A 56548-nucleotide genomic window follows, 5' to 3' on the forward strand; every position below is an offset into this window, starting at 1 on the left:
CACGATCGACAGCGCCTGGACCACTACCGTGCGCTCTTCGAAACCTGCGCGAATCTGAAACTCGTCGCCGACCCTCGGCTCCTTGCCCGGTTTGCAGCGCTCGCCCCGGCAATGCACCTTGCCACTCTCGATGGCCGCTTTGGCCAAGGCACGTGTTTTATAAAAACGCGCGGCCCACAACCACTTATCGAGACGGAGTTTGTCGTCCTCTTCGCTTTTTTGTGCCATGGAATGTCCTCATCCTGAAATATTGGTGAACTGTACTACCGTTTCTGTCGTGCCAAGAATTCCACCGTCTCGGATTACAATGCGCACATTCCAGACCCTCCCCAAAGGACTGGAAATCCGGGCCGTAGATATCTGTCGCCTTTTAACCATTATTCTGCGTGAATACCGCGAATCCGGCCGTGTTCGGCCCGAGCGGTTTCCGCCGGTTGAGTACCTTTGAAGACATTTGACCATTTGACCGTTGTCGGTCTGCGCGAGTGGGTGGCGCTCCCGGATTTGGGAGTCGCCGGCCTTCGGGCAAAAATCGACACCGGCGCCAGCACCTCCAGCCTGCATGCCACCGACATCGAGCCATTCGAACGCGACGGGGAACAGTGGGTGCGCTTCACTGCGCACCTGGGCACGGTGGTGCAACTGCGCCACCGGCGCTGCGAAGCTCCGCTGGTGACGATGAAAACCATCAAAAGCTCTAACGGCCACGCGCAGATGCGCTACGTGGTCAGCACCACCCTGGCCCTCGGTGATCGGGTCTGGCGGGTCGAGTTCACCCTCGCCTGCCGCAAGTCCATGCGTTATCGCCTGTTACTCGGTTCCAAAGCCCTGATCGATGGCCAACTGGTGGTCAATCCGGGCATTAAATATGTACAAGACAAGCCGGTGTTCCCGGTATCTACCTCCTCCACAGGTGTTGCATGAAGATCGCTGTGCTGTCGCGGAACCCGCGTCTGTATTCCACCCGTCGCCTGGTCGAAGCCGGTACCGAACGCGGCCATGAAATGGTGGTGGTCGATACCCTGCGCGCCTACATGAACATTGCCAGTCACAAACCGCAGATCCACTACCGCGGCAAACCGCTGGAGGGTTTCGATGCGGTGATCCCGCGGATCGGTGCGTCGGTGACGTTTTATGGCTGCGCGGTGTTGCGTCAGTTCGAAATGATGGGGGTGTTTCCGCTCAACGAATCGGTGGCCATCGCCCGTTCGCGGGACAAACTGCGGTCGCTGCAATTGCTGTCACGCCGCGGGATCGGATTGCCGGTCACCGGCTTTGCCCACTCCCCGGATGACATTCCCGATTTGATCGAGATGGTCAACGGCGCGCCGTTGGTGATCAAGGTACTGGAAGGTACCCAGGGCATTGGCGTGGTGTTGTGTGAAACGGCGACGGCGGCGGAGTCGGTGATCGAGGCGTTCATGGGCCTCAAGCAGAACATCATGGTTCAGGAGTACATCAAGGAAGCCGGGGGTGCGGACATTCGTTGCTTTGTGGTCGGCGACAAGGTGATCGCGGCAATGAAGCGCCAGGCCAAGCCTGGGGAGTTTCGTTCCAACCTGCATCGGGGGGGCAGCGCCAGTCTGATCAAGATCACGCCGGAAGAACGCATGACGGCGTTGCGTGCGGCGAAGGTGATGGGACTGGCGGTGGCCGGCGTGGATATCCTGCGTTCCAATCACGGGCCGTTGGTGATGGAAGTGAATTCATCGCCGGGGCTGGAGGGGATCGAAACCACCACGAGCAAGAACGTGGCGGGGATCATCATTGAGCATCTGGAGAAGAATGGTGGGCCGAATATGACGCGCACCAAAGGCAAGGGCTGATCCTGATCGTTCGGTAGCAGTGATGCCGCCTTCGCGAGCAGGCTCGCTCCCACAGTTGATCTGCGGTGGACGAAAATTTCACATCCGACGCAAACTCATGTGGGAGCGAGCCTGCTCGCGAAGAGGCCGTCTGCCACCACAAAGTGGTTAGCCTTTTAAACCGCGTCTCGAGGCAGCATCAGCCCCAACGGCAACCGGACCCGCGCTTCCAGTCCACCCCCGGAACGGTTACGCAGCTCAACATTGCCACCATGCATCGAAGCAATCCGCTTCACAATCGCCAACCCCAAACCGGTCCCTTTACCGCCACGTGCACGATCACCGCGAGTGAACGGGTTGAAGATCGCCTCCAGCTCCGACGGATCAATCCCCGCCCCACGGTCCATGACACTCAGCACCACATACGGCGCGCTCACATCCCCGGACACATAGGCCGCCACTTCGACGCCGCTGCCGGCATGATGCAATGCGTTGCCGATCAGGTTGTTCAGCAACCGTTTCATCGATACCCGCCGCAACGGGAATGGCTGAATCGGCTCCAGACGCAGACGCACTTTTTCTTCGTTCTGGTTATACGGCGCGGCGACTTCGCGCACCAGGTCAGTCAAGTCCACTTCTTCCACCGACTCGTCGCGGCCGTCGCGGATGAACGCCAGGAACTGGTCAAGAATCGCGTCCATGTCTTCGATGTCGCGGACCATGTCGTCCGTCAGGTCACTGTGATCGCCCATCAGCTCCAGAGACAGCCGCAAACGGGTCAGCGGCGTACGAAGGTCGTGCGACACCCCGGCCAGCATCAACTCACGCTCACGGCCGGCCTGTTCGACGTCTTCAGCCATCTGGTTGAAGGCGCGGTAAACCTCGGTCATCTCACTGGGCGTGTCGCTGATCGGCAGGCGCACGCTGCGGCCCTGACCGAGTTGCCGCGCGGCATACACCAGACGTTTCAGTGGTTGATTGAGCTGGCTGACGAAGATCCACGCCGAGGCGGTGGACAACAAGCCGATAGCGAGGAACCAGCCCAGCACGTTCCAGATTTTCTGACCGCGCAATGGATGCGGGTACAGCGGCACCTTCAGCCACCCATCGCCCAGGCTGGGCGCCCGGACCCACAGCGCCGGCGGCGAGTGCATGCGTAATCGCACCTCGGTGTCGGCACCCAACTCAGCCTGCATCTGACGCTGATAGATTTCGCTGTAAGGCCAGTGCTGTTCGCCTTCCGGCACACCCGCGCCCACCACCCGGATCAGGGTGGCGGCTTCGGCGATCTTGTCGCGATTGTTTTCATCGGCCGCCCAATAGGCGCGAAGCGTCAGGGCGACGCCGTGGCTGTATTGGCGGTCCACCAGCACGTCTTCGTTCATCAACAGATAAACCAGGGTCAGCGCCTTGGAGAACAGGACGACGATCAGCACCAGCCACAGGGTGCGGGAGAAAAAGCTCTGGGGGAACCACACGGGGGTTTTCATGAATAACCGCTACACACTTGCAGGAGCGAGCGATGCTCGCATATTGCGGATCGCGAGTCTGCGGACAACATCATCCGCACACCCGCTCCTACAAATCGCCGATCACTTGGTGGCGGCGCCATCCGGAACGAACACGTAGCCCACGCCCCAGACGGTCTGGATGTAACGCGGCTTGGATGGATCGGGTTCGATCATCCGGCGCAGACGGGAAATCTGCACGTCGATGGAACGCTCCAAAGCATCCCATTCGCGACCACGGGCCAGGTTCATCAGTTTGTCGCGGGTCAGTGGCTGACGGGCGTTCATGACCAAGGCCTTAAGCACCGCAAACTCACCGGTGGTGAGCATGTGCACTTCGTCGCCGCGCTTCAGTTCGCGGGTGGCCAGGGACAGTTCGTAGTCACCGAAGGTCACGCTTTCGTCTTCGCTGCCCGGCGCGCCTGGCACCGGAGCGGACTGACGACGCAGGACCGCCTTGACGCGAGCCATCAGCTCGTCCGGGTTGAACGGCTTGGCCAGGTAATCGTCGGCGCCCAGTTCAAGGCCCTTGATACGGCTCAGCTCGTCGCCCTTGGCGGTGAGCATGATGATCGGAATCTGATTGTCCGCGCCGCGCAGACGGCGGCAGGCGGTCAAGCCGTCTTCGCCAGGCAGCATCAGGTCGAGGACGACCAGGTTGAACACTTCACGCGCCAGCAGGCGGTCCATTTGTTCCGTGTTCGGGACGGCGCGGGCGCGGTAGCCCTTGCTGACGAAAAAGCGTTCCAGCAGGCTGCTGAGCCCCGGATCGTCGTCAACAATAAGAATTTTTTCGCCTTCAGCAATGTTTGCAGTGCTGCTCATTGGATGCTCCTTTGATCTCGGCGCGCATTATGGCGTAGCTGCCGTTATACGCACCGTGTGCATTGTTAGCAGATTTTTCCTTCACCGCCAGAAATCCGGGCATTGTGCCTACAACCTGCGATGCCCCCGAATGACAGAACGCTGGTTATAATGCGCGGCCTTTTGTGTCAGGCAACGTCTGATCATTACTGCGGTAGCCGCTTTTTATTTTCAAGGCGCCGGCAGTAATTGTTCGATTTCACGGGTCAACGGGATGCCTGTTGATCCAGGTAGCGGCGCAGGCCAGGCCGCTCAACCAGACTCGCCGAGCCTTTATCCCTGCGCCCGCGAGCCTGCTTTCACAATTTGTCAGGTGGTTTTATGGACAGCATCAACAGCCGCATCGCCGAGGAACTGGGCGTGCGCCCTCAACAGGTCGAAGCGGCCGTCGCGCTACTCGATGAAGGCTCTACCGTTCCCTTCATCGCCCGTTACCGGAAAGAAGTGACCGGCAGCCTCGATGACATCCAGTTGCGTCATCTGGAAGAGCGTCTGCGCTACCTGCGAGAACTCGACGAACGGCGTATCAGCATCCTTGCCAGCATCCAGGAGCAAGGCAAGCTGACCCCGCAACTTGAACGCGACATCAAGCTCGCCGACACCAAGACCCGTCTCGAAGACTTGTACCTGCCGTACAAGCAGAAGCGCCGCACCAAGGGCCAGATCGCCCTGGAAGCCGGCCTCGGCGAGCTGGCGGACGGCCTGTTCAACGACCCGACCCTCACGCCAGACACCGAAGCCGCACGCTTCATCGATGCCGAAAAAGGCGTGGCCGATGTGAAGGCGGCCCTCGAAGGCGCCAAATACATCCTGATGGAGCGCTTCGCCGAAGACGCCGGCCTGCTGGACAAGCTGCGCAGCTACCTCAAGCAGGAAGCCACCCTCAGTGCCCGCGTGATCGCCGGCAAAGAAGAGGAAGGCGCCAAGTTCCGCGACTACTTCGAACACGACGAACCACTGAAAAGCATGCCATCGCACCGCGCGCTGGCGATTTTCCGCGGCCGCAACGAAGGCATTTTGAGTTCGGCGCTGAAAGTTGGCGACGAACTGCCAGGCACCATGCACCCGTGCGAAGGCATGATCGGTCAGCAGTTCGGCATCCAGAACCAGAACCGCGCCGCCGACAAATGGCTGGGCGAAGTGGTGCGCTGGACCTGGAAGGTCAAGCTCTACACCCACCTCGAAACCGACCTGCTGGGCGAATTGCGCGACGGCGCGGAAACCGAAGCGATCAACGTGTTCGCCCACAACCTGCACGACTTGCTGCTGTCGGCCCCGGCCGGCCCGCGCGCCACCCTGGGCCTCGACCCGGGCCTGCGCACCGGTTGCAAGGTTGCCGTGGTCGATTCCACCGGCAAGCTGCTGGATCACGCCACGGTTTACCCGCACGTGCCGCACAACAAATGGGACCAGACCATCGCGATTCTCGCCGCCCTGTGCGCCAAGCATTCGGTCGACCTGATCGCCATCGGCAACGGCACCGCCAGCCGCGAAACCGACAAACTGGCCGCTGAGCTGATCAAAAAATACCCGGCGATGAAAATGACCAAAGTCATGGTCTCCGAGGCCGGCGCATCGGTTTACTCGGCGTCGGAACTGGCTTCCAAGGAATTCCCGGACCTCGATGTGTCGATCCGTGGCGCGGTGTCCATCGCCCGCCGTTTGCAGGATCCACTGGCCGAGCTGGTGAAGATCGATCCGAAGTCCATCGGTGTCGGCCAGTACCAGCACGACGTGTCGCAGCTGAAACTGGCACGCGGTCTGGACGCGGTGGTCGAGGATTGCGTAAACGCCGTGGGCGTGGACGTGAACACCGCCTCCGTGGCGCTGCTGGCCCGGATCTCCGGCCTGAACGCGACCCTGGCGCAGAACATCGTCAGCCATCGTGACGAACACGGCGCGTTCAAGACCCGCGCTGCGTTGAAGAAAGTCGCGCGTCTGGGTGAAAAAACCTTCGAACAAGCCGCCGGTTTCCTGCGCGTGATGAACGGCGACAACCCGCTGGATTCATCCGCGGTTCACCCGGAAGCCTATCCGCTGGTGCAGCGCATCGCCGCTGAGACGGACCGCGACATCCGCTCGCTGATCGGCGACGCCAGCTTCCTCAAGCGCCTCGATCCGAAGAAGTACACCGACGAAACCTTCGGTCTGCCAACGGTCACCGACATCCTGCAAGAGCTGGAAAAACCCGGTCGCGACCCGCGTCCCGAGTTCAAGACCGCCGAGTTCCAGGAAGGCGTCGAAGACCTCAAGGACCTGCAACTGGGCATGATCCTCGAAGGTGTCGTCACCAACGTGACCAACTTCGGCGCGTTCGTCGACATCGGCGTGCATCAGGACGGTTTGGTGCATATTTCTGCGCTTTCGGAGAAATTCATCAAGGATCCACGCGAAGCGGTGAAGGCCGGTGACGTGGTGAAAGTGAAGGTCATGGAAGTCGACATCCCGCGCAAGCGCGTGGGCCTGTCGATGCGCATGAGCGACACGCCGGGCGAGAAAATCGACGGTGCTCGTGGTGCACGTCCGGGATCGGCACCGCGCCAATCCCAGAACACCGCACCGCGCAAGGAAACCACGGCGGCGGCCCCGGCCAACAACGCCATGGCTTCGTTGTTCGCCAACGCCAAGCAGTTGAAGAAACGCTGATGGACATTCCTGCCGGGCTGACCGAAAGCGCGTTTTTCAGGCTGCTGGGCTGCCGCTTGCACAGCCTGGAAACCGGGGTGGCGCAAGTCACCCTGGCGCTTGAGCCAGAGTTGCGCAATCGCGGCGGCAAGCTGCACGGCGGAGCCTTGTTCAGCCTGGTGGACATTGCTATGGGGCTGGCCTGTTCCAGCGCCCACGGCTTTGACCAGCAGAGCGCGACCATCGAGTGCAAGATCAACTACATCCGCGCTGTTTCAGACGGTGAAGTGATGTGCACGGCGCGGGTGATCCACCCGGGTCGCCGCACGCTGGTGGTCGAAGCCGACGTGATGCAAGGCGACAAACTCGTCGCAAAAGCACAAGGCACGTTCGCTGTCCTGTAGCTAGCAGTCATCAATTTGAGTTAATTTCGGCGCTGTGACCGCAGCGTCGATGTTTTCTGTGGGAGCGCCTGTGGCGAATAATCCCTGAATGACTTACAGCAGGCCTGTGCAGTCCGAAAACCAGGCGAAAACGCCAGTTTTAACTTCACCCTTGTAGACCGTCTTGCCCACCCCCATATTGGGGCGACTGACGCGTGAAGGAATCCAACTTGAGCGAACTTCTCAACCGCCGCCTGGCTCTGCTCGGCGAGCGCGCTAACCTCTCTCTGCTCGAACAGTGTCTTCACGGCATCGAACGTGAATGCCTGCGCGTGACCGGCGAAGGTCGCCTGGCGCAAACGCCGCACCCGGAAGAATTGGGTTCCGCGCTGACCAACGAACAAATCACCACCGACTATTCCGAGTCGTTGCTGGAGTTCATCACGCCTGCCCTGCCCGACCCGGCAGACACCCTGGCGAGCCTGGACAAGATTCATCGTTTTGCCTACAGCAAGCTCGGCAACGAGTACCTGTGGAGTCCATCGATGCCGTGCCCGTTGCCGGCCGAGGAAGACATCCCGATCGCCTATTACGGCACCTCCAACATCGGTCAGCTCAAGTACGTCTACCGCAAGGGCCTGGCCCTGCGTTATGGCAAGACCATGCAGTGCATTGCCGGGATTCACTACAACTTTTCCCTGCCGGAAAAACTCTGGCCGCAGCTTAAAGAGGCAGAGGGTTTCGTCGGCACCGACCGCGACTATCAGTCGTCGGCCTACATCGCGCTGATCCGCAACTTCCGCCGCTACAGCTGGCTGTTGATGTACCTGTTCGGTGCCTCGCCAGCGCTGGACGCCGGTTTCCTGCGCGGTCGTTCGCACCAGTTGGAACAACTGGACCCGGACACCCTGTACCTGCCTTACGCCACCAGCCTGCGCATGAGCGACCTCGGTTACCAGAGCAACGCCCAGGCCGGTCTGACGCCGTGCTACAACGATCTGGCCAGCTACACCGACAGCCTGCGCAAAGCGGTGGCCACGCCGTATGCGCCGTACGTTGAAATCGGCACGCACAAGGACGGTGAGTGGGTCCAGCTCAACACCAACATCCTGCAGATCGAAAACGAGTACTACTCCAACATCCGCCCCAAACGCGTGACCTACACCGGCGAACGGCCGATCCAGGCGCTGGTGGCCCGTGGCATTCAGTACGTCGAAGTGCGCTGCCTGGACATCAACCCGTTCCTGCCGATGGGCATCGACCTGCCAGAGTCGCGGTTCCTCGACGCATTCCTGCTGTATTGCGCACTGAACGACAGCCCGCTGCTGGCCGATAGCACCTGCGGCAATGCAACCTCGAACTTCCTCAGCGTGGTCAAGGAAGGTCGTCGTCCGGGCCTGCAACTGCAACGGGACGGCCAGCCGGTGGACCTGAAAGAGTGGGCTGGCGAGTTGCTGGAGAAGATCGCACCACTCGCGGCATTGCTCGATCAGAGCCATGGCGGCGATGCCCACAGCAAGGCGCTGGATGCGCAGTTGGCCAAGGTCAAGGACCCGTCCCTGACGCCCTCGGCCCAGGTGCTGGCGGCGATGGCTGAGCACAAGGAGAGCTTTGCTCAATTCTCCCTGCGTCAGAGCCAGGCGCATGCGGAATATTTCCGCAGCGAACCGCTTTCCAGCGAAGACCAAGCGAAGTTTGAAGAGCGCGCGCGTTCGTCATTGGCTGAACAAGTGGAGCTGGAGCAGAACGAAGTCGGCGATTTCGATGTGTTTGTCGGGTCGTATCAGGCGAGCATTCTGGCGATTAGTAACTAAGCGGCGCCTGTCAAAAGATCGCAGCCTTCGGCAGCTCCTACGGGATGGTGCCGAGCTGCGATTTTTTTTGCCCGTACCACGCATTTTCGAATTCGCACGCTACCTTTGTAGGAGCTGCCGAAGGCTGCGATCTTTTGATCCTTTAGAATTTTCCGCTAATAAGCTCATTCGAAAAAGTTATTTATTTTCTGATTCTTATATCATTTAGTCTCCTTTTCACGCCGACTCTCGGTCGCCTGACAAGGAGCTTCCCCATGAAACTGCATTTTCCCCTTCGCCTCCTGGCGGCCGCGTCCCTGGCTGCGGCGAGTTTCTTTGCCCAGGCGGCTGACGTCACGGTCGCTTACCAGACCACCGTTGACCCGGCGAAAGTCGCCCAGGCCGACGGCGCGTACGAAAAAGCCACCAACGCCAAAATCGACTGGCGCAAATTCGACAACGGTGCCGACATCATTGCCGCCATCGCTTCCGGCGACGTACAGATCGGCTACCTTGGTTCCAGCCCCCTGACGGCTGCGATCACCCGTAAAGTCCCGGTAGAAACCTTCCTCATCGCCACGCAGATCGGCGCCGCCGAAGCCTTGGTTGCCCGCGACGGTTCCGGGATCAAGACGCCGCAAGACCTGATCGGCAAGAAAATCGCCGTGCCATTCGTTTCCACCGGCCACTACAGCCTGCTGGCTGCGCTGAAGCACTGGAATATCGACCCGTCGAAAGTCACCGTACTCAACCTCGCGCCACCCGCGATCATCGCTGCGTGGAAACGCGGTGACATCGACGCCACTTACGTCTGGGACCCAGCGCTCGGTGTCGCCAAGGAAAACGGCAAAGTGCTGATCACTTCCGGCGAACTGGCCAAGTTCGGCGCGCCGACCTTCGATGCCTGGATCGTGCGTAAGGATTTCGCCGAGAAGCACCCGGAAATCGTCACCGCATTCGCCAAAGTGACCCTGGATGCCTACGCCGACTACCGCAAGGATCCGAAAGCCTGGCTCGCCAACCAAAGCAACGTCGACAAACTGGTGAAACTCTCCGGCGCCAAGGCCAGCGACATTCCGTTGCTGCTGCAAGGCAACGTCTTCCCGCTGGCGGCTGATCAAGTGATCACCCTCGGCGCGCCGACCACCAAAGCCATCACCGACACCGCTGTGTTCCTCAAGGAACAAGGCAAGGTCGAGGCTGTGCTGCCGGACTACGCGCCGTACGTCAGCGCCAAGTACATCACCAACTGATCGGGAGTTAACCGCGATGGCTTTGCTACAGCTGGAGCGCATCAGCGCACAGTACCCCGGCGCCGCCGAACCGGTACTGACGGATATTTCCCTGAGCCTGGGGCCCCAGCAACTGCTGGTCGCCCTCGGCCCGTCCGGCAGTGGCAAGACTTCGCTGTTAAACCTGATTGCCGGGTTCGTCGAGCCCAGCGCCGGGCGCATCACCCTTGACGGTGTGCCGGTCAAAGGCCCGAGCGCCGAACGCGGCGTGGTGTTCCAGGATGACGCCCTGCTGCCTTGGCAGGATGTGTTGGCCAACGTCGGTTTCGGCCTGGAACTGGCGGGCGTTTCCCGAGACAAACGCGAAATCCGCGCCCGGGAAATGCTCGCGCTGGTGGACCTTTCCGGTTTTGAAAGCCGCCGGATCTGGCAGCTTTCCGGTGGCCAGAAGCAACGTGTCGGCCTCGCTCGCGCACTCGCCGCCGACCCTCGCGTGCTGCTGATGGACGAACCCTTCGGCGCTCTCGATGCCTTCACCCGCGAACAGATGCAGGAACTGCTGCTGCAAGTCTGGCAGCGCACCGCCAAACCGGTATTTCTGATTACCCACGATATTGAAGAGGCCGTGTTCCTCGCCACGGACCTGATTCTGCTGGCGCCGAACCCCGGGCAAATCGTCGAACGCCTGAGCCTGGATTTCGGTCAGCGTTACGCCGCCGGTGAGTCGGCGCGGTCGATCAAGTCCGACCCGCGCTTTATCGAAACCCGCGAACACGTACTCGCCAAAGTGTTCTCCCAACGCAGCACCGCCCAGCGGCAGGAGCGCGCATGAGCAGCTATGAAATTCCGGCCGTGACGGTGAAACCGGGGTCGACGGTGATTCCGGTACGCCGCAGTCTCAATACTCGCTGGATCAGCGTGCTGACGCTGGTCGCGCTCGTGGTCATTTGGTGGGCCGTCACCGCCACTGGAATGATCGAGCCGCTGTTCCTGCCACCACCGTCTGCAGTGCTGCAAAAAGGCTGGCTGCTGGTGACCACCGGTTATATGGATTCGACCCTGTGGCAGCATTTGGGCGCGAGTCTCAGCCGTATCGGTCTGGGCCTGGGCTTCGCGGTGCTGACCGCCGTGCCGGTCGGTATCGCCATCGGCCACAACCGTATTGCTCGCGGCATTCTCGATCCTCTGATCGAGTTCTACCGCCCGATCCCACCATTAGCCTATCTGCCGCTGATCGTGATCTGGTGCGGCATCGGCGAGCTGTCGAAAGTCTTGCTGATTTACCTGGCGATCTTCGCCCCCATCGCCATCGCGACCGCCACCGGCGTGCGCACCGTCGACCCGGCCAAATTGCGTGCGGCGCAGTCGTTGGGCGCAACCCGGGCACAGTTGATTCGCCATGTGATTCTGCCAAGTGCCTTGCCGGACATTTTGACCGGTGTGCGTATTGGTCTGGGCGTGGGTTGGTCGACGCTGGTCGCCGCCGAATTGATCGCCGCCACTAGCGGTTTGGGGTTCATGGTGCAATCGGCCGCACAGTTCCTGGTCACCGATGTGGTGGTGCTGGGAATTCTGGTAATCGCGCTGATCGCCTTCGCCATGGAAATGGGCCTGCGCGCCTTGCAACGCAAACTGGTGCCGTGGCATGGCCAGGCGCACTAAATACTAAGGTGGGAGCGAGCCTGCTCGCGAAAGCGGTGCGTCAGTCACCGCGATGTTGCCTGACATACTGCTTTCGCGAGCAGGCTCGCTCCCACAGTCGGCGCCCCCGGATTGAAGAGTAAGACCATGAGCCACCTGACCATCGTCCCCCTAAGCTCAGCCCTCGGCGCGCAAATCAGCGGCGTCGACATCAGCCAGCCGCTGAACCCGGAACAGCGCGACACCATCGAACAGGCATTGTTCAAGCATCAGGTGCTGTTCTTCCGCGACCAGCCGATCACGCCACAGCAGCAGGCGCGTTTCGCCAGCAACTTCGGCGACCTGCACATTCACCCGATCTACCCGAATGTGCCGGAACAGCCCGAGGTGCTGATCCTCGACACCGCCGTCACTGACGTGCGTGATAACGCCATTTGGCACACCGACGTAACCTTCCTGCCCACCCCGGCGATGGGCGCGGTGCTCAGCGCCAAGTTGCTGCCGGAGTTTGGCGGCGACACGCTGTGGGCCAGCGGCATTGCGGCGTATGAAGCGCTGTCCGCGCCGATGAAAACCTTGCTCGAAGGGCTGACGGCGACTCACGACTTCACCCGCTCATTTCCTCTGGAGCGCTATGGCAACACGCCGGAAGCGCTGGCCCAGTGGGAAGAAGCACGCAGGAAAAATCCCCCACTGTCGCACCCGGTGATTCGTACGCACCCGGTGAGCGGGCGTCGGTCGTTGTTCGTCAATGAGGGCTTCACGTCGAAGATCAATGAGCTGTCGGAAACCGAAAGCGAGACGATTTTGAAGTTTCTGTTTGCCCATGCGACTCGTCCGGAGTTCACCATTCGCTGGCGCTGGCAGAAAGACGACATCGCGTTTTGGGATAACCGAGTGACCCAGCATTACGCAGTGGATGATTACCGGCCCGCGCGGCGGGTGATGCAGCGGGCGACGGTGTTGGGGGATGTGCCGTTTTTCCGGTAGACAGCCAGCTTTTTTACTGACTTTGATGGCCCCATCGCGGGCAAGCCCGCTCCCACAGAGTTATCGGTTGGCCGCAGAATTCTGGTCAACCCGGGTCCACTGTGGGAGCGGGCTTGCCCGCGATTACGATGTACCAGGCGCCAAAGAATCCGGCGCCGAATGCTTACTCAGCCGTCGAAGGCTTCTCCCAAAGATTGATCCCGCCCTCTTGGGCAAACCGGTCAATCTCCGCCAACTCTTCTGCACTGAAACTCAGATTCTTCAACGCCCCGACGTTCTCGATAATCTGCTCCGGCCGGCTCGCACCGATCAGCGCCGAGGTCACGCGCGGATCGCGCAGCGTCCAGGCCAGCGCCAGTTGCGCCAGGCTCTGACCACGACGCTTGGCGATCTCATTGAGCGCACGCACGTGAGCAATATTGGCTTCAGACAAATGAGCCGCTTGCAGCGAACCACCGCCCGGACGATTGACCCGCGCATCCGCCGGCACACCATTGAGGTATTTGTCGGTCAGCAATCCCTGAGCCAGCGGAGTGAAGGCAATCACGCCCGTACCAAGTTCGTCGGTGGTGTCCAGCAGGTCTTTTTCCACCCAGCGATTGAGCAGGTTGTAAGCCGGCTGGTGAATCAGCAGCGGGACTTTCCACTCTTTCAGCAACGCGGCCATTTCACGGGTTTTCACCCCGGAATAAGACGAGATCCCGATATACAGTGCCTTGCCCTGCTGCACAGCAGTGGCCAGTGCGCTGGCGGTTTCTTCCAGCGGGGTGTCCGGGTCGAAGCGGTGGGAGTAGAAGATGTCCACGTAGTCCAGGCCCAAACGCTGCAGGCTCTGGTCGAGGCTGGCGAGCACGTATTTGCGCGAACCACCGCCCTGGCCGTACGGGCCGGCCCACATGTCCCAACCGGCCTTGCTGGAGATGATCAGTTCGTCGCGATACTGCTTGAAGTCTTCACGCAGCAAACGGCCGAAGTTGATCTCGGCACTGCCGTACGGCGGGCCGTAGTTATTGGCCAGGTCGAAGTGGTTGATGCCCAGGTCGAACGCCGTGCGCAACAAGGCCCGCTGGGTGTCGATCGGCGTGCTGTCGCCGAAGTTGTGCCACAGGCCCAGGGACAGCGCCGGCAGCACCAGACCGCTGCGGCCCACGCGGCGGTAAGGGATGGAGTCATAGCGGTTTTCGGCAGCGGTGTAGGTCATCGAATCCTCTCTTGTCGGTCTTGAAGTTGGTATCGACTGCTTCGCAAGTTGCCCAGCATACGCCCAGACAAACGCCGATAAACCCCGGACTCGAGAAAATGCTGAAACGTTTCACAGATTTCATTTTCGGCGGTAAAACCATCGCCAGGATCGCAGCCTTCGGCAGCTCCTACGCCGACCGCATTCCCCAGTAGGAGCTGCCGAAGGCTGCGATCTTTTGATCTTCGCCCCGACTTCAAACAGCCCCCGCAAACACCTCCCCCAACCAATCCACAAACACCCGAACCCGTGGCGACATGTGTCGGTTATGGGGATACAGCACGGATACCGGCATCGGCGGCGGCGGTGTGTCGATGAGGATTTCCTGCACCACTCCCTGAGCAATCAGCGCTTCCATCCGGTAATGCGGACACTGGATCAAGCCCAGTCCGGCAATGGCCGACGCGGCATAAACCTCCGCGCCGAACACCGATATCGCGCCATCGATGGCGACTTCCTTCAGCTCGCCATCGACCACGAATTCGAACGGAAACAACTTGGCGGTAGTGCGCGAGACGTAGTTCACCGCTCGGTGTTTTTTCAGGTCTTCGAGGGTTTTCGGCTCGCCATACTTACGCAAGTAGGCGGGGCTGGCGCAGGTGATCTGGCGCAGGTTGGCGACACGTTTTCCGATCAGTGCCGAATCGCCGAGGGTGCCGGCGCGCAGTACGCAGTCGACGCCTTCAGCGATCAAGTCGACAAAGCGGTCCGCCTCGCTGATGGACAATTCGATATCCGGATAGCGCGCCATGAACTGCGGCAACGCCGGAATCACGAAGTGCTTGGCCAGGGTGCCGTGCACATCCACCCGCAAACGCCCCTTCGGCGCCACGCCGCGAAAGGCCAGTTCGGCTTCTTCCAGCTCCGCCAGCAACTGCACGCATCGCAGGTAGTACGCCTCGCCATCCAGCGTCGGACGGACCTTACGCGTACTGCGCTCCAGCAAACGCGTGCCCAGCCAGGCTTCGAACTGATTCAGCGTGTGGGTCAGCGTCGCCCGCGGCAAGTTCAGGTCATCGGCCGCCAGGGTGAAGCTGCTGCGCTCGTAGATGCGCACGAAAACCTTCATCGCTTTGACCTGATCCATTTTGCGCTCCTGGCTTCTATTGTTGGCGATTATTGAACAGTCAAGGCAACTCTCGTGCATTTATCGGCCTGAGTAAACATGTGAATCTGGCTTCACTCCCAGCAAACAACTTCAAAGGAACCACCGCCATGACTACTCAAACTACCAAAGTTGCCATCGTGACCGGCGCCTCCCGCGGCATCGGCGCCGTGATTGCCAAGCAACTGGCCAGCGAAGGTTTCGCCGTCGCCATCAACTACGCCAGCAGCGCCACTGAAGCGTCCAGGCTGGTTGTGGAATTGCGTCAGGCTGGCCATCAAGCCATAGCGATCAAAGCGGATGTAGCCAATGCCGACGACGTGCGCCGGATGTTCGACGAAACCGAAACGCAACTGGGCAAGGTCGATGTGCTGATCAACAACGCCGGCATCCTCAAAGTGATGCCACTGGCGCAACACACGGACGAACTGTTCGACCAGAACTTCAACATCCACGCTCGCGGCACCTTCAACACCCTGCGTGAAGCGGCGACGCGTCTGAACAACGGCGGCCGAATCGTCAACTTCTCCAGCAGCACCGTCGGCATGAACCTGCCGGGCTACGCGGTGTACATCGCCAGCAAAGCGGCGGTGGAGTCCCTGACTCAGGTGTTCGCCAAGGAGATGCGCGGTCGCAACATCACCGTCAACGCCGTCGCCCCAGGGCCGGTGGCGACCGATCTGTTCCTGCATGGCAAGAGCGAAGAGCAAATTCAGACCTTCGCCAAAATGCCTCCACTGGAACGCCTGGCTCAGCCAGAAGACATTTCCCGCGTCGTGTCCTTCCTGGTCGGGCCGGACTCGGCGTGGGTCAACGGGCAAATCCTGCGGGTCAACGGCGGCCTCGTCTGAGCGGCCTCATCCGGGTCAAGGAGAAGAGAATCATGAGTCATCCAGCCAACACCGCCCACACTGGGCAATCGAAACTGATGTTTACGCTGTTCACCGCGGTGGCTGCTGCCACCGCCGCACTGGCAGCCGGTTCCAGCCTGTTGCTGACCCTGCCGGTCTGGGCGATGTTCGTCGGTTGGGTCGCGTTCTTCAGCCGTGGCCTGACCTTGCGCGACGGCCTGGTGAACCTCGGCTGTGTGCTGATGGGCATCGCCTTCGGCATGGGCGCGGCGCTGAGCATCGGCGCGCTGGCGCCCACGCTCGGCCTATTGGCCCTGCCGGTCGTGGTGTTTGTCGTGGCAATGGTCGTGGTGTCGCTGCGGGCTACCCGGACGATGAACAACGTCGTCGCTTACTTTCTCGGCCTGATCGCCTTCTTCGCCTCGCACCTGGAACCCTCCCTGGAAAGCTTCGTTGAACTGGGCGGCGCCGGCGCCATCGGTTCTTTCGCGGGATGGTTGTCCCACGTCGCGCAACAACGTCTTCCCCGTCGCGCCTGAAACCACCCTTACTGTGCAGAGATCAATGCCATGAAATCCGTCATTCTGATTACCGGTGCTTCCAGCGGTTTTGGTGCACTGACGGCCCGCGCGCTGGCCGACGCTGGCCACACCGTCTACGCCAGCATGCGTGAAACCCTGGGCCGCAACGCGCCACAGGTGACTGAAGTGCAGCGCTACGCCGACGAGCATCAGGTCGACCTGCGCAGCGTCGAACTGGACGTCGCGTCGAGCGAATCGGTCGAGGCCGGCGTCGCGAAAATTGTCGAGGACTGCGGTCGGCTGGACGTGATCATTCACAACGCCGGACATATGTCGTTCGGACCCGCCGAGGCCTTTACTCCCGAGCAGTTCGCCCAGCTCTACGACATCAACGTGCTGAGTACTCAGCGGGTCAACCGCGCAGCACTGCCGCAACTGCGCAAGCAGGGCCAGGGCCTGGTGTTGTGGGTGTCCTCCAGCAGTGCACGCGGCGGCACTCCGCCATATCTGGCGCCGTACTTTGCGGCCAAGGCAGCGATGGATTCGCTGGCGGTGTCCTACGCCAGTGAGTTGGCGCGCTGGGGCGTGGAGACCTCGATTATCGTGCCGGGTGCCTTCACCAAGGGCACCAACCACTTCGTGCACTCCGGCTCGCCCGCCGATCAGGCCCGCGTCGCCGAATACAACGAAGGTCCTTACGCCGGTGTGGCGGATCAGGCACTCAAAGGACTGGCAGCGCTGGAGCCCGCCGATGCCGATGTGGGCGAAGTGGCCAAGGCCATCGTCGAGATCGTCGGCATGCCCTTCGGCACCCGTCCGTTCCGCCGGCATATCGATCCGTCTGAAGACGGCGCTGAAATCGTCAACGCCATGGCCGATCGGGTACGCGCCGAGATGTTCCGTCGCATCGGTCTGGAAGACCTGCTGAAGCCGACGCTGCGCTAACGCCTGCCCTGACACCGATCGTTCCTATGCTCTGCGTGGGAACGATCATTGATGACCCGTGCCCCGGAGTTTCCATGCGCCCGAACACGCCCTTGCTTATTCCGGCCCTTGCGCCGTTTTATCGCCTCGGTGAACCCGTTTCCTACGCCCTGTTACGCGCCACGTACGGTGTGATCATGGTGACCCACGGCTTGCCCAAACTGCTGGGCCAGTCGCACGGTTCGATGGCCGATCCGATGGCTGCGTCGATCAACCTGATCCAGAACGTCCTGCACCTGCCTATGCCGGGCCTGATTGGCCTGCTGGTGGCGCTGCTGGAAGGTGTCGGCGGACTGCTGCTGGTTCTGGGACTGGGCACGCGCCTGCTGGCGGCGATGATGGGTATCCAGATGCTGACGATCGCCAGTATTCTCGGACCGACCTGGCCCTGGATCGACCGTGGCATCGAATACCCGGTGTTGATGGCGTTTCTGTCGCTGTACATCCTGTTTCGCGGAGCAGGACGCTATTCCCTCGACCACACTCTAGGTCGAGAACTCTGAAAGCTGCCGTCGCGAGGACGTCACCATGCACACCACCATCATCATCTTCTTCGGCCTGGTCCTGCTGGCGCTGATGCTATTCATCGGCGAGAAAATCGGCTTCGGCCGCCAGACGCTGACCTACAGCTTCATCGTGCTGTGGCTGGCCCTGACCATGATCAACGGCGCCATCGGCGTGGTCACCGCCGGCCAGTCCGTGACGACGGAACTGGTGGTCGGCAGTGTGGTGTTTGGCATACCGGTGGCGGCGCTGGTGCTGTTCATGACGTTGAGCTCGGAGACCTAGAAAACCCGGTTCTCGATCAACGCACCAAATGCAAAAACTGCATGTGCCGCTCGTACTGATCAAGGATGTCGTTGATGACCTGCTCCTTGGTGTAACCCACCAGATCGTAGTCCTGACTACCCTCGCTCAAATGCACTTCGGCCCGATAGTAACGACGGTTGTTGAGCTCCTTGGAACCCATGCCGCCACGGGCGAAGGACGGCGTGAAATAACCACGCATTTGCACCTGATAGATGAACGGATGCTGCTCGCCATGACCAATTTCCAGGCTGACGCTGTCATTCGCCGGATCGGGCTGAGCGACCACGTGCAAACCCTTCTCGACGAACACGGCCGTCACTTCTTCAATCGCCGGGCGCACCGTCGTGTCGAGGAAGCGATAAACCTCATCCCGCGACGGGAAATGCACCGCCTGACTCAAACGCTGACGCCATCCGCCACGCCGCGAGCCGGACACCGGCGCCAGGGAATGCAGCTGCGCGATCTGCTTCTGCGACTCCAGATAAAACGCCTTGTGCAGCCCCCACATCATCAGCAGCAAAATCATCGAGAACGGTAGCGAGGTCAGCACCACCGCTGACTTCAGCGCATCGATGCTGCCGGAGAACAGCAGCGCACTGGTCACCAGCGCCGTCATCGCGCCCCAGAACACCCGCAGCCATTTCGGCCCGTCTTCATCTGGGTTGCCGCCCTTGGCGGACAGCGTCGACAGCACCACGGTGCCGGAGTCGGCCGAGGTGACGAAGAACACGAAGCTGATGAACACCGTCACCGCGATCACGGTTTTGCTCCACGGATAGGTTTCCAGCAGCAGGTAAAGCGTCATCGATGGATTGTCGACGGCCGACATGCCCAGCGCGCTCATGCCGTGGTTGAGCACCTGGTCGATGGCGCTGTTGCCGAAGATCGACATCCACGCCAGGGTGAAACCGAGCGGGATCAACAGCACGCCGAAGACGAATTCACGGATGGTGCGGCCACGGGAAATGCGCGCAATGAACAGGCCCACGAACGGCGACCATGCGATCCACCAGGCCCAGTAGAACACCGTCCAGCCGCCCAGCCAGTCGCTGGGTTTGTCGTAGGCGTAGAGGTCGAAACTCTTCATCGGCAAGGCGCCGAGGTAGTCGCCGATGTTCTGGATCAGGGTGTTGAGCAAGTGCTGAGTCGGGCCGGCGAACAACACGAACAGCAGCAACGCACAGGCCAGCAGCATGTTGATGTCGGACATGACGCGCACGCCTTTATCGACGCCGGACACTGCGACGATGATCGCCGCGCCCATCATCAACGTGATCAGGCCGACCTGAATCCACTGGGTGTGAGCGATGCCGAACAGGTAGTCCAGTCCCGAGTTGAGGTGCAACACGCCAAAGCCCATGTCGGCCCCGAGACCGAATACCGTGGCGATGATGCCGAAGCCGTCCACTGCGTAACCGATCGGGCCGTTGATGCGCTTTCCGATCAGCGGGTACAGCGCCGAACGCAGGGCCAGTGGCAGGTTGTGACGGTAAGCGAAGTAGGCCAGCGCCATGCCGACGAAGGCGAACACGCCCCAGCCGTGCAGGCCCCAGTGTAGAAACAGAATCTGCATCGCCTGACGCGCCGCATCCGCAGTGCCGGCCTCGCCTTGTGGTGGTTGCGCCAGGTGGGTCAGCGGTTCGGAGACGCAAAAGAAAAACAGGGTGATGCTGATCCCGGCGGCGAACAGCATGCCGGCCCAGGACAGGTAACTGAATTCGGGTTCGTCGTGGTCGGCACCGAGCTTGATCTTGCCGTAGCCGGACAAGGCGGTGACCACCACGAAGACCAGATACAGGGTCATCGCGAGCATGTAGTACCAGCCGACCGTGTTGGCCGCCCAGTTTTGCGCCGCCAGCAACCAGGCACCGGCCTGTTCAGGCATGGCAATGACGACGATGCCGAACAACAGAATGAAGCTCGCTGCGAAGTAAAACACCGGCGGGTTCATGCGGACCTGGCCGCTGGCGGGGGTGGACGATGCACTCATGAAAGGTGCACCTCGAACGGGTGAAACAGGGCAATCAATAACGGACTCGGCAAAGGCAAGCCTCCTGTTGTGAGCGGGCAGCAAACCGGTGGTTTAACTTGAATGAGCGTTCAAGTTAAACATGAATAGGGTGCTAAGGACTAATCGCAGGGCTCGGCGGTGCTGTTCGTACGCTAGCTCAAGGAAGGGTATGACGTGGGATTTGGAAGATTTTGTAGGAACTGTCCGTAGGAGCTGTCGAGTGAAACGAGGCTGCGATCTTTTGACTTTGGTTTTGTGGTGCTTTGAAAAGATCGCAGCCTCGTTTCACTCGACAGCTCCTACGGACTGCTCCTACAGACAGCGAAGACAGTTTATCTGTCAGGGGATTTACTTCTGCGTCCCGTCATCATGCTGCAGGTTCGCCTGGGTCAGGTTGCACCCCGCCGGCACGCTGCGGGTCAGCCAGACGTTGCCGCCAATGGTCGAGCCCTTGCCGATGGTGATCCGCCCCAGAATCGTCGCGCCGGCATAGATCACCACATCGTCCTCGACGATCGGATGTCGCGGATGGCCCTTTTGCAACTGACCGTCCTCATCCGCCGGGAAGCGTTTGGCACCCAGGGTCACGGCCTGATAAATCCGCACGCGCTCGCCAATGATCGCGGTCTCGCCGATCACCACGCCCGTGCCGTGATCGATAAAGAAACTACGGCCGATCTGCGCGCCCGGATGAATGTCGATGCCGGTCGCCGAGTGAGCGATTTCCGAGCTGATCCGCGCCAGCAGCGGCAACCCGGCGCGGTACAAATGGTGGGCGAGGCGATGGTGAATCACCGCCAGAATGCCGGGATAGCACAGCAGCACTTCGTCGACGCTGCGGGCCGCCGGGTCGCCGTGATAGGCCGCCAGCACATCGGTGTCCAACAGGCTGCGCAGCCCCGGCAGGGCGAGGGCAAAGTCCTGAATGATCGAAATGGTTTTGGCCTCGACTTCGGTATCGGCCTCGGCACTGTGGCGAGCGGCGTAACGCAGTTCGAGTCGTGCCTGAGCCAGCAACGCATTCAACGCTACGTCCAGCGTGTGGCCGACATAGAAGTCTTCACTCTCCTCGCGCAAATCCACCGGTCCCAGACGCATCGGGAACAGCGCCCCGCACAGCGCCTCAAGAATTTCCACCATGGCCGCTCGGGAAGGCAACTCGCGACCGCCCTGCTCGCCGCTGGCGCGGCCGTTTTGTGCGCGCCATTCATCACGCGCCGTACGCAGTTGGCTGACGATGGTCTGCAATTGCCAATGGCTGGAACGCTCGCTCACGGTAAAAACTCCTCACGGGCGGCCGGACTGTCTGGCCGCACTGACGGCGATTACTTTACGGCAAGGTCTTGAAGCCGAATTAAGAACCGATTGTGCTGTGCTCAGCATTTTTGGCTATAAGCGATTGACGGTTGCCCACTCATATACGCCTGCCTATAGTCCTGACATCTCCCCCCGCCAGTACGGACCCATGATCAAACAACAGCTCGCCCGTTTTGACCGCCTCGATCTGCTCGGCCACCCTACGCCTCTGGAAAAACTCGAACGTCTGTCGACCTGGTTGGGCCGCGATGTGTACGTCAAACGCGACGATCTGACGCCGCTGGCGATGGGCGGCAACAAACTGCGCAAACTTGAATACCTGGCCGCCGATGCCCTGGCCCAAGGCGCCGACACGTTGATCACCGCCGGCGCGCTTCAATCCAACCATGTGCGCCAGACCGCTGCCATTGCAGCCAAACTGGGGCTTGGCTGTGTGGCGCTGCTGGAAAATCCCCTCGGCACCGACGACAGCAACTATGTCGGCAACGGCAATCGGCTGTTGCTGGACCTGTTCGATGCCAAGGTTGAATTGGTGGAAAACCTGGATAACGCCGACGAGCAGCTGGAGGCATTGGCCGGACGTCTACGCAGCAATGGCAAGAAGCCGTATCTGGTACCGATCGGTGGCTCGCACGCATTGGGCGCTTTGGGTTACGTGCGCGCCGGGCTGGAACTGGCCGAGCAGATCAAGGACACCGGCCTGACATTCGCCGCCGTGGTCCTGGCCTCGGGCAGCGCCGGGACACACAGCGGTTTGGCGCTGGCCTTGAGCGAAGTACTGCCGGATTTGCCAGTGATTGGCGTGACCGTTTCCCGTAGCGATGAAGATCAGCGACCGAAGGTTCAAGGCCTGGCCGAGCGTACTGCCGAACTGCTGGGCGTAAGCCTGCCGGTGAGTTTCAAGGTCGAGTTGTGGGACGAGTATTTCGGCCCGCGCTATGGCGAGCCGAATGCCGGGACACTGGCGGCGGTGAAGCTGCTGGCGAGTCAGGAAGGTCTGCTGCTGGACCCGGTGTATACCGGCAAGGCCATGGCCGGTTTACTCGACGGGATTGGTCGTCAGCGTTTCGATGAAGGTCCGATCATCTTCCTGCACACCGGTGGCGCGCCGGCGTTGTTTGCCTATAAAGACTTTCTGTAACTGAAGCAGAAGATCAAAAAATCGCAGCCTTCGGCAGCTCCTACAGGTGTACGCCGATCCATGTAGGAGCTGCCGCAGGCTGCGATCTTTCAAAAAACACCACATATCTCTAAATAGAATAACAAACTGAATATTTATTATTTTCCTATCTAAAAGCGCCATCATATAGTCACGCCGCAGGCGAATTTGCAGCGAGACGCATACGCTGCTTTAGGGCAGGATATCGCAGTCGTCCAAATCCCGATTTTGCCAACATTCCGAATAGCGACTTCATAAGAAAATACAGGGGCTTGTCATGAATTTTTCCGCACTACGTCGAAATTTGCTGGTAGGTTCGTTGGGCCTGGCACTCAGTGCCGGCCTGTTGGGGCAAGCAGTTGCCGGTGAGCAACTGCAAAAAATCAAGGACGCTGGCGTGATCAACGTCGGCCTGGAAGGCACTTACCCACCGTTCAGTTTCGTCGACGCCGACGGCAAGCTGGCCGGCTTCGAAGTCGAGTTCTCCGAAGCCCTGGCCAAAGAGCTGGGCGTGAAGGTCAAACTGCAGCCGACCAAATGGGACGGCATCCTCGCAGCCCTGGAATCCAAGCGTCTGGACGCGGTGATCAACCAGGTGACCATCTCCGAAGAGCGCAAGAAGAAATATGACTTCTCCGAGCCGTACACCGTTTCCGGGATTCAGGCGCTGACCCTGACCAAGAACAAAGACACCATCAAGACCGCCGCCGATCTGGCCGGCAAGAAAGTAGGCGTAGGCCTGGGCACCAACTACGAGCAGTGGTTGAAAGACAATGTGCCTAAGGCTGACATCCGCACCTACGAAGATGATCCGACCAAGTTCCAGGACCTGCGCGTCGGTCGCATCGACGCCATTCTGATCGACCGCCTCGCCGCGCTGGAATATGCCAAGAAGGCCAAGGACACTTCCGCAGCCGGCGAAGCGTTCTCCCGTCAGGAAGCCGGTATTGCCCTGCGCAAAGGCGAGCCTGAGCTGCTGGCAGCGGTAAACAAGGCCATCGATAAGCTGCGCGCCGATGGCACGCTGAAAAAGCTTTCGGAAAAATACTTCAGCGCTGACGTCACTAAATAATGGAAGAAGCTTTCCAACTTGCGCTGGATTCCGCGCCCTTCCTACTGAAGGGCGCGTACTACACGGTCATCTTGAGCCTGGGCGGGATGTTCTTCGGCCTGGTGATGGGCTTTGGCCTGGCGTTGATGCGCCTGTCGCGCTTCAAGCTGGTGAGCTGGATTGCCCGCATCTACGTGTCGTTCTTTCGCGGCACGCCGTTGCTGGTGCAACTGTTCGTGATCTATTACGGCTTGCCGCAATTGGGTATCGAACTTGATCCGCTGCCGGCGGCCCTGATCGGCTTCTCGCTGAACATGGCTGCCTACGCCTGTGAAATCCTTCGTGCCGCGATCAGCTCCATCGAGCGCGGCCAGTGGGAAGCTGCCGCCAGTATCGGCATGACCCGTGCGCAGACCCTGCGCCGGGCCATCCTGCCGCAAGCGATGCGCACGGCACTGCCGCCGCTGGGCAACAGCTTCATTTCGCTGGTCAAGGACACCGCGCTGGCCGCCACCATCCAGGTGCCGGAACTGTTCCGTCAAGCGCAGCTGATTACCGCCCGCACCTTCGAAATTTTCACCATGTATCTTGCCGCCGCGCTGATCTACTGGGTTCTGGCCACGGTGCTGTCGCACCTGCAGAACAAGTTGGAAGAACGAGTCAATCGGCACGACCAGGAGTCCTGACCCAATGATTGTCGTGGAAAAACTGACAAAGCAGTTCAAGGGTCAAGTGGTGCTCAACGGCATCGATCTGGAAGTGAAGGAAGGCGAGGTGGTGGCGATCATCGGGCCCAGCGGCTCGGGCAAGACCACCTTTCTGCGTTGCCTGAATTTTCTGGAGGAACCCACCAGCGGCCGGATCAAGGTCGGTGACATCGAAATCGATGGCAGCCGCCCGCTGAACCAGCAGCAGAGTCTGGTGCGACGCTTGCGCCAGCACGTGGGCTTCGTGTTCCAGAACTTCAACCTGTTCCCTCATCGCACCGCCCTGGAAAACGTCATCGAAGGCCCGATCATCGTAAAGAAGATCCCGCACGCCGAAGCCGTTGCCCTGGGCAAAAAGCTGTTGGCCAGGGTTGGTCTGGCAGGCAAGGAAGACGCTTACCCGCGACGTCTGTCCGGTGGCCAGCAACAGCGTGTGGCGATAGCCCGTGCGCTGGCGATGGAGCCGGAGGTGATCCTGTTCGATGAACCCACCTCAGCGCTTGATCCAGAGCTGGTGGGTGAAGTGCTGTCGACCATCCGCAGCCTGGCTGAGGAGAAGCGCACCATGGTCATCGTCACCCATGAGATGGGCTTTGCCCGAGACGTGGCCAATCGCGTGGTGTTTTTCGACAAGGGTGTCATCGTCGAGCAAGGTGAAGCCAAGGCGCTGTTTGCCAACCCGAAAGAAGAACGGACGAAGCAGTTCCTTAGCAAGTTCCTCAATAACGCTCACCACTGAGTCATCATTGAAATAATGTTAACTTCCACGGACGGAAGTAACATTGCCCTTCATAAAACCCCCTTCAGCATTTAAATAACTCGCACCAACGATATACCTCTCTTTCTGCAATCTCGTGCGGTACATACCTATGTCCTGCAACAGATTTACTTCGCCTAAAATTCAGAAAACCTGCATCCACGCTTGGGTGGTCCACCTCCACCCATGACGCAAAAAACCATTAATTCAGCGGCCAAAGTCGACAGGGATATGCGGTTTATTAACTTCAACGCGTAGGAGCTTTCTGAATAACACTGTATCCAACACATAACTAACCAACTCTATTGACACTTATTCAAGCGCACTCTTATCTAGTCTCCAACACGCTTCAATCATCACGTTCACTCATTATTTAAATCTGAAAATAATGAACCGCTTTGTTGCTTGGCGATTCACATTTTTTGATCTTTCAGAAACGGACTTCGCTGCAAGACTTCAAGGAGAAACCCATGAAAAGCACCTCGAATAAAGCCGAACTTGCGGCGCCGGCCTTGGCGCAATCACACAAGAGCGGCATCAATATCACCTCGGCGGCCCACCTGCTGATCGATGTGGCGCCCTACCCCGGCATGGATGAAGGCGACCTGATCGAACTGTTCTGGGACAACTGCTACGTGGCCTCCAAGGCGCTGACCACCAACGACGTCGGTAAAATCGTCAGCCTGCGGGTGCCGGAAAGCTTCATCGCCAATGGTTCCTCACGCATCCACTACCGGATCATGCAGGTTGGCCAAGGGCCCGCGGTGTCGCCGGTGACACGTGTGCAGGTCAAACTCGACTGCCCCGGTGGCCCGCCATCTGCGCTGTGCGGCGATGAAAACCAGGGGCTGGAGCCGGTGAATATCCCTGAGACCATTCGCCGCCAAGGGGTCAACCCGAACCAGATCAAGCGTGGCGTCCCGTTGACCATCGAGCCGTACCTGAACATGGCTGCCGACGATGAAATCACCCTGCGCTGGGGCGATGTGCGTATGGATCTGCCACGGCTCAAGGCGGGGGATGTGGGCCAGCCGATCCAGGTGTGGGTCCCGCCGGCGATCATTCTCGAGGCCGGCGAAGACCTTCGGCTGGAAGTGACCTACTGCATTCTCGACCGGGTGGGGAACAACTCTCGCTGGGCACCGGCACGCATGCTGAAGATCGGTTGCGCCAATCCCTACCTCAAGGTCCGGCCAAAGGAAATACTCATGGCCGCCGAGCCCCGCAAACGCTGAAATCCTTGTAGCCGCTGGCGAAGCCTGCGCAGCCGAACGCAGGCGTCGCCAACGGCTACAAGGGCATTCACGGGCAGTTGCAAGCGCAACTGTTGCCCTGTGTTCAATGTGTTGCATGGTGAACAGTTGCTGACGACACACTTCTATCTATATTCCTAAAAGTTAGTTTATTAATTTTTTATACACGCTTAGGGTATATGAACCGGACCACCGGACATTCTTGTTTTCGTTCGTCGCAACCTTTGCGACGTTTCCATGAGATGTGAGGTAGGTATGGTCCGGAACACAATCACCCCAGTGCAGATCGCCAGGGCATTGCGTGCAGCCAAGGAGCGGCACTGATGTCCAGTCTGGCAGATGCAATCGTCCAGAGTGATCTGGACATCGCCCCGTTGTTGTTGCCCGCGCAGGTGTTGCGCAACGACGCACAAGCCATCAAGGCCGCCCATGAGCTGGCGCAAGTCGCCCGCCTGCAAGCGTCTAAACGCGATCAGCAGCGCAAGCTGCCGTGGTCGGAAGTCGAACAGTTCACCCGCAGCGGCCTGGGCAGCATTTCCATCCCGCGCGAGTACGGTGGCCCGCAGGTTTCGTTCGTCACCCTGGCCGAAGTTTTCGCGATCATTTCCGCGGCGGACCCAGCCTTGGGACAGATCCCGCAGAACCAGTTCGGCATTCTCAATCTGGTGCTGGGCAGCGCCACCGAACAGCAGAAAAAACAGCTGTTCAAAAGCGTGCTCGAAGGCTGGCGGATCGGCAATGCGGGCCCCGAACGCGGCACCAAAAACACCCTCGAACTCAAGGCGCGTATCACGGCTGACGGCGATGGCTTCGTCATCAACGGGCAGAAGTTTTACTCCACCGGCGCGCTGTTCGCTCACTGGGTAGCCGTCAAGGCGCTGAACGACGACGGCAAGCAAGTGCTGGCCTTCGTTCGCCGTGGCACGCCAGGTTTACGCATCGTTGATGACTGGTCCGGTTTCGGCCAGCGCACCACCGCCAGCGGCACCATTTTGCTCAACAATGTGCGGGTCGACGCCGAGCTCGTGGTGGATAACTGGAAGATCAACGACAAGCCGAATATCCAGGGTTCGGTCTCACAACTGATTCAAGCGGCCATCGACGCCGGGATCGCTCGCGGCGCCATCGACGACGCCATCGAATTCGTGAAAACCCGCGCCCGCCCATGGATCGACGCCAAGGTCGATAGGGCCAGCGATGATCTCTACGTGATCGCCGACATCGGCAAACTGAAAATCGAACTGCACGCCGCCGAAGCACTGCTGCGCAAGGCCGGGCAGGTGCTCGATCAGGTCAACGCCGCGCCGCTCACCGCCGAGTCCGCCGCCCGCGCCTCGATTGCCGTGGCCGAAGCCAAAGTGCTGACCACCGAGATCTCGCTGCTGGCCAGCGAAAAACTCTTCGAACTGGCCGGCAGCCGCGCCACCCTCGCCGAATTCAACCTCGACCGCCATTGGCGTAACGCACGGGTGCACACGCTGCACGACCCGGTGCGCTGGAAATACCACGCCGTCGGCACTTACCACTTGAACGGTACTTTGCCCGCTCGCCATTCCTGGATTTAACGACCAGACCTCTGGAGAAACACATGACTCTTTCTCACCACGTCGCGGTCATAACCAGCGATGAGCAAGCCTTGATTGTCGCCACTGACCTGGCCGACGACTTCAAGCGCGACAGCGCCCTGCGCGACCGTGAACGTCGCTTGCCGCACCCGGAACTGGAAGTGTTTTCCCGCTCGGGCCTTTGGGGCATCAGCGTGCCAAAAGAATATGGCGGCGCCGGGGTTTCCAACGTCACGCTGGCCAAGGTGATCGCATTGATCGCCCAGGCAGACAGCTCACTTGGGCAAATCCCGCAAAACCACTTTTACGCCCTCGAAGTGCTGCGAGTGAACGGCAGCGACGAGCAGAAAAAACGCCTCTACGCAGAAGTGCTGGCCGGTCAGCGCTTCGGCAATGCCTTGGCGGAACTCGGCACCAAAACCGCCCACGACCGCGTCACCAGCCTGACCCGCGACGGTGACGGCTATCGCATCAACGGGCGCAAGTTCTACGCAACCGGCGCGATCTATGCGCAGCGTATCCCGACGTCGGTCGTGGATGAAAACGGTGTTCAGCAACTGGCGTTCGTCCCGCGCAACAGCAAGGGCCTGACGGTCATCGACGACTGGAGCGGCTTCGGCCAGCGCACCACCGGCAGCGGTTCGGTCGTGTTCGAAAACGTCTACGTTGCAGCCGAAGACGTAATCCCGTTTCAAAACGCATTCGAGCGCCCGACCCCGGTCGGCCCGTTGGCGCAGATCCTTCATGCCGCCATCGACACCGGTATCGCCCGCGCGGCGTATGAAGATGCGCTGCATTTCGTGCGCACCAAAACCCGGCCGTGGATTGATTCCGGCAACGACAACGCCACCGAAGACCCGCTGACCATCAAGAGTTTCGGTCACCTGAGCATTCGTCTGCACGCCGCCGAAGCCCTGCTGGAACGCTCCGGTGAATTCCTCGACAAAGCCCAGGCCGACACCAACGCCGAGACCGTCGCCGCTGCATCGATTGCCGTCGCCGAAGCCCGCGCCATCAGCACCGAGATCTCACTCGCCGCCGGCAGCACGCTGTTCGAACTGGCAGGCAGTCAGGCAACCCTGAGCGAACACGGTCTGGACCGTCATTGGCGCAACGCACGGGTGCACACACTGCACGACCCGGTGCGCTGGAAGTATCACGCCGTCGGCAACTACTACCTCAACGATGAAAACCCGCCACTGCGGGGGACTATCTGATGAGCAAGAAAAAAATCTTGCTCAACGCGTTCAACATGAACTGCATCGGGCACATCAACCATGGCTTGTGGACGCATCCACGAGACACTTCGACCCAGTACAAAACCATCGAATACTGGACCGAGCTGGCACAACTGCTGGAGCGCGGACTGTTTGACGGCTTGTTCATCGCCGACATCGTCGGGGTCTACGACGTCTACCAAAACTCGGTGGACGTCACACTGAAAGAGTCGATCCAGCTACCGGTCAACGACCCGCTGCTGCTGGTCTCGGCCATGGCCGCCGTCACCAAGAACCTCGGCTTCGGCCTGACTGCCAACCTGACCTACGAACCGCCATATCTGTTCGCCCGACGCATGTCCACGCTCGATCATCTGAGCCGTGGTCGGGTTGGCTGGAACATCGTCACCGGCTACCTCGACAGCGCCGCCAAGGCCATGGGCCTGAGCGAACAGGTCGAACACGACCGTCGTTATGACCAGGCCGACGAGTACCTGGAAGTGCTCTACAAACTCTGGGAAGGCAGCTGGGAAAACGGCGCGGTGCTCAACGATCCGCAGCAACGGATCTACGCTTTACCTGCAAAAGTGCACAAGGTCGAGCACAAGGGCGAGTTCTACCAGGTCGAGGGCTATCACCTTTGCGAACCCTCGCCGCAACGTACGCCGGTGCTGTTCCAGGCGGGTAGTTCGGATCGCGGTTTGGTGTTTGCCGGGCGTCATGCCGAGTGCGTGTTCATCAGCGGCCAGAACAAACCGTCGACCAAGATTCAGGTGGACAAGGTTCGCGCCAGTGCCGTCGAGGCCGGGCGCAATCCCGAGGACATCAAGGTGTTCATGGGGCTGAATGTGATCGTCGGTGCCACCGAAGAACTGGCCTGGGCCAAGCATGCCGAGTACTTGAGTTACGCGAGTGCCGAGGCCGGTGTGGCGCATTTTTCAGCCTCCACCGGGATCGATTTTTCCGAGTACGAAATCGACGAACCGATCCAGTACGTGAAGAGCAACGCGATCCAGTCTGCGACCAAAAACCTGCAAAACAACGACTGGACCCGCCGCAAATTACTCGAGCAACACGCCCTCGGTGGCCGCTACATCACCGTGGTCGGCTCGCCGGAGCAGGTGGCCGATGAGCTGGAATCCTGGATCGCTGAAACCGGGCTGGATGGCTTCAACCTGACGCGGATTGTCACGCCGGAAAGCTATGTGGACTTCATTGAGCTGGTGATTCCGGAATTGCAGCGTCGCGGCTCGTACAAGACCGCTTATGACAACGGCAGCCTGCGCGAGAAGCTGTTTCAGGGTGAAGCGCATTTGCCTGAGCAACATACCGGTTCGGCGTTCCGCCGTTAAAAGCATCGCGAGCAGGCTCGCTCCCACAGTGGATCTTCGGTGTTCACGCAATCCCTGTGGGAGCGAGCCTGCTCGCGAAGAGGCCGGCCCAAACACCACACTTTTATGCACTGACTGGAAAAAATCATCATGACCAAGAAACTCTTAACTCACCCAGTCAAAGCACTGGCCCTGGCCCTCGGCCTCTTCAGCTCCGTCACCTTCGCCGCCGACACGCCGCTGAAAGTCGGCACCACCGCCGCCTTCGCCATCCCGCTGGAAGCGGCAGTAGAAGAGGCCAACAAACAAGGCTTGAAAGTCGAGCTCATCGAGTTCACCGACTGGATCGCCCCCAACGTCAGCCTCGCCGCCGGCGACATCGACGTGAACTACTTCCAGCACGTCCCGTTCCTGGAAAATGCCAAGGCCGCCGCCGGCTTTGACCTGGTGCCGTTCGCACCGGGGATCATCAACAACGTCGGCCTCTACTCGAAGAAATACAAGAGCTTCGACGAGTTGCCACAAGGCGCCAGCGTCGCCATCGCCAACGACCCGATCAACAGCGGTCGCGGCCTGCAACTGTTGGCCAAGGCTGGCCTGATCACCCTCAAACCGGGTGTCGGCTACAAGGCCACCGAAGAAGACATCATCGCCAACCCGAAGAAAATCAAAATCCTTCAGGTCGAAGCCGTGCAACTGGTACGCGCCTATGACGACGCCGATCTGGTCCAGGGCTATCCGGCCTACATCCGCCTGGCGAAGACCTTCGATGCCGGTTCCCCCCTGCTGTTCGACGGCCTCGACCACAAGGAGTACGTGATCCAGTTCGTGATCCAGCCGAAAAGCAAAACCGACCCGCGCCTGATCAAGTTCGTCGACATCTACCAGCATTCGCCCGCCGTTCGCGCCGCCTTGGATAAAGCCCACGGCAAGCTCTATCAAGCTGGCTGGGAAAGCTGAAAATGACGGCCGCCACCCAACTGCGACTGGAAATTCCAGAGCCCCACAACGCCGTTCAGGCTGAACTGCGCCCGGACCTGAACCGCGCTCACGTGCGTTTCATTGGCCTGGGTAAAACCTACAACGGCCAGCAAGGCCCGGTGGCGGCATTGCACGGCATCGACCTGGCGATCCAGCGCGGTGAAGTGTTCGGCATCATCGGCCGCAGCGGTGCCGGCAAGTCGTCGCTGATCCGCACCATCAACCGCTTGGAACAACCGAGCACCGGGCGTGTGCTGATCGATCAGGTCGACATCGGCGAGTTCGATGAAGACCGCCTGGTCGCGCTGCGTCGGCGCATCGGCATGATCTTCCAGCACTTCAACCTGATGTCGGCCAAGACGGTTTGGCAGAACGTCGAGTTGCCGCTGAAAGTGGCCGGTGTGCCGAAGGACAAACGCGAGCAGAAGGTTCGTGAACTGCTGGAACTGGTGGGCCTGCAAGAGAAGCACAAGACCTACCCGGCGCAGCTTTCCGGCGGTCAGAAACAGCGTGTCGGCATCGCCCGCGCGCTGGTGCACGATCCTGAGATTCTGCTGTGCGACGAAGCCACTTCGGCGCTGGACCCGGAGACCACCCAATCGATCCTCGGCCTGCTGCGCGAGATCAATCAGCGGTTGGGTTTGACCATCGTGCTGATCACCCATGAGATGGCGGTGATTCGCGATATCTGTGATCGGGTCGTGGTGCTGGAACACGGGCGAATCGTCGAACAAGGGCCGGTGTGGGAAGTCTTCGGCAACCCACAGCATGAGGTCAGCAAGACCTTGCTGGCGCCGTTGCAGCATGCGTTGCCGGAAGAACTGCAAAGCCGTTTGCGGCCACAGCCACAGTCTTCGGATGACGCGGTTGTGCTGCGCCTGCAATTCACCGGCAGCGCAACCGAAGAGCCCGATCTGGCCGCACTGTTCAGCGCCCTCGGCGGTCGCGTGCGCTTGCTGCAAGGTGGCGTGGAACGGATTCAGGGCCATGCGCTGGGACAATTGCTGCTGGCGGTGACCGGCTCGTCGTTAGGCGCCGAAGAATTGCGTCAACGCGCCGGCAACTGGGCGCAACAGGTAGAGGTGCTGGGTTATGTGGTTTGATCGGTTGCTGCAAGGTTTCATCGACACGTTTTTGATGGTCGGCGTGTCGTCATTGATCGCGCTGTTGGCGGGGATTCCGCTGGCGGTGATCCTGGTCACCAGCTCCAAGGGCGGCATCTACGAAGCACCGACGCTGAACCGCGCGTTGGGTGCGTTCGTGAACCTGTTTCGCTCGATTCCATTCTTGATTTTGATGGTGGCGCTGATTCCGTTTACGCGGTTGATTGTCGGCACCACGTACGGTGTTTGGGCGGCTGTTGTGCCCCTGACTATTGCCGCCACGCCGTTCTTTGCGCGGATTGCGGAAGTCAGTTTGCGCGAGGTTGATTACGGGTTGATTGAGGCGGCGCAGGCGATGGGTTGCCGGCGTTGGCATATCGTTTGGCATGTGTTGTTGCCTGAGGCGCTGCCGGGGATTGTGGGGGGGTTCACGATTACGTTGGTGACGATGATCAACTCGTCGGCCATGGCTGGGGCGATTGGTGCGGGGGGGTTGGGGGACATTGCGTATCGGTACGGGTATCAGCGGTTTGATAGCCAGATCATGTTGACGGTGATTGTGTTGTTGGTGGTGTTGGTGGCGGTGATTCAGTTGGGTGGGGATCGGTTGGCTCGGGGCCTTAACAAACGCTGAACATTATGGGGGTTGGGGAGGCCTTTGTGGCGAGGGAGCTTGCTCCCGCTCGATTGCGCAGCAATCGCAAAACCTGACGATCGGGTTTATCTGACACACCTCGTTGAATGGCTTTTTGGGGGCTGCTGCGCAGCCCAGCGGGAGCAAGCTCCCTCGCCACAGGTAATCACCCACCTTAAAAGGGGAAGTTTTCCCACAAGAAAATCAGCTTGCCAGCAGGCCGTATCCCTTTCTTTTGCAGGACATTTCCTAGAAGATTCCGCACGCTTGCGCCAGCAAAATCCCGTGGCTACTCTCGGTCCGTCACTGCTTATCAGTGATCGGGTTTAGTCGCCCGGATTCTCGTCGGGCGCACAGCGCCACCTCATGTCAGGTGTTTTTATTGCCTGAAATTAATGGTGGCTGTGCGCAGGGCACCCTCGGGTGCGCCGGGTTTCCTGACGACCGGTCGACTAACCTGCGTGCAGCCGCCACCCCAGTCGTTTAGTCGCGATATCGGTTGGCTCCAACTAACTCGTCAGGAGTTTACCCATGGAAAAATCCGTTCCCGACCCGCCTCCAGAAACTTCCTCCAACAAGGCCGACGAACCGCTCAAGGACCGTTCCGCGCTTTACCGTGCAATCGATTTCTACCTGACCGGCGAGCAGCCGGGAGCACCGGATGAGCTGCGGTTCTACAACGTCAGCAAAGACGTGAGCTTCGAAGATGCCCAGCTCTATATCGCCGACCTGCTGCGCTGTGCCTCGGTCACGGCATATCAGTGCGGTTATCATCTCAAAGGTGCCGACAGGGCCATGGTGTTTTCTGTTTGGCATTTGCTGGAGATCGCCAAGGCGATGGTTGATCGGTCCATTGAATGCTTGGGCATGAAGCAGCGCTGACCCTCTTTGAATGTGGAGCGGGCGTGCCCGCTCCTACCAAGTATTGAACCTCTAGACACTGCTTCTCCATTTAGCAAGGCAGCCTGTATCAACCCGACTCGACCTATGTACTGCCCTCCCGATTAGCGAGCAACTACCTTGGCTTTTGTCGCTCCCAAATTTGTAAATCTTCCAAAAATCGCTCGACTATCGTAGTTTTACCTTCCTCTTGCAAAGCTACTCTCTCTTTCGCAAACCATGTCTTACTTAAATATTGCTGGCTGCTAAAATAGGGATCATGGACTGATGACGCATGAACTACATTAACCTCGCCTGTTGCCGCGCGTGCAAAACGAATGGAAGTCACATCCCATAACGCTGCGGCAACACTACTGCGCTGAGCATTCAAGGGGTTCTCATCGGAGCTAAAAAAGCTCTTACCAATAGTGGTCCTCACACCTGCCCCAACTTTCAGAGCACCATTAGCAAGAAAATCAGCTCTAAGCATCGGAGAGTCCACATATTGGAATCGCTCATTCAAATACATATACCCCGACGAATGCTGAGTTACGATTAGGCTATTTACGTTTTTATACTCATCTAACTGCTTTCCACCAGGCGTCATCTCAACAGTTTTCCCCTGGGCTCTACTGGCAATAAATTGTGCAGTATACATTGCACTTACAACGACACGTCCGTTTGAGTCGCGACCATCACCGCTCCAAAAAAAAGCCTTATCGTGTGGTGTATTTATATCCGCAGAAAATACAAAACCACCCAAAGCCTTTAGCTCTTTATTCCTATTTATCACAACATTGACAAGCTGCTTGAATTTTTCTCGAGCACTGCTCTCCTGCCTAAAGTTAATCAGCGCACGATCAGCACCAAGGCTCGCACTCTTAGCGCTTCGCATCATTGATGCAGAGTCCTCCCTCGTTAAACCATTACGATCTTTATATGAGACAGCACCATTATTAACAAACAAGAATAAATTCAGACCATCAACGGTTCCGACCGGATCCGAACTTACCCAGCGCTGCAACCATGGCGCGTAGTACCGATAACCATAATAGTAAAGGCCCGTCGCATCCCGCTCTTTACCCGAGTATTTAATGGTTTTGTACTTCGCCACTAGCGCACTTTTCCCTGCCCAGCACGCCGTGCCGCCGAAGGGGTAATAGTGTTCCTGCGTCAGTACACCTGCGTTGGCGTCCAGTTCCAACGTGCTGGAACCGAGGTGGTCGCCGAGGCTGTAGCGCAATTGGTCAGCATGGGCGCCTTCGGGCCAATGCAAGGCTCGAACGCTGCAACGTCCTGCTTCGGCGCTGATCACGTGATGCTCTTCACCATCGGCCTGTCGGTGGATTTCCAGGCTGGGGAGGTAACGTACTTCCGTGCGCAGGGGCCGACGATTGGTCTGGCTGACATGCACCTTGCGCAGCCGATGACCGGGACGGTCGTAGGCATACCATTCGTAATCGTCGGGTTCGTCTTCGCGTTTGACCAGGGTCACCCGACTCAACTGATTGCGAATGTCCCAGGTCATGGCTTGCCCGCGTTGCAGCTCCAGCTGGTTGCCACCAGCATCGAAGCCTGAATCGATGTCGGGCTCACCGGGCAGTGAGTCATCGTCCCGCTGCGCCAGGCTTCGGTTGCTGCTGGCTGAGGTAAACATTGAAAACCCCGGCGCACCACTGTGGTGACGGGTGATCAGATTTCCCGCCGGGTCGTAATCGAAACGCTGGGTGTATTGGCGCCGCTGATTGGGGTCCAGCGGCATGGGCAGCAATTCTGGCAGCGCGGGTCCATGGCCTGGTGTGGCGACTTCCCAGCCTTTGGCTTCGACCAGTTGATACAGGCTGTCGTAGCGGTAGTGGTTGATCGGGTCGATGCGCTGGTTATCGAAGTACGTTACGGATTGGGACTTGTCCTCCAACTCAACGATATTGCCCACCGGGTCGTAGCAGTAGTTCAGGTCCTGCAACGGCTTTTGATCACCGGCTTGCGCCATCAGCCTGATCAAACGACCATCATCGGCGCTGTAGTCGGCACGCGTCACCACACCATTGCCGGCCGTTTCGCTTTCGATCTGCTCATAGGCGTTGTATTGGATGTCGCTGACCAGCCGTTGCGGTTGGTTTGCCTCCCCATCCAGTAAAAGCCAGACCTCACGCAGTTTGCCCGCCACGTCGTAGCCAAACGTCCGGTCATTGCCCATGGCATCGGTCAGACGGCGGATCTCGCCGGTGGGAGTAAAAGCGTGGCAGGTGACGAACGACTGATTTTCCAGCAATGCGTCTCGCGCGTCTGGCTCAGACGGCCAATCAGGTATTTCAAGGTCGACAAGGAAGCATCGGCTTTCAATCAACATCGAACCGGTCAGTCCGTAGTCGACGACGAATTGTGCACCGGCCGGATCATCATGGCGGATCAGCTGCCCGCACTGGTTATACACAGCAAACGCTGGATCGGAGTCGCCATAGGTCAATCGCTCGACCACACGCGGTAGTGCTTCGGCAGGCTGTTCCGTGACGGTCGTCGGGCGTTGTAGATCGTCATAGTCGATGTGACGCTGATTGCCTCGGCCATCCCAGAACGAACACAGCGAGCCGGCCTGATCCAGCAGGCTCAGCTGCCAACCGGCATCGACGCTGTCCGTCTGCAAAGGCTGACCGCTCAAGCCGTAGACGGTGGTCAGATTCGGCTTCGGCGATGTCTCCCACAATCGAGGGTCCCACGATTCAATCAATCGCCCCACAGCGTCGAAGACTTGTCGGGTAATGCGCGACTCGATATCCGATTTGTCTGGATGACGACAGTAGCCCACGCCTCGGATTGCCAGCGAACGCGGATCCAAGACCGTCAAGGTCGGGGTGTGATGATGATCGTTCACGGTATCGACGGTCCTTCGCTCGGGTCGAGGAAAGACTGAGCCTTTTTTGGCCGGGCCGATACTGTAAGAAATAACAGGTCGATGTCTGTGAGATCGCCTTCGCGAGCAGGCTCGCTCCCACATTGGAAAGTGTCGGACATAGGTTTTGTGTCCGCTGAAGATCAACTGTGGGAGCGAGCCTGCTCGCGATGGACTGCGAAGCAGTCCCAGACTTGATGGCGTATATTCGGCGAATTCCAATTACCTGCGCAGTCGACCATGAAACAGACTCCCGACGATCTCGAGCAGATCACCGCCACCACCCTGGGCCATTACAACTCGGTGGCCGAAGGCTTTCGCGAGGGGACGCGTGATCACGATGTCAGCCAGAACATCGATGCGCTGTTGCGGCACATCCAGGGTGAGGCGCCGTTCGACATTCTCGATTTTGGCTGCGGGCCGGGGCGTGATTTGCAAACGTTCACGCGCATGGGCCACACCGCTGTCGGGCTTGATGGTTCGGAAAAGTTTGCGCAGATGGCGCGCGAAGACAGCGGCTGCGAGGTCTGGCAGCAGGACTTCTTGAAACTGGATTTGCCGGCCGAGCGTTTCGACGGGATTTTTGCCAATGCGGTGCTGTTTCACATTCCGCGCCAGGAATTGCCTCGGGTGTTGAAGGAACTGCGTGGGGCTTTGAAACCGGGCGGTGTGTTGTTCAGTTCCAATCCGCGTGGCGAGAATCAGGAAGGCTGGAACGGGCCGCGTTATGGGGCGTATCACGATTTACAGGCGTGGCAGGATTTGCTGACCGAGGCGGGTTTTGTGGAGCTGGAGCATTACTACCGGCCGGCGGGGCTGCCGCGGGAGCAGCAGCCTTGGTTGGCCAGCGTTTGGCGCCGCGCCGACATCCGTTGAAGATCAAAAGATCGCAGCCTGCGGCAGCTCCTACAATGGAATGCGTACACCCTGTAGGAGCTGCCGCAGGCTGCGATCTTTTGCTTTTAGGTCAGGCAGATTCCTTTTTAGGCTCGCGAATCTTGTACCAGGCCACATACAGCGCCGGCAAAAACAGCAGCGTCAGCAGGGTAGCGATGATAATCCCGCCAATCATCGCGTAAGCCATCGGCCCCCAGAACACTTCCCTCGCAATCGGTATCATCCCCAGGCTCGCCGCCGCTGCCGTCAGCAGAATCGGCCGGCGACGATGTTCCGTGGCTTGAACCACGGCATCCCACGGTGCATGACCGTCCTTCTCCAAAGCGTCGATCTGGGTCACCAGGATCACCGAGTTGCGGATGATGATGCCGATCAGCGCCAGAATCCCCAGGATCGCCACGAAGCCCATCGGTGTGCCTGTCGGGATCAGCGCCAGCACCACGCCAATCAAGCCGAGCGGCGCGACGCTGGCCACCAGGAACAGCTTCTGCACGCTGTGCAACTGGATCATCAGGAAGGTCGCCATCAAGAACAGCATCAACGGCACGACCTTGGCAATCGGCCCTTGGGCCTTGCCGCTTTCCTCGACCGTGCCGCCGGTGGCGACCTTGTAGCCCACCGGCAAACCGGCGGCGAATTTGTCGATGTCGGGCTGGAGTTGTTTCACCAGGTCGGTCGGCTGGATCTCGTCGCGCACCGCCGCCTTGATGGTGATCGTCGGCTTGCGGTCACGCCGCCAGACCAGCGGTTGCTCCAGCTCATAGCGCACGGTGGCGAAGGCCAGTAGCGGAATCGACGTGCCGCCCGGTGTGACGATCTGCAGGTTCTGCAAGGTTTCCGGTGTACCGCGCTCCGCATCGATAGCGCGGCCCACCACGTTGATCAGGTAGATATCGTCATCGACCTGCGTCACCGGCGCGCCGACCACGATGCTGTTCATCAGGTTAGCCACGTCTTCCGACGACAGCCCCAGTTGCCGCGCCTTGTCCTGGGCGATGTCGATGCGCAGTACTTTACCCGGCTCGTTCCAGTCGTAAATGATCTCGCCGATGTGCGGGTTTTTATCCAGTTCGGTGGCCAGTGCGATGGTGTGTTTGCGCACCTGATCGATGTCCTTACCACTGACCCGGTACTGAATCGGCCGGCCAACCGGCGGGCCCATTTCCAGCGCCTGGACATAGCTGCCGATGCCGACAAAATCTTTGCGCAACCGCTCACGCAGGCGCTGGCTCAGGGCATTACGCGATTCCAGGCCTTTACTGACGATCACCAGTTGCGCGTAGTACGGGTTCTGCAATTGCTGGTCGAGCGGCAGGTAGAAACGGATTGCACCTTCGCCGATGTACGTGCTCCAGCGCACGATGTCCGGGTCGTCCTTGAGGGTCGCTTCGAGCTTGTCCACGGCTTTGCGGGTTTCGGCAATGGAGGCGTTTTGCGGCAGGTTCAGGTCGACGAGAATTTCCGGGCGGTCCGAAGACGGGAAGAACTGGCTCTGCACAAACTGCATGGAAAACACCGATGCCACGAACAGTGCGATGGTGATGCCGATGGCCCACCAGCGATTACGCATCGCCCAGAGCATGCCGTAGTTGAATGCACGGCCGATGCGCCCAGGCTCGGCGTCGTGGGGTTTTACGTTGGCGCTGAGGATGTGCACGCCGATCACCGGGGCGAAGAGCACGGCGACGATCCACGACACCAGCATCGCCACGGCAATCACCGCAAACAGCGTGAAGGTGTACTCGCCCGCCGAACTGGCGTTCAGGCCGATGGGCACGAAACCGGCCACCGTGACCAACGTCCCCGTGAGCATCGGGAACGCCGTGGAGGTGTAGGCGAACGTCGCCGCTTGTTCCTTGGTTTCACCCATTTCCAGACGCGTGACCATCATCTCGACCGTGATCATCGCATCGTCCACCAGCAGGCCGAGGGCGATGATCAGCGCTCCGAGGGAAATCCGTTGCATGGTAATGCCGCTGTACTCCATGAAGACGAAGACCATCGCCAGCACCAGCGGAATCGAGCACGCCACCACCAGTCCGGCACGCACACCGAGACTGACGAAGCTGACGATCAGCACGATCACCACCGCCTCGAACAACGCACTGGTGAAACCGCCGACGGCTTTTTCCACCACGTCGGCCTGGTCGGAAACGTTGTACACGCCGACGCCCACCGGCAGGTCGGCGGTCAGGTCGTTCATGCGCTGGTGCAGGGCCTTGCCGAACGCCTGAATGTTGCCGCCCTTCTTCATCGCAATGGCCAGGCCGATAGCCGGATGACCGTTGAAGCGAAATTCCGGCGTTGACGGATCGACATAACCTCGACTGATGTCGGCGATGTCGGCCAGACGATAGAAGCGATCGTTGAGTCGCAGGTTGACGTTGGCCAGGTCTTTCTCGGAAGCAAACTGCCCGGATGTGCGCACGGAAATGCGTTCGGGACCGGCTTCGATCACCCCGGCCGGAGTAACCGCATTCTGCGATTGCAGGCTCTGCACCACCTGGCGCTGATCGATACCCAGCGCCGCCAGTTTGCGAGTGGAAAAATTCAGGTACAGGACTTCGTCCTGTTCGCCAACCATCTCGACCTTGCCCAACCCCGGTACTTCGCGAATCTCGGCGCGGACCTGCTCGACGTAATCGCGTAACTGGCGCATCGACAAGCCGTCAGCGGTAAACGCATACACCGAACCGAATACATCACCAAATTCGTCGTTGAACCCCGGTCCTTGCAGGCCTTTGGGGAAGTCGCCGCGAATGTCGTTGATCTTCTTGCGCACCTGGTACCAGATTTCCGGGATGTCCTTGGCACTGGTGGTGTCGCGCAGGTTGACGAAGACCGTCGATTCACCGGGGCGAGTGTAGCTTTTCACGTAGTCGAGGGAGTCGAGTTCTTCGAGTTTTTTCTCGATGCGGTCCGTGACCTGCTTGAGGGTTTCTTCCTGGGTCGCACCGGGCCAACGGGTCTGGATCACCATGGTTTTGATGGTGAATGACGGGTCTTCCTCGCGGCCCAGATTCAGGTACGAGAACACGCCCATCAGCAGCCCGACGAACATCAAATACCAGACAAACGACTGATGTTTGAGGGCCCATTCAGATAAGTTGAAACTCCCTTTCATTGTGGGCTGTCCTCATCGATTTTCACTTTTTGCCCAGGTTTCAGGCTGTTCACACCGGCACTGACCACCCGCTCGCCGGACTTCACACCGTCGGCCAGGACCACCGTGCTGTCAGTGCGGCTGATGAGGCTGACGTCTCGCGGGGAAACGGTATGCGACTGCGGATCGATGACCCAGATCCGCGATTTGCCATCCACGTCTTGCAGCACGCTCACCGGCAGTTCGATACGCGGTTTGATTGCCGAGCTGAGGGTCACGCTGATCGCCGTGCCGAGGCGAAAACCCGGCGGCGTGTCAGTCAGGGTCAGCCGGGCACGACGAGTACGGGTCGCGCTTTGCGCCTGGGGTTCGATTTCGCGAACGATGGCGGTGGTGGTGATGCTTGGGTCCAGTTGCACAGCGACCTGAAACACCACGTCTGTCGGTAACTGGTCGACCAGGGTGTCGGGCAGGTCGATCACGGCTTCCTTGATGTCTGGCTGCGCCAGGGTGACCACTTGCTGGCCGGCGGTCACCACTTGCCCGGCTTCGGCGTTCCACGCGGTGACGATGGCTTTGTGATCGGTGCGCAGTTCGACGTAGTCGAGTTGGTCCTTGGCTTGATCGACCGCGGCCTTGGCTTGATCGAGTGACGCCTGGGTGGTTTTCAGGTCGGTCTGGGCAATGTCCAGTTGTGCCTGCGCACCGACCCCACGATCAAACAGTTCCTGTTGGCGCCGGGCGTTGGCCTGGGCGTTGATGAGCTGCGCCTGGACCCGAGCCAGATCGCCCTGAGCCGAGCGCAACTGGTTTTGCTGGTCGGTGGGGTCGAGGGTGGCGAGCAAGACACCCTTCTCGACTTCGGCGCCGACATCGACGTTGCGGCTGGCAATGCGTCCCGGAACCCGGAAGCCGAGGTTGGTTTCGTAACGGGCCTGGATGCTGCCGGCGAAGCGGCCGAGATTTTCCTCGTCCAGAGCCAGGACTTTAATGGACAGCACCGGACGTACCGGTTCCGGTGGTGCGTCTTCCTTGGAACAAGCGATCAGCAACAAACCGGCGGACACCAGCAACAGGCGCTTCATGGCTGGGCTCCCGCGCCTAAGTCTTTATAGGTGTTTTCGGCAATCTCCACTTTCACCCCGGGGTGCAACAGCTGGCCACCAGCGATGACGACTTTTTCGCCACCCTTGAGGCCGTCGCTGATGACGACATTGCCGGTGAGGTAACGCCCGACGGTGACGGTATGCAGCTGCGCCTTGCCGTCGTTGTCCACCAGCCACACCGCCGGGTCGCTGAGGTTTTTGGTCAGCGCCGACCAGGGCAGTTCGACCGCTGATTTGCCCGGCGTCTTGGCGGTGGCGCTCACCACCGAGCCGAGCTGCATGCCTTCGGGCAGGCCATTGAGGCTGACTTTGACCTGTACCGTGCCGGTCTGCGCAGACACGGCCGGGGTGATTTCCCTAACGGTGCCGGTGGTCTTGATGTTCGGGTTGTCGAGCAGGCTCACCACGATGTTTTTATCCGACGGCGCCTCGGCCAGCAGTGACTCATAGACGTTGAACACCGCGTCGCGCTCACCGTCCGTGGCCAGGCTGAAAATCGGCACCGTGGCCTGTACCACCTGACCCACCTCAGCCTGGCGGGCGGTAATCACCCCCGGCGCATCGGCAATCAACGCGGTGTAACTCAGTTGTTCGCGGGCGTTGGCCAATTGCGCTTGGGCGGCCGTCAGGGCGCTTTGACTGCTGCGCAATGCGGCCTGGGCAGAATCGTATTCGCTTTGGCTGGTGTAGCCCTTGGGCAGGAGTTTTTGCTGACGAACGAAAGCGGCGGCGGTCTGTTTGACCCGGGCCTGTTCGGCGACAACCTGGGCCTGGGCCGAGTCGACATTGGTTTGCAGGTCCTTGGGATCGAGTTTGGCGAGCACCTGTTTGGCCGACACCCGGTCGCCGACATCAACCATGCGCTGGATGATCTTGCCGCCGACACGGAACGACAATTCGGTCTGCACCCGTGCCTGGACATCGCCAGTGAGGGTCACCGAGGCCGCGTAGTCAGCCGATTTGACCTCTTGCACGAAAACCCGCGGGCGATCCTTTTCGACCTGGGGTTTATCGCCGCAGGCGGTCAGCAAAGCCAGGAGGCTCAGGCCAAGCATTGTTTTCAATCCGGGACCAGCCATGCAGACTCCTTTGCGTTGTACGGGCGTGCCAGTGTCGATACGACTGTGAGCTTAGAGCAGGGTTCCACCTTCGCCCACGCAGACAAACATTTCCCTGTAGGAGCTGCCGCAGGCTGCGATCTTTTGATCTTCCGGCAATATCTCGATCGCTAAAAGTCAAAAGATCGCAGCCTGCGGCAGCGCCTACAACGTAAATTCGCCAACGCGGTTATCCTGATGCCGTTTCGGGACCACAGAGAAAGTCCTTCATGCTCAAAACCCTCGCGGTGGCCAATTACCGCTCGATCAATAAATTGGTGATCCCACTGGGTCGGCTGAACCTGATTACCGGGCCAAACGGCAGCGGCAAGTCCAACCTTTACCGGGCGTTGCGCCTGCTGGCGGAAACCGCTCAGGGTGGCGTGGTCAATGCTTTGGCTCGCGAGGGCGGGCTGGATTCGACCTTCTGGGCCGGCCCGGAAAACATCACCCGGCGTATGCGCAATGGCGAAGTCCCGATCGAGGCGACCGTGCGACACGGCGTCAAGCGCCTGCGCCTGGGTTTTGCCGGTGAGGACTTCAGCTACTCGATCGCGCTGGGTCTGCCGGAGCCGAGTCATTCCGCGTTTTCTCTGGACCCGGAAATCAAAAAGGAATGCATCTGGAGCGGTCCGTTCTACCGACCGGCAAGCTTGTTGGTGGATCGCGACGGCGCGATGATCCGCGCCCGGGAAGGCCGTAGTTGGGAGGTGCTGGCTCAGCACACGCCGAATTTCGACAGTCTGTTCGATCAGGTCGGCAGCTTGCGCACCTCGCCGGAAGTCTTGCAACTGCGTGAGTTCATCCGCCGCTGGCGTTTCTACGATCACTTTCGCAGTGACGCCGATGCCCCGGTGCGCCAACCGCAACTGGGTACCCGCACGCCGGTGTTGCACCACGATGGTCGCGACCTCGCCGCCGCGTTACAGACTATCCGCGAAATCGGCGATCCGGAGGCATTGCAGGCCGCGATCAGCGACGCCTTCCCTGGCGCACGATTGAATATCGCGCCGTTGCAGGGCGGACGCTTTGCCATCGAGTTTTATCAGGAAGGCTTGTTGCGGCCATTGTCGGCGGCCGAGTTGTCGGACGGAACGTTGCGTTATTTGCTGTTGGTGGCGGCGTTGCTGACGCCGCGGCCGCCGACACTGATGGTGTTGAACGAGCCGGAAACCAGCTTGCATCCGGACCTGTTACCGGCGCTGGCGCGGTTGATTATCCGGGTGTCCGAGCAGTGTCAGGTGTGGGTTGTTTCTCATGCTCGGCGGTTGATCTCGGCGTTGCAGGAGGACCCGGAATGCAATTGCATTGTGCTGGAGAAGACCCTCGGCCAGACCGGGATTGTGGGGCAGCGGATGCTGGATGAGCCGGCGTGGTATTGGCCGGATTGATTTGAAGAGCCGAAAAGATCGCAGCCTTCGGCAACGCCTACATAGGAACGCGTACACCTGTAGGAGCTGCCGAAGGCTGCGATCTTTTAACGGTCACTCAGATGTTCGGGTCTATCACCCCTGCCACTTCCCACCCTCGACAATCACGCTCTCAGGCTTGGTGTCATCGCTCAATTCCTTGCGCACATACTGGTCGTACAGCTTGAGCAGGTACTTCTCTTCACCCAGCTTCGCCAACTCGGCATTCACCCAGTCACGCAGTTCGATATTGCCCTTCTTCACCGCCGGCGCGATCAGTGCTTCAGCACCCAGGGTCTGGCTCAGCACACGATAGCCTGGGTTCTGCTTGGCCCAGCTGAACAACACCAGGTTGTCTTGCGCATAAGCATCACCACGACCGTTGGCCAGGGCTTGCAGCGACTCGGAGTTTTTCTCGAACTTCAGCAGTTTCCAGTCCGGGTGGTTCTTGGTCAGCCAGATATCTGCCGTGGTACCGGTGGTGACGATGGTGGTGCGGGTCGCGAGGTCATCAAGGTTTTTCACCGTGCTGGCTTGTGGTACGAGCGCCTGCACCGCGACTTTGAGGTTCGGATTGGTGAATTCCACCGCTTCCTTGCGCTCCGGGGTGACGGTCATGTTGGCCAGGATCAGATCGACCTTGTCACTTTGCAGGAATGGAATCCGGCTCGCCGGTTCCACCGCGACGAACTCGATCTTGTTTTCATCGCCCAGCAGATCCTTGGCAAATCGACGGCCGATGTCGGTATCGAACCCCACGTAACGCCCGGCTTCATCGACGAAACCGAACGGTGGCTTGTCGGTGAAAACACCGACAATCAACTTGTCCCGCGCCTTGATTTTTTCCAGATAACCGGCCGGCGCGGTGCTTTCGCTGGCGACTTTCGGCTTGGGTGGTTCTTCGGTTTTGTTGCAGCCGGCCAGCAGCGCGAGGCCGAACAGCGGCACTAATAGCAGAGAAGACTTGGCAGTTTTCATGGCAGTTCCAGTTCCTTTGTTTGAGTCATTTTGGGTAGTGCGGCGACGTAGGAAAACTTCTCCAGGAACTGCTGCGCTCGTGCGGTTTGCGGGTTCGTAAAGAAAATCTCGGGAGGGTTTTGCTCAAGGATTCGCCCGGCATCCATGAACACGATTCGGTCAGCCACGGCACGGGCGAAGGCCATTTCGTGGGTGACGATCAACAGGGTCATGCCTTCGCGGGCCAGGCCCTGGATGACTTCCAGCACTTCCTTGACCATTTCCGGGTCGAGGGCGGCGGTGACTTCGTCGAAGAGCATGACCTGAGGGTTCATGCACAGCGAACGGATGATTGCGATGCGTTGCTGCTGACCGCCGGAGAGCTGCCGGGGAAAGGCATCGCGCTTGTCCGAAAGGCCCACGCGTTCCAGCAAGGCTTCGGCCTGGGCCCGGGCTTCGCGGCGGTCACGTTTCTGCACTTTGACCGGGCCAAGCAGCAAGTTATCGAGCACGCTCATGTGCGGGAACAGGTGATAACTCTGGAACACCATGCCGATCTGCTGTCGCACTTCGCGCCAGTCGGTGTCCTTGCCCAGCAACTCGCGGCCGGCAAAATTCAGGCTGCCGCTGTGGGCGACTTCCAGCCCGTTGAGGCAACGCAGCAAGGTACTTTTGCCGCAACCGCTGGGGCCGAGAATAACGATCACTTCACCCGACTTCACCTTCAAGTCGATACCGTTGAGCACCTGTTGCTCACCGAAAAATTTGTTGAAACCCTTGAACTCGATCAATGCGCTCATGCTTGCGTCCAGCGCCGCTCCAGCACGCGCGAGGCGGCCGATAACGGGTAGCAGATGAAAAAGAAAAACAGGAACAGCGCGCCGTAGATGAGCACTGATTCGTAGGTGCGTTCGATGATCTGCTGACCGACCTTGATCACGTCCACCACGCCGATCAGCACCGCCAGGGAGCTGGTCTTGATGATCCGCGTGTAGACATTGATGGTCGGCGGCGTCATGCGCTTCAGCGCCTGGGGCAGTAGCACGTAGCCGTAGAGTTGCGGCCCGTTCAAGCCAATCGACAACCCCGCTTCACGCTGGCCGCGCGGCAACGAATGCAACGCGCCGCGTACCACTTCGCCGACCTCGCTGGCTCCCCACAGCGACAGCACCAGCACCGCGCACCAGAAGCTCGGAATGCTCAGGCCGAAAAAGATCGGCAAACCGAAGAACAGCAAATACAGCCAGACCAGCACCGGGATCGCCCGGAACAGTTCCAGATAAACCCGCAGGATTGCGTTCAGCCATTTCGAATTCAGTGTGCGCAACACGCCGTAGAGCACGCCGCCGACGGTGCTGATGGCGATGCTCAGGAAAGAAATCGACAGGGTTTGCGCGGCGCCCTTGCCCAGTTGCGGCAACGACACCCAGAGCAACTCAAGACCCGAACTGGCCATGCTGGAGCCTCCTTTCCAGACGGCTGAGCAGCAGCGACAGCGGCAAAAACAGCAGCACGCAGATCAGCGTCAGCACGGCGAGCATTTCGTAGGTTTTGTAGTAGAGCGCGATGTAGCTTTTGGTGGTGTAGAGAATCTCCGGCACCGCCACCGCCGAAACCACGGTGGTTTCCTTGAGCAGGAAAATGAAATTGGCGAACAGCGACGGCAGGCTGAGGATCCCGGCTTGTGGCAGGATCACGTAGCGCAGCAATTGCCCGTGGGACAGGCCGATGGAGCGACCGGATTCGAGCTGCGCCTGAGGCACCGCGTCCACACCGGCGCGCAGCACTTCCGTGAGGTAAGCACCGCCGAGGAACGTCATGGTGATGATCGCCGCGGCGAAGCCCGAGACCTTGATGCCCAGCGCCGGCAAGGCAAAGTAGACGAAGAACAACTGAATGAGGAGTGGCGTGTTGCGCGCCAACTCTACGTACAGCCCGACCAGACGCTGCAGGTAAGGCGTGCGGAACACCAGAATCGTCGCGTTGATCAGCGCCACCAGCAACGACGTGCCGATGGCGATGAAACCGACCTGCAGCGTCACGCCCACGGCCTTGAGAAACGCCGGCAAGGTGCTGAGGATAAAAGCGTAATCGAAGTTCATTGAACATCCTGGACGCCGCAGGGTAAGCGACGGTGGTGCAGTCCATGGGCGGTGGATAACCACCCGGCAGGCACCGACTTTAAAGGTATAAAAAGAAGAATTTAAATACTGTTAAAGCATATTGATATCACGCAAAAAACTATCCTGCGGATTTGCTGCGAAGGAGGAAGACGACTATTTTCCTTTTCGCTGTAGGAAGGATCTTTTTTTCGAAATGCCCCTCCAAGGACGAACAGCTTTTGGCCAGACTCCCCGGCCGAACCATCACAAGGAAGAGAGAATGGCTGACGTAAAGGTACCCCAGCGACTGGACCCGCAGGACATTGTGAAGTTACTGGTGGCGTTACGCAGGGCGTTGAAGGCCAGGGTGGCCTGAACTGCAAAAAGCAAAAAGCAAAAAGCAAAAAGATCGCAGCCTTCGGCAGCTCCTACAGGGTTATGTGGACACCCGTAGGAGCTGCCGAAGGCTGCGATCTTTTGATATGTAAGCGCCATAAAAAACGCCGACGCTGTATAAGCCGTCGGCGTTTGAAACCTTGAAGGGGTTTACCTCGCGAATCAGAACGCCGGCAGTACCGCGCCGCTGTACTTCTTGGCGATGAATGCTTTCACTTCAGGACTGGTCAAAGCCTTGGCCAGCTTCTGGATGGCAACGCTGTCCTTGTTGTCCGGACGAGCCACCAGGAAGTTCACGTATGGCGAATCCGCACCTTCGATCAGCAGCGCGTCTTTAGCCGGGTTCAGACCCGCTTCCAGTGCGTAGTTGGTGTTGATCAGGTCCAGGTCAACCTGGTCCAGAACACGTGGCAGCATGGCCGATTCCAGTTCCTTGAACTTGAAGTTGTGCGGGTTCTTGGCGATGTCTTTCGGGGTAGCCAGAGCGTTTTTCGGGTCTTTCAACTCGATCAGGCCAGCCTTCTGCAGCAGGAGCAGGGCACGACCGCTGTTGCTGCCTTCGTTCGGCAGAGCGATGGTTGCGCCGTTTGGCAGCTCGGCCAAGGATTTGTGCTTCTTCGAGTAGCCGCCGAACGGTTCAACGTGAACGCCGATCACGGTCACCAGGTTGGTGCCTTTGCCTTCGTTGAAGTTTTTCAGGTAGGGCAGGGTCTGGAAGTAGTTGGCGTCCAGACGCTTCTGGTCAACTTGCACGTTCGGCTGAACGTAGTCGGTGAACACTTTGATTTCCAGGTCCACGCCTTCTTTGGCGAGGGTTGGCTTGATCAGTTCAAGAATCTCGGCGTGTGGAATCGGGGTCGCCGCAACCACCAGTTTCTCGCCAGCCTGGGCCAGGCCCGCGGTCAGGGCAGCCGCCAGTGCGGTGAACAACAGAACCTTTTTCATGCAGTGTCCTTATCGAATATCGCGGTCGTCATTGACGACGGCTATTAGTACGTGTGCCAGTGAAGTGCTATCTCTGGCGTGAAGCGGACAATACCGGGATTTTTTATTCCCGAACAATATCTTTTATTCACTTTCATATTCCATTTTGTTCATACAGATCGCTACAGCGTCTGCGTCAGCCTTTCCAGCAAACGCTTCAATTCGGATCGCTCGGTTGGCGTGCCGTTTTTGATCGTTTGGGTCACTTGCTGTTCGATTTGCGGCAACGATGCAGTCGCCTCGGGCAGATTCAAATGCTCCGGCAAAATCTCGTCGCCGGTACTCACCAACAGCGCAAAGTGAATGACGTTTTCCAGCTCGCGGGTGTTGCCCGGCCAGCGGTGCTGCTCCAGCAAATGCTGCGCGGCCTCACTGATCAGCGGCACCGGCAAGTCCAGGCGCTGGCTGTAGATGCCGAGGAAGTACTCGGACAGCGACAGGATATCGCCCACCCGTTCACGCAAGGCCGGCAGTTCAAGCTGACCTTCACTGAGGTAGTGATAAAGCCGCTCGTGGAATTTCCCGGCGGCGACCGCCTGGGCCAGATCGATGCTGGTGGCCGCCACCAGACGCACGTCCACCGGGCTGGGTTGATGAGCACCGACGCGGGTGACTTCATGGTTTTCCAGGGCAGCCAGTAACTTGACCTGAATGGGCAACGGCAGATCACCGATCTCGTCCAGGTAGAGCGTGCCGCCGTTGGCTGAACCAAACCAGCCGGCACGACTGCTGGCCGAACCGCTGTAACTGCCGGCGGCGTAGCCGAACAATTCGGCATCGGCGTAAGTCGGGCTGATCGCACCGCAATTGACCGAAACGAACAACCCGCCGCGATCACTGGCGCGGTGGATGTGCCGCGCCAGCAATTCTTTGCCACTACCGGTTTCACCACGGATCAACACGGAGATCGAGCGCGGGGCCAGTTGCTCCAGCTCCTGGCGCAACTGCCGGGAGCGCGGATCGACGAACACCAGCGCCTTGGCGCGGATGCTCAGGGGACTTTTTTCTGCGTCAGGAAAGGTCAGCAGCGGCTGACCGAAGGCTTCAAAACTCATGGCAGACTCCCGCCCAAAACCGCCGGGAGACGGGGGCGATTTAAAAAATAGAAAAAAATAAAAGGTTCAAGCGCGTCGCAGGGCGTGATGTTCCATTCGGTTCTGCAGGCGATAGAGGTAGGCAAAACCCTGCTCCCAGCGCTGGTGACCGGACTTCACGTTGATGTGCCCGGCGCCCGACAGAATCCCCGCCTCGGCCCCCCAGTTACGCGCCAGCTCCAGAGCACGCGGTGCGCTCACGGCACTGTCGTTATCGGAGCTGACGACCTGACTCGGGAATGGCAGCAGGTGGGTTGGGATCGGTGCGAAATTGCGCAGCGCCGGCGCGCAGGCCGGACGCTCGACATCCGCAGGTGCGACCAGCAAGGCACCGCGAACCTGACGCAAAAACGGCAAGGGTGCAGTGGCCGCCCAATGGGCGACGGTGATGCAGCCCAGGCTATGGGCGATCAGGATCACCGGCGTGCTGTCGGCGGCAATCGCCTCGGCCAGCGCCGCGACCCAGTCTTCACGACGCGGCGTCAGCCAGTCGGCCTGCTCCACCCGTGCGCTGTTCGGCAGGCTGTTCTGCCAGTGGCTTTGCCAATGATCTTCTGGCGATCCTTGCCAGCCCGGCACAATCAGATAGCGAATTGATTCGTTGCGCATGGGGGTGCTCTCCTGCTGCGTGTCTGTTCCTGATCGAGTATAGGGAGGAGAGTTATATTCGCTAAGGAATAAGAAGCTATTTATTAAGATCCATATCGAATATACGACAGCCCTGTTGGAGCGAGCCTGCTCGCGATGCGCCAGCACATTCAACATTGATGGCTTGATCCACCGTCATCGCGAGCAGGCTCGCTCCCACAGGGTTTATCAGGGGTCGATTTATTCGGGACAAAAAAGGGGCCGCACCCTGCCAAGGAGACGGCCCCGGAAACTCAAAATCTGTTAACGCGATGATTGGCTGAAACGGTTATCTAATAAAGGAATATTTAATTACTTTAATAGATCAAAACAGCATATGACGATCACCCTGCGGTGACCGTCCAGCCATCCCTGCTTGCGTCATAACGTAGCGTCCGTTTGGGTCAAATTGATGACCGTCATTTGAGTTTCCAGGTGCATCGATCAAACCTGCGCGGCACGCACCTCCTGCGGCGCTATCGTTTCCTCGCGCACAAAGCGGTTCGCCCGGCCGAACGTGCCGAAATCGTTGAACCGCACACCCATTTCGCGCATTACCTTATGCGCCACCGGGACGGTCATCTGACGGATGTAAAACGGTTCCTTCACCACAAAGTGATGGATCCCGTGGCTGCTGCCGAAGTTGAAGCAGAACGCCTGCAACGGCCACATCCACCAAGGGTTCAGCACCTGGGTCTGCTGAATCACGTTGCCCGGTTCCACATCACCGTAGTAGTGCATGTTCGAGCTGACGAAGTGCAGGCAAAAAGTGCGCAACACATTCGGCCCGATGATGACGACTGCTGCGATGTCGATCACTTGCATCACCGACAAGGTGGTTGCCGACCATTCAATCGGCGCCCCCAGCAACTGCGTGATGCCATTGGCCGCATGGAAACCAAGGAACACGTACCACGCGCCCCAGTGCACAAGCGCCAGCGGTGCGTAAACCATCAGGGTGCGCTTGATGATGCTGATCTTGTGAGCCCAGGTCCTGGCCCGCAGCATGCGGATGAACGCTGACATCACGTTGTCGCCGACCATCAGCAGTCGCGCGAAACCCCAGGGTTCGCCGTTGGTAATCGCCCGTTCTTCCAGGTCGGTTTCCGTACCGGACACCTTGTGGTGATTGAGGTGCAGGTGGCGGCGAATCCATGGGTTGATCGTGCTTGGCCGCGCCAGCCAGACCAGGCCCATCATCACATTGTGCGGCACGCGCTGTTTGCGAAAGTACATGCTGTGGATCAGGTCGTGTTCCAGTTCGTGGGTCAACGACGCGAAAAACGCATTGAGCAGCAGGCACGCCCACCAGGCCATGTATCCATTGATGTAGAGCGCCGCCGAACCGATCATCCCGGCCAGCGCGAAGGCCAGAATACTTGCGCCGAGGGCGTCCTGATGCTTGAGAATCGGGTAGCGCTGACGCAGTTCGACGCCCTTGGCCAGCACGACCTCACGAATATGCGCTGATCGCTGTGCTGCATTCAGTCGCTGGGGACTTGCAGAAGTACCGTCCATGCTTCCATCCTCTGGTTATTGATGTTCGCATCCTGCCTTGTGAACCCTCGCAACGCGGTAGCCGTGAACGCCAACCTGTTGACCGGAAGCGCCAATCAGCATGACTGAACCGACCTCCCTCGCCAGCTGGACCCGCGCCCTGCGCAAGCAACTCGATGCGCTGGGCCTCGACAGCACCGCCCTGTGCCAACAGGCGGGGCTCGACCCGCAACTGATGGACGACCCGAACGCCCGTTACCCGTTGTCCGGCACCACGCGCCTGTGGGAAATCGCGGTGCAGGTCAGCGGTGATCCGGCGATTGGTTTGCGAGTCTCCCGTTTCGTCAGCCCCACCACGTTCCACGCGCTCGGTTACGCGCTGGTGGCCAGCGGCAGTCTGCGGGAGGTCTTCGAGCGCATCGTACGTTATCACCAGGTGGTCAGCGATGCCCTGGAACTGGAGCTGACCCGCGCCGAGGACCGCTATCGCTTTCGCCTGAAAATCCCGCCCGGGAACCCGGCCCCGGCCTTCGAAGCCATTGACGCCTTCGCAGCGATTTATGTGCGCACCTGCCGCAATCGTCTCGGTCGCGACTACGCGCCACTGGCGGTGTATCTGCGGCGCCCGGAACCGAGCGACGCTCATCAATGGCACAAAGTTTTTCGCTCGCCTGTGTACTTCGCCGCGGAAGAAGATCGACTGGAATTTGCCCTGGTGGATTTCGACAGCCACCTGGACGACGCCAACCCGGAACTGGCCGAGCACAACGAAGCGGTGCTCAAGCGCACCCTCGCACAACTCAAGCCGCTGACCTGGGAACGCAAGGTCCGCGACGCCATTGAAGAGCAATTGCCGGAAGGCGAACCCAGCGCCGAACGCATCGCCCAGGCTCTGCACCTGAGCTTGCGCAGCCTGCAACGGCACTTGGCGGATGAGGGCTGTCGGTTCGATACGCTGCTCAATGAAAGTCGCGAAAACCTGGCGCTGCTGCACCTGCGTGATCCGCAATGTTCGTTGAGTGAGATCAGCTATTTGCTGGGGTTTGCGGATACAAGCAGCTTCAGTCGAGCGTTCAAGCGCTGGACCGGGATGACGCCGGGGCAGTTTCGGGATGGGTTGCGGTGACAGATCCGGAAGGTGTGTCGGGTTTTCCGGCCTCATCGCGAGCAGGCTCGCTCCCACATGGATTCTATGGTGTTCAAACGTGGGAGTGAGCCTGCTCGCGATGGCGATTGTTCAGACACCGCAGAGACCTCAACGCCCCCGATCCCGCCGCAACACCTTGCGCACCCGTTTCACCAATTCGCTCACAGCAAACGGCTTGACCAGGTAGTCATCCTCATGCAGCTCCAGCCCGCGCAAGCGATCCTCGATACCATCCTTGGTAGTGAGGAACAGTACCGGGGTTTCGCCGAGTTTGCGGATCTGCTGCAGTAACTGCCAGCCGTTGAGCCCCGGCAGCATCACGTCGAGGATGATCAGCTCGTACTCGCCGGATTCGATAAAGCGACGGCCATCCATGCCGTTGACCGCCACATCCACCGCATAACTCGCCTCGCTCAGGCCCTTGGCCAGAAGCTTGGCGGCTTCGGGTTCGTCTTCCACTAACAGCACACGCATGGCACACCTCGATTGTCGTCATCACAGGCTAGGCGCCTTCGAGGACAAAGCCCACCACTACCGCCGGGTTTTAAAAGATCGCAGGCTTCGCCAGCTCCAACATTGGAATGGCGGATACCTGTAGGAGCTGGCGAAGCCTGCGATCCTTTTCATCAAATCACCGCCAACGCCCGCAACCGCTCGGCATCCAGAATTTCAATTTCGCCATACCTGAGATTCAGAATCCCCTGCCCCTGCAAGTCCTTGAGGATCTGATTGGTGGTCTGGCGCGACAGCGACAGCATCGACGCCAATTGCTCTTGAGGCAGTTGCAGGACACGTCGCGGCGGGTCGATTTCGCCATAGCCCTGGGCGATCATCAGCAAGCGGTGCGCCAGGCGTACCGGCGCAGGCATCAGGCTCAACTGCTCGAGATTGATGAACGCCAGGCGCAGTTTGTGGCTCATCAGCAATGCCAGTTGCCGCCAGTACACCGGTTGCTCATCGAGCAACGCCAGCAGCGCGGTTTGCGGGATGTGCAACAGGATGCAATGGCCCAGGCCGAACGCATCATGGGTGCGCGGCTGACCGTCGAACAGACAGATTTCGCCGAACCAGTGCGGCGATTCCGCCAGGCTCAGCAGCGCCTCCTTACCCTGCTCGCTCACTGCACCGATGCGCACTGATCCTTCAAGCACCGCATACAACCCGCAAGGCGGATCGCCGCGCTTGAACAGCCGCTGGCCGGGCGACAAGTGCCGCACCTTGGCGGCGGCCAGCAGACTATCCTGTAAGGAAACAGGTAAATGGCTGAACCACTGGCCGCTCATCAGGCGTGAACGCCAAACCTGCATGTCCATGAAAACTCCTGGAGATTGTCGCCTGGCTGACAGAGCGAGAGGTGAACCCGGGGCATGATCAATCACCCTACAGGAGGAATAACAATGAAAAGCCTCGTTGACCATCTCAGTCAATACGCCGCCTACCACCGAGACCCGCGCAATATTGCCACCCATTTCATTGGCATTCCGCTGATTGTCGTGGCGGTGGCGGTGTTGCTGTCCCGTCCGCAATGGGCCGGGGGCTGGCTTTCACCGGCGGTGCTGGTGGCGCTGGCATCGGCGTGGTTTTACCTGCGCCTGGAGTTGCGCCTCGGGGTGCTGATGACCGTGTTGCTCGGTCTGTGCATCTGGGCAGGTCAAGCGCTGGCGCAGCAAAGCACGCTGGTGTGGCTGGCGAGTGGCGTCGGGATGTTTGTGATCGGCTGGGCGATTCAGTTTGTCGGTCATCACTACGAAGGCCGTAAACCGGCGTTTGTCGATGATGTGACGGGGTTGATTGTCGGGCCGTTGTTTGTGGTGGTTGAGTTGGCGTTTTTGCTGGGGTTGCGGCATGAGCTGAAAGACCAGATCGAGGCACGGGTCGGTGGGGTGCGAGTCAATCCGAAAAATGCGGCGGCTTAGGCCGCTTTAAAAGATCGCAGCCTGCGGCAGCGCCTACAGGGTTTTCCGTTGACCATAATTTTGTGATCAACACAAATCCACTGTAGGAGCTGCCGCAGGCTGCGATCTTTTGGCTTTAGAGGTTGGCGACTTTCTGCCAGACCTTGGGCTTGAAGAACAGCGTCTCGCCCTTCGCCAGGCCAACCAGGCTGTCGTGATCCTTGACCACTTCAGCTTCGATCAATTCGCTCTGGCCTTCGACTTTCAACGTCACCCGAGTCGTCGCGCCCAACGGACGGATATCCCGCACCTCGGCCGCGTGGTGATCTTCCAGCTCATGCCGCGACAACGACACCTCGTGCGGACGGAACAGCACGTGGTTGTCTTCACCCAGATGCAGACGGTTCGAATCGCCGAGGAAGTGATAGACGAAATCGCTGGCCGGGTTTTCGTAGACTTCACCCGGTGAACCGATCTGTTCGATCACACCTTTGTTCATCACCACGATCCGGTCGGCGACTTCCATGGCCTCTTCCTGGTCGTGGGTCACGAACACCGAGGTCAGGTTGATGTCTTCGTGCAGCCGTGCCAACCAACGACGCAGTTCTTTACGGACCTTGGCGTCGAGGGCGCCGAAAGGCTCATCGAGCAGCAGGACTTTCGGTTCCACCGCCAGGGCGCGGGCCAACGCGATGCGTTGACGCTGACCACCGGAGAGTTGCTCCGGGTAGCGATCCGCCAACCAATCCAGTTGCACCATGTTCAACAGTTCGTGGACTTTCACCGCGATCTGGCTTTCAGTCGGGCGCTGGTTTTTCGGTTTCATGCGCAGGCCGAACGCGACGTTGTCGAACACCGTCATGTGGCGGAACAGCGCGTAGTGCTGGAACACGAAACCGACGTTGCGATCACGCACGTCGTGGCCGGAGACATCTTCACCGTGGAACACGATGCTGCCCTGATCCGGGGTTTCCAGACCGGCAATGATCCGCAGCAACGTGGTCTTGCCGCAGCCGGACGGACCGAG

General features: G+C 59.6%; 52 protein-coding genes (2 of these 52 running past the window's edge). 30 read left to right on the forward strand and 22 right to left on the reverse strand.

Going from position 1 to position 56548, the window contains the following annotated elements:
• On the reverse strand, nucleotides 1-228 hold the 5' portion of the coding sequence (locus ACYZUD_RS22755) for an RNA-binding S4 domain-containing protein (RefSeq protein ID WP_462020243.1). The gene continues 180 nt to the left of window position 1, outside the view; the window shows 228 of its 408 coding nt (coding positions 1-228); the start codon lies at nucleotides 226-228; the stop codon falls past the left edge of the window.
• A 216-nt stretch (nucleotides 229-444) separates the two neighbouring features.
• On the opposite strand from ACYZUD_RS22755, the gene rimB reads away from it, so the two are divergent.
• Both rimB and rimK read left to right on the forward strand, forming a co-directional pair.
• Nucleotides 445-924, forward strand: a complete 480-nt coding sequence (rimB, locus tag ACYZUD_RS22760; protein ID WP_008149289.1) for a retropepsin-like aspartic endopeptidase RimB — start codon at nucleotides 445-447, stop codon at nucleotides 922-924.
• On the forward strand, nucleotides 921-1826 hold the full coding sequence (gene rimK, locus ACYZUD_RS22765; RefSeq protein ID WP_020795792.1) for a 30S ribosomal protein S6--L-glutamate ligase: 906 nt from the start codon (nucleotides 921-923) through the stop codon (nucleotides 1824-1826). Before rimB ends, rimK begins: the two co-directional genes overlap by 4 nt.
• 155 nt (nucleotides 1827-1981) lie before the next feature.
• On the opposite strand, the gene ACYZUD_RS22770 is transcribed toward rimK, so the two are convergent.
• On the reverse strand, nucleotides 1982-3295 hold the full coding sequence (locus ACYZUD_RS22770) for an ATP-binding protein (RefSeq protein WP_462020244.1): 1314 nt from the start codon (nucleotides 3293-3295) through the stop codon (nucleotides 1982-1984).
• A gap of 102 nt (nucleotides 3296-3397) precedes the next feature.
• Complete coding sequence (gene ompR, locus ACYZUD_RS22775) at nucleotides 3398-4138, reverse strand: osmolarity response regulator transcription factor OmpR (RefSeq protein ID WP_462020245.1); 741 nt, start codon at nucleotides 4136-4138, stop codon at nucleotides 3398-3400.
• Nucleotides 4139-4498: 360 nt separating this feature from the next.
• Between ompR and ACYZUD_RS22780 the strand changes: the two genes are divergently transcribed.
• From ACYZUD_RS22780 to tauD, 7 genes are all read left to right on the forward strand, one after another.
• Entirely contained in the window at nucleotides 4499-6823 is a 2325-nt protein-coding gene (locus ACYZUD_RS22780; RefSeq protein ID WP_462020246.1) for a Tex family protein, read from the forward strand.
• A complete protein-coding gene (locus tag ACYZUD_RS22785; RefSeq protein ID WP_462020247.1) occupies nucleotides 6823-7206 on the forward strand; it encodes a PaaI family thioesterase in 384 nt (127 codons plus the stop codon). The genes ACYZUD_RS22780 and ACYZUD_RS22785 overlap by 1 nt, the downstream gene beginning before the upstream one ends.
• Before the next feature lie 209 nt (nucleotides 7207-7415).
• Entirely contained in the window at nucleotides 7416-8999 is a 1584-nt protein-coding gene (gene gshA, locus ACYZUD_RS22790; protein WP_462020248.1) for a glutamate--cysteine ligase, read from the forward strand.
• Nucleotides 9000-9253: 254 nt separating this feature from the next.
• Complete coding sequence (gene tauA, locus ACYZUD_RS22795) at nucleotides 9254-10231, forward strand: taurine ABC transporter substrate-binding protein (RefSeq protein WP_462020249.1); 978 nt, start codon at nucleotides 9254-9256, stop codon at nucleotides 10229-10231.
• 16 nt (nucleotides 10232-10247) lie between these two features.
• Nucleotides 10248-11042, forward strand: coding sequence for a taurine ABC transporter ATP-binding subunit (gene tauB, locus ACYZUD_RS22800; RefSeq protein ID WP_462020250.1), 795 nt, complete (start codon nucleotides 10248-10250; stop codon nucleotides 11040-11042).
• The gene (gene tauC, locus ACYZUD_RS22805; RefSeq protein WP_462020251.1) at nucleotides 11039-11872 is read left to right on the forward strand and encodes a taurine ABC transporter permease TauC; all 834 of its coding nucleotides are present in this window, start codon (nucleotides 11039-11041) and stop codon (nucleotides 11870-11872) included. The genes tauB and tauC overlap by 4 nt, the downstream gene beginning before the upstream one ends.
• 126 nt (nucleotides 11873-11998) lie before the next feature.
• A complete protein-coding gene (gene tauD, locus ACYZUD_RS22810) occupies nucleotides 11999-12841 on the forward strand; it encodes a taurine dioxygenase (protein WP_462020252.1) in 843 nt (280 codons plus the stop codon).
• A 163-nt stretch (nucleotides 12842-13004) separates the two neighbouring features.
• Here the strand turns inward: tauD and mgrA are convergent, their stop codons facing one another.
• A complete protein-coding gene (mgrA, locus tag ACYZUD_RS22815; protein WP_462020253.1) occupies nucleotides 13005-14042 on the reverse strand; it encodes an L-glyceraldehyde 3-phosphate reductase in 1038 nt (345 codons plus the stop codon).
• Nucleotides 14043-14277: 235 nt separating this feature from the next.
• Nucleotides 14278-15168, reverse strand: coding sequence for a LysR family transcriptional regulator (locus ACYZUD_RS22820; protein WP_462020254.1), 891 nt, complete (start codon nucleotides 15166-15168; stop codon nucleotides 14278-14280).
• A 128-nt stretch (nucleotides 15169-15296) separates the two neighbouring features.
• On the opposite strand from ACYZUD_RS22820, the gene ACYZUD_RS22825 reads away from it, so the two are divergent.
• From ACYZUD_RS22825 to ACYZUD_RS22845, 5 genes are all read left to right on the forward strand, one after another.
• Entirely contained in the window at nucleotides 15297-16037 is a 741-nt protein-coding gene (locus tag ACYZUD_RS22825; RefSeq protein ID WP_462020255.1) for an SDR family oxidoreductase, read from the forward strand.
• 32 nt (nucleotides 16038-16069) lie between these two features.
• Nucleotides 16070-16576 carry a DUF1097 domain-containing protein gene (locus ACYZUD_RS22830; RefSeq protein WP_462020256.1) on the forward strand — a complete coding sequence of 169 codons (507 nt, stop codon included), beginning with the start codon at nucleotides 16070-16072 and terminating at the stop codon, nucleotides 16574-16576.
• A gap of 30 nt (nucleotides 16577-16606) precedes the next feature.
• Nucleotides 16607-17503 (forward strand): SDR family oxidoreductase, encoded by an 897-nt coding sequence (locus ACYZUD_RS22835; protein ID WP_462020257.1) that lies wholly within the window; start codon nucleotides 16607-16609, stop codon nucleotides 17501-17503.
• A 74-nt stretch (nucleotides 17504-17577) separates the two neighbouring features.
• Nucleotides 17578-18045, forward strand: a complete 468-nt coding sequence (locus ACYZUD_RS22840) for a DoxX family protein (protein WP_462020258.1) — start codon at nucleotides 17578-17580, stop codon at nucleotides 18043-18045.
• 25 nt (nucleotides 18046-18070) lie between these two features.
• Nucleotides 18071-18331 carry a hypothetical protein gene (locus tag ACYZUD_RS22845; RefSeq protein WP_462020259.1) on the forward strand — a complete coding sequence of 87 codons (261 nt, stop codon included), beginning with the start codon at nucleotides 18071-18073 and terminating at the stop codon, nucleotides 18329-18331.
• Nucleotides 18332-18347: 16 nt separating this feature from the next.
• On the opposite strand, the gene betT is transcribed toward ACYZUD_RS22845, so the two are convergent.
• Together betT and epsC are read right to left on the reverse strand one after the other, a co-directional pair.
• Nucleotides 18348-20303 carry a choline transporter BetT gene (gene betT / locus ACYZUD_RS22850; RefSeq protein WP_462025098.1) on the reverse strand — a complete coding sequence of 652 codons (1956 nt, stop codon included), beginning with the start codon at nucleotides 20301-20303 and terminating at the stop codon, nucleotides 18348-18350.
• 408 nt (nucleotides 20304-20711) lie between these two features.
• Entirely contained in the window at nucleotides 20712-21638 is a 927-nt protein-coding gene (gene epsC / locus ACYZUD_RS22855; protein WP_462020260.1) for a serine O-acetyltransferase EpsC, read from the reverse strand.
• A gap of 190 nt (nucleotides 21639-21828) precedes the next feature.
• Between epsC and ACYZUD_RS22860 the strand changes: the two genes are divergently transcribed.
• From ACYZUD_RS22860 to ACYZUD_RS22915, 12 genes are all read left to right on the forward strand, one after another.
• A complete protein-coding gene (locus ACYZUD_RS22860) occupies nucleotides 21829-22821 on the forward strand; it encodes a D-cysteine desulfhydrase (protein ID WP_462020261.1) in 993 nt (330 codons plus the stop codon).
• A gap of 295 nt (nucleotides 22822-23116) precedes the next feature.
• Nucleotides 23117-23911, forward strand: coding sequence for a cystine ABC transporter substrate-binding protein (gene tcyJ, locus ACYZUD_RS22865; RefSeq protein WP_462020262.1), 795 nt, complete (start codon nucleotides 23117-23119; stop codon nucleotides 23909-23911).
• Nucleotides 23911-24576, forward strand: coding sequence for a cystine ABC transporter permease (gene tcyL, locus ACYZUD_RS22870; protein WP_462020263.1), 666 nt, complete (start codon nucleotides 23911-23913; stop codon nucleotides 24574-24576). The genes tcyJ and tcyL overlap by 1 nt, the downstream gene beginning before the upstream one ends.
• 4 nt (nucleotides 24577-24580) lie before the next feature.
• The gene (tcyN, locus tag ACYZUD_RS22875) at nucleotides 24581-25336 is read left to right on the forward strand and encodes an L-cystine ABC transporter ATP-binding protein TcyN (RefSeq protein ID WP_462020264.1); all 756 of its coding nucleotides are present in this window, start codon (nucleotides 24581-24583) and stop codon (nucleotides 25334-25336) included.
• Nucleotides 25337-25824: 488 nt separating this feature from the next.
• Entirely contained in the window at nucleotides 25825-26589 is a 765-nt protein-coding gene (locus tag ACYZUD_RS22880) for a hypothetical protein (protein ID WP_462020265.1), read from the forward strand.
• 341 nt (nucleotides 26590-26930) lie between these two features.
• Nucleotides 26931-28172 (forward strand): SfnB family sulfur acquisition oxidoreductase, encoded by a 1242-nt coding sequence (locus ACYZUD_RS22885; RefSeq protein WP_462020266.1) that lies wholly within the window; start codon nucleotides 26931-26933, stop codon nucleotides 28170-28172.
• Nucleotides 28173-28195: 23 nt separating this feature from the next.
• Complete coding sequence (locus ACYZUD_RS22890; protein ID WP_462020267.1) at nucleotides 28196-29389, forward strand: SfnB family sulfur acquisition oxidoreductase; 1194 nt, start codon at nucleotides 28196-28198, stop codon at nucleotides 29387-29389.
• Nucleotides 29389-30741: an LLM class flavin-dependent oxidoreductase gene (locus ACYZUD_RS22895; protein WP_462020268.1), complete on the forward strand. Its 1353-nt coding sequence runs from the start codon at nucleotides 29389-29391 to the stop codon at nucleotides 30739-30741. Before ACYZUD_RS22890 ends, ACYZUD_RS22895 begins: the two co-directional genes overlap by 1 nt.
• Before the next feature lie 129 nt (nucleotides 30742-30870).
• Nucleotides 30871-31680, forward strand: coding sequence for a MetQ/NlpA family ABC transporter substrate-binding protein (locus tag ACYZUD_RS22900; protein ID WP_462020269.1), 810 nt, complete (start codon nucleotides 30871-30873; stop codon nucleotides 31678-31680).
• Nucleotides 31681-31682: 2 nt separating this feature from the next.
• Nucleotides 31683-32804 carry a methionine ABC transporter ATP-binding protein gene (locus tag ACYZUD_RS22905; protein WP_462020270.1) on the forward strand — a complete coding sequence of 374 codons (1122 nt, stop codon included), beginning with the start codon at nucleotides 31683-31685 and terminating at the stop codon, nucleotides 32802-32804.
• Nucleotides 32794-33438, forward strand: a complete 645-nt coding sequence (locus ACYZUD_RS22910; RefSeq protein WP_462020271.1) for a methionine ABC transporter permease — start codon at nucleotides 32794-32796, stop codon at nucleotides 33436-33438. The genes ACYZUD_RS22905 and ACYZUD_RS22910 overlap by 11 nt, the downstream gene beginning before the upstream one ends.
• A 531-nt stretch (nucleotides 33439-33969) precedes the next feature.
• The gene (locus tag ACYZUD_RS22915; protein ID WP_462020272.1) at nucleotides 33970-34320 is read left to right on the forward strand and encodes a DUF6124 family protein; all 351 of its coding nucleotides are present in this window, start codon (nucleotides 33970-33972) and stop codon (nucleotides 34318-34320) included.
• Between the two features lie 133 nt (nucleotides 34321-34453).
• Here ACYZUD_RS22915 and ACYZUD_RS22920 read toward each other — a convergent pair whose 3' ends face one another.
• The gene (locus ACYZUD_RS22920) at nucleotides 34454-37192 is read right to left on the reverse strand and encodes an RHS repeat domain-containing protein (RefSeq protein WP_462020273.1); all 2739 of its coding nucleotides are present in this window, start codon (nucleotides 37190-37192) and stop codon (nucleotides 34454-34456) included.
• 258 nt (nucleotides 37193-37450) lie between these two features.
• Between ACYZUD_RS22920 and ACYZUD_RS22925 the strand changes: the two genes are divergently transcribed.
• On the forward strand, nucleotides 37451-38086 hold the full coding sequence (locus tag ACYZUD_RS22925; RefSeq protein ID WP_462020274.1) for a class I SAM-dependent methyltransferase: 636 nt from the start codon (nucleotides 37451-37453) through the stop codon (nucleotides 38084-38086).
• Between the two features lie 91 nt (nucleotides 38087-38177).
• Here the strand turns inward: ACYZUD_RS22925 and ACYZUD_RS22930 are convergent, their stop codons facing one another.
• The 3 genes from ACYZUD_RS22930 to ACYZUD_RS22940 are packed head-to-tail and all read right to left on the reverse strand — an operon-like array spanning nucleotide 38178 to nucleotide 43395.
• Nucleotides 38178-41231, reverse strand: a complete 3054-nt coding sequence (locus tag ACYZUD_RS22930) for an efflux RND transporter permease subunit (protein ID WP_462020275.1) — start codon at nucleotides 41229-41231, stop codon at nucleotides 38178-38180.
• Complete coding sequence (locus ACYZUD_RS22935; protein ID WP_462020276.1) at nucleotides 41228-42295, reverse strand: efflux RND transporter periplasmic adaptor subunit; 1068 nt, start codon at nucleotides 42293-42295, stop codon at nucleotides 41228-41230. Before ACYZUD_RS22935 ends, ACYZUD_RS22930 begins: the two co-directional genes overlap by 4 nt.
• The gene (locus tag ACYZUD_RS22940) at nucleotides 42292-43395 is read right to left on the reverse strand and encodes an efflux RND transporter periplasmic adaptor subunit (RefSeq protein ID WP_462020277.1); all 1104 of its coding nucleotides are present in this window, start codon (nucleotides 43393-43395) and stop codon (nucleotides 42292-42294) included. Before ACYZUD_RS22940 ends, ACYZUD_RS22935 begins: the two co-directional genes overlap by 4 nt.
• Before the next feature lie 248 nt (nucleotides 43396-43643).
• On the opposite strand from ACYZUD_RS22940, the gene ACYZUD_RS22945 reads away from it, so the two are divergent.
• Nucleotides 43644-44804: an AAA family ATPase gene (locus ACYZUD_RS22945; protein WP_462020278.1), complete on the forward strand. Its 1161-nt coding sequence runs from the start codon at nucleotides 43644-43646 to the stop codon at nucleotides 44802-44804.
• A gap of 114 nt (nucleotides 44805-44918) precedes the next feature.
• On the opposite strand, the gene ACYZUD_RS22950 is transcribed toward ACYZUD_RS22945, so the two are convergent.
• From ACYZUD_RS22950 to ACYZUD_RS22985, 8 genes are all read right to left on the reverse strand, one after another.
• Nucleotides 44919-45800, reverse strand: a complete 882-nt coding sequence (locus tag ACYZUD_RS22950) for a transporter substrate-binding domain-containing protein (RefSeq protein WP_462020279.1) — start codon at nucleotides 45798-45800, stop codon at nucleotides 44919-44921.
• A complete protein-coding gene (locus ACYZUD_RS22955; RefSeq protein WP_462020280.1) occupies nucleotides 45797-46579 on the reverse strand; it encodes an amino acid ABC transporter ATP-binding protein in 783 nt (260 codons plus the stop codon). The genes ACYZUD_RS22950 and ACYZUD_RS22955 overlap by 4 nt, the downstream gene beginning before the upstream one ends.
• Nucleotides 46576-47235, reverse strand: a complete 660-nt coding sequence (locus tag ACYZUD_RS22960) for an amino acid ABC transporter permease (protein WP_223415282.1) — start codon at nucleotides 47233-47235, stop codon at nucleotides 46576-46578. Before ACYZUD_RS22960 ends, ACYZUD_RS22955 begins: the two co-directional genes overlap by 4 nt.
• Nucleotides 47216-47881: an amino acid ABC transporter permease gene (locus ACYZUD_RS22965; RefSeq protein ID WP_008148239.1), complete on the reverse strand. Its 666-nt coding sequence runs from the start codon at nucleotides 47879-47881 to the stop codon at nucleotides 47216-47218. The genes ACYZUD_RS22960 and ACYZUD_RS22965 overlap by 20 nt, the downstream gene beginning before the upstream one ends.
• 558 nt (nucleotides 47882-48439) lie before the next feature.
• The gene (locus tag ACYZUD_RS22970) at nucleotides 48440-49222 is read right to left on the reverse strand and encodes a MetQ/NlpA family ABC transporter substrate-binding protein (protein ID WP_462020281.1); all 783 of its coding nucleotides are present in this window, start codon (nucleotides 49220-49222) and stop codon (nucleotides 48440-48442) included.
• 161 nt (nucleotides 49223-49383) lie between these two features.
• Nucleotides 49384-50316: a sigma 54-interacting transcriptional regulator gene (locus tag ACYZUD_RS22975; protein WP_462020282.1), complete on the reverse strand. Its 933-nt coding sequence runs from the start codon at nucleotides 50314-50316 to the stop codon at nucleotides 49384-49386.
• Nucleotides 50317-50382: 66 nt separating this feature from the next.
• Nucleotides 50383-50964 (reverse strand): alpha/beta hydrolase, encoded by a 582-nt coding sequence (locus ACYZUD_RS22980; RefSeq protein WP_462020283.1) that lies wholly within the window; start codon nucleotides 50962-50964, stop codon nucleotides 50383-50385.
• Nucleotides 50965-51426: 462 nt separating this feature from the next.
• Nucleotides 51427-52500, reverse strand: coding sequence for a fatty acid desaturase (locus tag ACYZUD_RS22985; RefSeq protein WP_462020284.1), 1074 nt, complete (start codon nucleotides 52498-52500; stop codon nucleotides 51427-51429).
• Nucleotides 52501-52600: 100 nt separating this feature from the next.
• On the opposite strand from ACYZUD_RS22985, the gene ACYZUD_RS22990 reads away from it, so the two are divergent.
• Nucleotides 52601-53605, forward strand: a complete 1005-nt coding sequence (locus tag ACYZUD_RS22990) for an AraC family transcriptional regulator (RefSeq protein WP_462020285.1) — start codon at nucleotides 52601-52603, stop codon at nucleotides 53603-53605.
• A gap of 129 nt (nucleotides 53606-53734) precedes the next feature.
• Here the strand turns inward: ACYZUD_RS22990 and ACYZUD_RS22995 are convergent, their stop codons facing one another.
• Entirely contained in the window at nucleotides 53735-54100 is a 366-nt protein-coding gene (locus ACYZUD_RS22995) for a response regulator (protein WP_462020286.1), read from the reverse strand.
• A 152-nt stretch (nucleotides 54101-54252) separates the two neighbouring features.
• A complete protein-coding gene (locus tag ACYZUD_RS23000; RefSeq protein WP_462020287.1) occupies nucleotides 54253-54939 on the reverse strand; it encodes a Crp/Fnr family transcriptional regulator in 687 nt (228 codons plus the stop codon).
• Nucleotides 54940-55023: 84 nt separating this feature from the next.
• Between ACYZUD_RS23000 and ACYZUD_RS23005 the strand changes: the two genes are divergently transcribed.
• Nucleotides 55024-55542, forward strand: a complete 519-nt coding sequence (locus ACYZUD_RS23005) for an Mpo1 family 2-hydroxy fatty acid dioxygenase (RefSeq protein ID WP_462020288.1) — start codon at nucleotides 55024-55026, stop codon at nucleotides 55540-55542.
• 115 nt (nucleotides 55543-55657) lie between these two features.
• On the opposite strand, the gene ACYZUD_RS23010 is transcribed toward ACYZUD_RS23005, so the two are convergent.
• Nucleotides 55658-56548, reverse strand: the 3' portion of a protein-coding gene (locus tag ACYZUD_RS23010; RefSeq protein ID WP_462020289.1) for a sulfate/molybdate ABC transporter ATP-binding protein. 99 nt of this gene lie beyond the right edge of the window; only the last 891 of its 990 coding nucleotides appear in the window; the start codon falls outside the window, past its right edge — the gene reads right to left on this strand; its stop codon occupies nucleotides 55658-55660.

This window comes from Pseudomonas sp. XS1P51, assembly GCF_054897845.1.

Bases quoted from the DNA above. Each gene is read 5' to 3' on its own strand.
- rimK (WP_020795792.1), top strand. From the start codon at position 921: ATGAAGATCGCTGTGCTGTCGCGGAACCCGCGTCTGTATTCCACCCGT.
- ACYZUD_RS22770 (WP_462020244.1), bottom strand. From the start codon at position 3,295: ATGAAAACCCCCGTGTGGTTCCCCCAGAGCTTTTTCTCCCGCACCCTG.
- ompR (WP_462020245.1), bottom strand. From the start codon at position 4,138: ATGAGCAGCACTGCAAACATTGCTGAAGGCGAAAAAATTCTTATTGTT.
- ACYZUD_RS22780 (WP_462020246.1), top strand. From the start codon at position 4,499: ATGGACAGCATCAACAGCCGCATCGCCGAGGAACTGGGCGTGCGCCCT.
- ACYZUD_RS22785 (WP_462020247.1), top strand. From the start codon at position 6,823: ATGGACATTCCTGCCGGGCTGACCGAAAGCGCGTTTTTCAGGCTGCTG.
- tauA (WP_462020249.1), top strand. From the start codon at position 9,254: ATGAAACTGCATTTTCCCCTTCGCCTCCTGGCGGCCGCGTCCCTGGCT.
- tauB (WP_462020250.1), top strand. From the start codon at position 10,248: ATGGCTTTGCTACAGCTGGAGCGCATCAGCGCACAGTACCCCGGCGCC.
- tauC (WP_462020251.1), top strand. From the start codon at position 11,039: ATGAGCAGCTATGAAATTCCGGCCGTGACGGTGAAACCGGGGTCGACG.
- tauD (WP_462020252.1), top strand. From the start codon at position 11,999: ATGAGCCACCTGACCATCGTCCCCCTAAGCTCAGCCCTCGGCGCGCAA.
- mgrA (WP_462020253.1), bottom strand. From the start codon at position 14,042: ATGACCTACACCGCTGCCGAAAACCGCTATGACTCCATCCCTTACCGC.
- ACYZUD_RS22820 (WP_462020254.1), bottom strand. From the start codon at position 15,168: ATGGATCAGGTCAAAGCGATGAAGGTTTTCGTGCGCATCTACGAGCGC.
- ACYZUD_RS22825 (WP_462020255.1), top strand. From the start codon at position 15,297: ATGACTACTCAAACTACCAAAGTTGCCATCGTGACCGGCGCCTCCCGC.
- ACYZUD_RS22830 (WP_462020256.1), top strand. From the start codon at position 16,070: ATGAGTCATCCAGCCAACACCGCCCACACTGGGCAATCGAAACTGATG.
- ACYZUD_RS22835 (WP_462020257.1), top strand. From the start codon at position 16,607: ATGAAATCCGTCATTCTGATTACCGGTGCTTCCAGCGGTTTTGGTGCA.
- ACYZUD_RS22840 (WP_462020258.1), top strand. From the start codon at position 17,578: ATGCGCCCGAACACGCCCTTGCTTATTCCGGCCCTTGCGCCGTTTTAT.
- ACYZUD_RS22845 (WP_462020259.1), top strand. From the start codon at position 18,071: ATGCACACCACCATCATCATCTTCTTCGGCCTGGTCCTGCTGGCGCTG.
- betT (WP_462025098.1), bottom strand. From the start codon at position 20,303: ATGAACCCGCCGGTGTTTTACTTCGCAGCGAGCTTCATTCTGTTGTTC.
- ACYZUD_RS22860 (WP_462020261.1), top strand. From the start codon at position 21,829: ATGATCAAACAACAGCTCGCCCGTTTTGACCGCCTCGATCTGCTCGGC.
- tcyJ (WP_462020262.1), top strand. From the start codon at position 23,117: ATGAATTTTTCCGCACTACGTCGAAATTTGCTGGTAGGTTCGTTGGGC.
- tcyL (WP_462020263.1), top strand. From the start codon at position 23,911: ATGGAAGAAGCTTTCCAACTTGCGCTGGATTCCGCGCCCTTCCTACTG.
- tcyN (WP_462020264.1), top strand. From the start codon at position 24,581: ATGATTGTCGTGGAAAAACTGACAAAGCAGTTCAAGGGTCAAGTGGTG.
- ACYZUD_RS22880 (WP_462020265.1), top strand. From the start codon at position 25,825: ATGAAAAGCACCTCGAATAAAGCCGAACTTGCGGCGCCGGCCTTGGCG.
- ACYZUD_RS22885 (WP_462020266.1), top strand. From the start codon at position 26,931: ATGTCCAGTCTGGCAGATGCAATCGTCCAGAGTGATCTGGACATCGCC.
- ACYZUD_RS22890 (WP_462020267.1), top strand. From the start codon at position 28,196: ATGACTCTTTCTCACCACGTCGCGGTCATAACCAGCGATGAGCAAGCC.
- ACYZUD_RS22895 (WP_462020268.1), top strand. From the start codon at position 29,389: ATGAGCAAGAAAAAAATCTTGCTCAACGCGTTCAACATGAACTGCATC.
- ACYZUD_RS22900 (WP_462020269.1), top strand. From the start codon at position 30,871: ATGACCAAGAAACTCTTAACTCACCCAGTCAAAGCACTGGCCCTGGCC.
- ACYZUD_RS22905 (WP_462020270.1), top strand. From the start codon at position 31,683: ATGACGGCCGCCACCCAACTGCGACTGGAAATTCCAGAGCCCCACAAC.
- ACYZUD_RS22910 (WP_462020271.1), top strand. From the start codon at position 32,794: ATGTGGTTTGATCGGTTGCTGCAAGGTTTCATCGACACGTTTTTGATG.
- ACYZUD_RS22915 (WP_462020272.1), top strand. From the start codon at position 33,970: ATGGAAAAATCCGTTCCCGACCCGCCTCCAGAAACTTCCTCCAACAAG.
- ACYZUD_RS22925 (WP_462020274.1), top strand. From the start codon at position 37,451: ATGAAACAGACTCCCGACGATCTCGAGCAGATCACCGCCACCACCCTG.
- ACYZUD_RS22930 (WP_462020275.1), bottom strand. From the start codon at position 41,231: ATGAAAGGGAGTTTCAACTTATCTGAATGGGCCCTCAAACATCAGTCG.
- ACYZUD_RS22935 (WP_462020276.1), bottom strand. From the start codon at position 42,295: ATGAAGCGCCTGTTGCTGGTGTCCGCCGGTTTGTTGCTGATCGCTTGT.
- ACYZUD_RS22940 (WP_462020277.1), bottom strand. From the start codon at position 43,395: ATGGCTGGTCCCGGATTGAAAACAATGCTTGGCCTGAGCCTCCTGGCT.
- ACYZUD_RS22945 (WP_462020278.1), top strand. From the start codon at position 43,644: ATGCTCAAAACCCTCGCGGTGGCCAATTACCGCTCGATCAATAAATTG.
- ACYZUD_RS22950 (WP_462020279.1), bottom strand. From the start codon at position 45,800: ATGAAAACTGCCAAGTCTTCTCTGCTATTAGTGCCGCTGTTCGGCCTC.
- ACYZUD_RS22955 (WP_462020280.1), bottom strand. From the start codon at position 46,579: ATGAGCGCATTGATCGAGTTCAAGGGTTTCAACAAATTTTTCGGTGAG.
- ACYZUD_RS22960 (WP_223415282.1), bottom strand. From the start codon at position 47,235: ATGGCCAGTTCGGGTCTTGAGTTGCTCTGGGTGTCGTTGCCGCAACTG.
- ACYZUD_RS22965 (WP_008148239.1), bottom strand. From the start codon at position 47,881: ATGAACTTCGATTACGCTTTTATCCTCAGCACCTTGCCGGCGTTTCTC.
- ACYZUD_RS22970 (WP_462020281.1), bottom strand. From the start codon at position 49,222: ATGAAAAAGGTTCTGTTGTTCACCGCACTGGCGGCTGCCCTGACCGCG.
- ACYZUD_RS22975 (WP_462020282.1), bottom strand. From the start codon at position 50,316: ATGAGTTTTGAAGCCTTCGGTCAGCCGCTGCTGACCTTTCCTGACGCA.
- ACYZUD_RS22980 (WP_462020283.1), bottom strand. From the start codon at position 50,964: ATGCGCAACGAATCAATTCGCTATCTGATTGTGCCGGGCTGGCAAGGA.
- ACYZUD_RS22985 (WP_462020284.1), bottom strand. From the start codon at position 52,500: ATGGACGGTACTTCTGCAAGTCCCCAGCGACTGAATGCAGCACAGCGA.
- ACYZUD_RS22990 (WP_462020285.1), top strand. From the start codon at position 52,601: ATGACTGAACCGACCTCCCTCGCCAGCTGGACCCGCGCCCTGCGCAAG.
- ACYZUD_RS22995 (WP_462020286.1), bottom strand. From the start codon at position 54,100: ATGCGTGTGCTGTTAGTGGAAGACGAACCCGAAGCCGCCAAGCTTCTG.
- ACYZUD_RS23000 (WP_462020287.1), bottom strand. From the start codon at position 54,939: ATGGACATGCAGGTTTGGCGTTCACGCCTGATGAGCGGCCAGTGGTTC.
- ACYZUD_RS23005 (WP_462020288.1), top strand. From the start codon at position 55,024: ATGAAAAGCCTCGTTGACCATCTCAGTCAATACGCCGCCTACCACCGA.